A 55,347-nucleotide genomic window follows, 5' to 3' on the forward strand; every position below is an offset into this window, starting at 1 on the left:
ACTGACGCGCTGCCATCGGTCGCTGCCGGGACCGACGACGACGGAGACGACAGTGCCGGGACGGCAGCCCCGGTGAGCGACACCGCAGCCTCGGACGACGTCGACGTCGAACTGCTGAGCGACGAGGAACGCGTCGAACGGCTCCTGGAAGAAAACGGCGGACGGATGAAGCAGGCTCGCATCGTCTCCGAGACCGGGTGGTCGAACGCGAAGGTGTCGCAGTTGCTCTCAGCGATGGACGAGGAGGGCCGCATCGACAAACTCCGTATCGGTCGGGAGAACCTCATTTCGTTCCCGGACGAAGAGATCACCGACTTCGACGAGTAACTGTCCGGACTATTTGACTGTAAACGAGCCGGGCGTGGTTTCTGGTTCGAAAACGTTTATTCGCTGTCCGGTCGGACGTCTCAGCATGAAAATCCTTGTCACGGTGAAGGAGGTGGCAGCCGTCGACGACGAGTTCGAGATCGACGGACTCGCTATCGACGACCGGTACGTCACAGCCGACCTCAACGAGTGGGACGAGTACGCTGTCGAAGCGGCCGTCCAGATAAAGGAGGCCCACGACGACGTCGAGGTCGTCACCGCCACTATCGGCCCGTCCGAGACGGACGAAACGATCCGGCAAGCGCTGGCGAAAGGGGCCGACCGAGCGATCCGTGTCTGGGACGACGCACTCGATGACGCCGGCCTGCTGGACCCCGAAACGAAGGCCCAAGTGCTGGCCGCCGTCGCTGCCGAGGAAGACCCCGATCTGGTGCTGACCGGTGTCCAGTCCGCCGACGACGGGTTCGGGGCGACCGGCGTCACGCTGGCCGACAAACTCGACATGGAGTGGGGCGCTGTCGTCAACGATCTCGACCTCGATCTGGAGGCAGGTGTCGCCAGCGTCCACCGAGAACTGGAAGGCGGCGTCGAGGAACTCACCGACATCGAGATTCCGGCCGTCCTGACGATACAGACCGGGATCAACGACCCACGCTACGCGAGCCTTCGGGGCATCCGGCAGGCCCAGAGCAAGGAGCTCGCGGAGTACAGCCTGGCGGACATCGGCCTCGACGCGGCCGGGATCGAGAGCCCGCTGGAACAGACTTCGCTGTACGAGCCTGAAACCGAGGGCGAGGCGACGGTGTTCGAGGGGAGTCCCGAGGAAACGGCGACCGAGTTGGCTGAACTGCTCGCGGAGAAGGGGGTGACCAGCTAATGTCAGTTCTCGCTATCGCCGAACACCGGCGCGGGGAGCTCCGCCCAGTGAGCCTGGAACAGTTAGCAGCCGGTCGCGATCTCGCCGACGAACTCGGCGGCGAGCTACACACCGCCGTCATCGGCGGTGACGTCGAGGCGTTCGGGGCGGAGCTGAACCGCGAGGGCGTCGACACCGTCCACACCGTCGATATCGGCGAGGAGTTCAACCACGACGTGTACACGCAGGTCGTCACCCAGCTGGCCACGGAGCTGGACCCGACCGTCCTCCTGATGCCAAACAGCGTCAACGGCCTCGATTACGCGCCAGCGGTCGCTAACCGGCTGGACCGGCCGCTCGTGACCGACGTGGTCGATATCGACGCCGAGGACGGCCTCACTGCAACCCGAGAACTGTACGGCTCGAAAGCCGAAACGACAATCGACGTCCACGCCGACCAGGCGGCCGTGACCATCCGTCCGGCCGAGTGGCCGACCATCGAAGCGGACGGGGATGCTGCCATCGAAGCGTTCGACGCGACCATCGACGAGAGCGCCGTCAGGTCTACCGTGAAAGGCTTCGAGGAGGTCGGCGGTGGTGACATCGACATCACGGACGCGGACGTGCTGGTGTCCGTCGGCCGCGGTATCGAAGAAGAGGAGAACCTGGATATCATCCACGACCTCGCCGAGGCGCTGGACGCGACGGTGTCGGGTTCACGGCCACTCATCGACAACGGCTGGCTGGCGAAGGACCGTCAGGTCGGCCAGAGCGGGAAAGTCGTCACCCCGGACGTGTACATCGCTATCGGCATCTCCGGGGCCGTCCAGCACGTCGCCGGGATGAAGGGCTCGGACACGATTGTCGCCATCAACACCGACCCGAACGCGCCGATCTTCGATATCGCCGACTACGGCATTCAGGATGACCTGTTCGAGGTCGTCCCGGCACTCATCGAACAGTTCAAGTAGCCACCACACACTGAATCGCGGGTGACAAGGTACTTTTTATGGTAGTCCTAAGGGAGCGGTAATGGAGTATCTCGAGCGCCGGCGGGACCGGGTCGAGGAGCGGTTGGAGGCTGTCCTCGACAGCGTGGAGCCGGACGAACTCGCAGACGAAGTGCGTCATGTGGCGCTTTCCGGGGGGAAGCGGGTGCGGCCGACGGTGACAGTGCTGGTGTGTGAGGCGCTGGGTGGGGAGCCGGCCGATGCCGTCGATTTCGCGGTCGGCATCGAACTCGTCCACAACGCCTCACTGGTCATCGACGACATCATCGACGAGTCAGAACTCCGGCGGGGGTCCCCGGCTGCCTGGGAAGCCTTCGGCCACGGCCCGGCCATCATCGCCTCCGACGGCCTGCTCGGTGAGGCATTCAATCTTTTCTCGACGGACGAGCGCGCCATGCAGACCGTCTCCGAGTCGATGGTCGAACTGGGCGAAGGCGAGGCGATGGAACTGGTCGCGGAGCCCTCTAACGAGAAGGAGTACATGGAACTGGCCCGCCGAAAGACCGGGGCGCTGTTCCGCGCTGCGGCGGAACTTGGCGCTATCGCCGCCGACTCGGACCCGTACACGGTCGAGGCGGTCGGCCAGTACGCCGAACGGGTCGGCGTCGCCTTCCAGATGCGTGACGACGTACTCGATGCGACGGCCGACGCCGAAACGCTGGGCAAGCCGGCCGGGACCGACGCGGAGATGGAGCGGCCGTCGCTGGTGGAAGTGACGGAACTGACGACCGAGGAGGCAAACGAACGAGCGCGGGCCGAGTCCGACGCCGCGCTGGAGTCGCTGTCGACTATCGACGCCCCGGAATCCCAGTCGATGGAGTACCTGCGGGACCTCGCGGAGTTCGTCGTCGTCCGCGAGCGGTGAGGACCGATCCGAACGAGAGGGCTTTTGCCCGCTGCTCGATTACGCCCGGCAATGACAGTTATCGGTATCGTCGGGCTGCCGGGCAGCGGGAAAAGCGAGGCAGCGAACGTCGCCGCCGAGATGGGCGTGCCGGTCGTGACGATGGGCGACGTCATCCGCGAGGAGTGCCGTGACCGCGGGCTCGACCCCGCATCGGACCACGGGACGGTTGCAAAGGCGCTCCGGGCGGAGAACGGTCCCGCCGCCATCGCCGAGCGCTCGCTACCGATGATCGAGGCGGAACTCGAATCGAACGACACCGTTCTCGTCGACGGTATCCGGTCGGATGTGGAAGTCGAGGCGTTCGAGTCGGCGTTCGGCGACGGGTTCCTGCTCGTCGAGATAGACGCCCCGTTCGAACTGCGGGCCGACCGCCTCGACCTCCGTGGGCGGGACACCTCGGCGGAGGACGGCGGCGAATCGCTTGAAGACCGCGACGCTCGCGAACTCGGCTTCGGGATGGGCGAGGCCATGGAGATGGCCGACCTGACCATCGAGAACACGGAGACGCTGGCCGCGTTCCAGCGGACCGTCCGCACACTGATTCGGGACGGACCGGAGGCACTCGACCAATGAGCGCCGTCTACTCCGTCGACATCCGAATCGAGGCCCCCGTCAACGACACTGAAGTGACCGACCGGGTCGCTGACGCGGTCCGGAACCTCTTCCCTGAGGCCGACCCGACTCACCAGCAGGGTACACTCGTCGCCGAAGTCCACACGATGGACGGGTTCTCCGAGCTGCTCCACCGACGGGAAATCCTGGATACAGCCCGGTCGGTCTTCTTCGATAATCTGGAGGAGGACACCTTCGCGTTCGACGTGAAGAAGCAAGCGGCGTTCGAGGGGCGTATCAACTTCGCGGTCGGTGACCCCTCGGAACTGGGCGATATCCATGTGAACGTGACCGTCCACGAACCGACGGCCGAGGAGTACATCGACTACGTCGCGCCGCCGACCGAGGACGGCCAGCCGGTCTACGACGAGGAGACATGACGACGACCATCTGTTTCGACCTCGACGACACGGTCGTCCACTACCCGGAGCCGTACAAGAACATCATCCGCCGGACGGTCGAGGCCCACGGTATCGAGTACACGGACGAACTCCGGGCGGTTAGCAAAGACGCGTTTTATACGGCCTTCGAGGCACTGGAACCGGAGCCGTACCGTCAATCTATGGCCGCCGTCGTCGAGGCGGCCGGAGCGGACGCCGACCTCGATGCGGTGGTCGAGACACTCAGAGAGACCGAGTACGCGTCGACGACCGTACCCGACGCGGCCCGGGATAGCCTGACCGCACTCGCTGCCGACAACCAACTCGCGATCGTCACCAACGGCGTCCGGGAGCGGCAGGTCGGCAAGCTCGACAACCACGGGCTGACCGACCTGTTCGACCGCTTCGTCGCCTCCTACGAGGTCGGCGCACACAAACCGGACAGCGCGCCGTTCGACCGGGTCCGGGAGGAACTACCGGCCGACGAGTATGTGATGGTCGGTAACGAGTACGAAACCGACGTTGAGGGCGCCCGCAACGCCGGTTTCGTACCGATTCACTACGAGTCGGGCGACGACGGCGGGCCGGACCTCTGGGATTCTATCGACGCGCTGGTGTAGCACATACAACTGCCGGCACAGAACGCCGTGGGTATCAGAGGCGGTCAGCCGGCGGTTTCAGGCCAGAAGGGCGGTGAGGATGATGCCGGTGTTCCACGCCGTCACCGCGACGCCCAGCAGCGCCAGTCCGAGCGGGACACCGATGGAGTACGGCCAGGAGACGTACTTCCAGATGGCGAAAAAGCCAACGAATACGAAGGCTTTCAGGCCAGTCAACACCAGCAGTGCATGCCGTTCCAGCAGTAGCCTGACGACCGGGCTGAGTTCCGTCACGCCGGTGATGCTGTAGCCGACAAGCGTCGTGACGAGGTCACCGACGCCGAAGAAGGCGACGGCAACCGCCCACAGGGCGACGGCGGTGTTCGACGGGCCGGTGAGTCGGGCGGGCTGCCGCCAGTTCATAGCCCCCGCTACTGCTCCACAGCACTTCGTTAGTGGTAGCTTCAATGACAACTACAGTGGTAAGCTGCTCTTTCGACCGCTGGGCCTGTCGTACTGTGCTGAGCGCCGAGTCAGCGTAGAGAGACAGTGCGTCGGGGTGTACCCGTCCGAAGTGAGCAGATACTGCGGGTAATCCCCTCTTTCCACGCGGGATTACCCCGAGAGAACGGCGACTGCTCTGTTGCTGGAGCACACGAGCAAACTCAGAGCCCGCTCACGAATATCGCGAGCCACTCACCGAGTTCGCGGCGCTTGCTGACCCGAACCGACTCGACCCACTTCACCCACTGGAAGCCACGGCGGCCCGGTGCGACGAGTCGGAGCGGGTAGCCGTGCCCGTGGGCCAGGCGCTCGCCGTCGACGTGGGTGGCCAGCACGGCATCGCGGGCCTCCGACAGCGGGAGGCTCCACCGGTAGCCGGTCACCGAGCGGAACTGGACCCACGCCGCCGCGTCGTCGGGGTCGGCGGCGTCGAGCAGGTCACCGACCCGAACGCCCTGCCACTCGTGGCCGGAGTACCAGCCGCTCGTACAGTCAAGTATCGCCGATTCGGTCGCGTCCGGCGAGAGTTCGCCGGCAGCGTAGCTGGTCTCCTGAGCGACTCGGCCGGCAACCGACAGCGACCAGTCGGCCGCGTCGACCGGGTCCGGGTCGTCGGCGACCCAACTGGTGACGGGAAACCGGTTGCCATCGTCGGTCCCTTCCTCCCGCGAACCGGTGTACCGGCGGTCCGCGCCGGCCGAGTCGAGCGCGTCGTTGACTGGCCCCTGAACTCGCCAGAGGAGCGCGCCGGCAGTCACCAGCCCGGCGTACCGGAGGACGTCCCGGCGGCCGCCCCGGATGGCCTGTCTTGGAGAGTAGAACCGAGCACGGAGATGCACCAGTAGCAGTGGCGGGACCAGCAGGCCGAGCGCGACGTGCAGGTGAAACAGCCCCCACGGCCCGAGGTCGAGCGTGCCGCCGAATATCCACCAGACACCGGTGCCGAGCGCGCCCAGTGCGACCGCGGCCAGAACGACCGAAAGGACGCGGGCACCGGTCAGCCGTGACGGAGCGACGCGATGGGCGACACGGCGGAGCTTCACCGGCAACAGGAGCGTCAGAACCACGCCGGAGAGCGCGTGGAGGTCGATAATCCACGCGCTGCTGGGGATGCCTGCGAAGATGGTGGCGACACCGGTGGCAAGCAGCGCCGCCACCGCCGCGAACAGCCCCCAGTCGACCGCCCGTGGGGTGGGCGTCAGCTGCCGGATGGCCATGCCAGCGGTTAGCACTGGAACGGTTTATACTGCCATCCCTGCGTAGCGGCGTCAGTACGACTGCCGCAGGACCGTCTCGCCGCTGGCGTTCCGGACGATGACAGTGTCGCCGTCGTTGTTCCAGACCGCCCCGCTCCGGCCCCAGTACCGCTCCGTGTCGGTGTCGGTTCCGCTACCGGAGTACAGGGTCACCGATGCGTTCGGGTCGAGGGTCAGGTCCGCGAACGTGTACTGATGGCCGGCTTCGTCGCTGACTGTCCAGCCTGAGAGGTCGAGCGCCGCGTCGCCGGTGTTCGTGAGCGTGACGTACTCGTCGTTCAGGTTCTCGTTGTCGTTGCCCGTCGCATCGGGGTGGATTTCCGCGATCTCGACGCCGCTGGCACTCTCGGTCCCGCCGTCGGCGATAGCCGTGTGGGTCACTGCGTCCGGGTCCGTACAGCGCCAGAGCCCGCGCCGATCGGAGCGGGCAACGTCCTCGGCCGCGTAGAATCGGTCGGTGCGGGAGAATTCACTGTCGTATACCCTCGCATGACCAGTCTCGACGAGTCGGTAGTTGAACAGCGTCCCGTCGAGGACGACGTAGGCCAGCAGTCGGTCGTAGTAGCCGCGGCGGTCCAGATTCTGGTCGAACGCGAGCCCGACTGTCTCGCCCAGCAGTTGTTGCTTGGCGAGCGACGACGCGTTCGTGCCGGCCCTGCGGAGGCAGGACGCACCGGCGTCGGTCTCGGGGACGCCCTCGAACTCCGCGGGGTCGTTCTCGGTGTGGACTTCGGGCGTGTCGACACCGACCAGTCGGACCGTGTCACCAGTCCCGTTCTCGTAGGCGACCTGTATCGTATCGCCGTCGACGACAGCTGTGACGGTCACGGTGACAGCGGGCTCCGGAACGTCGACTGCTGACTGGCTGTCAACGGCGGTCCCCGCGGGCTGAGACGGAGAAGTAGTGAAGCCGCTGCAGCCGGCAGCGACCACGAGGACGACGACGAGACCGAACGCGAGCCGACGCATTGTCGAGATGTCGGTGGCCGGCGACACAAGGGTGCCGGTGTCGTCGGGCGGACTGTTATACGTCTGCCATGTCTGGGTTCCGGTAGGATGCTCGTCCCGCTACCAGTTAGAGATATCATGCGGACGCCGGTCGAAACCATCAGCCCCGACGCGCCGGTCATCGAGGCGGCGAAGCGCCTCCGCGACGAGGATATCGGCTCGCTCGTCGTCGAGGACGACAGCGGCTGCGTCGGCATCATCACGGAGAGCGATATCGTCGCCGTCACCGCAGCCGAGGGGGATACCAGAGCGCTGTCGGTCGGTGACGTAATGGCCGAGACGCTGGTGACGATCACGCCCGACGCGGACATCGAAACGGCCGTGGATCGGCTGCGGACGAACAACATCAAGAAACTGCCCGTCGTCGAGGACGGGACTCTCGTCGGCATCGTCACGACGACCGACCTCTCGGACTACATTCCGCACCTCTCACGCATGAAGGGACCGACCGGCGAGCCGCCACAGCAAAAGCGGTTCACCCGACCGGACACGCTGTACGAGAGCGAGGACTGGACGTTCGAGAGCTACGGGACCGCCGACGGTATCGACGTCGGTGACCACGTCCGGTTCAGCAAGACGATATCCGAGGCCGATGTGGAGGCCTTCGCCGAGGCGAGCGGCGACACGAACAGACTCCACCTCGACGCGGACTTCGCCGAAGGGACGCGGTTCGGTCGCCGGATCGCCCACGGAACGCTCGTTTCGGGAATCATCAGCGCAGCCCTGGCCCGGCTCCCCGGGCTGACGATATACCTCTCCCAGGAGCTGAGCTACCAGGGACCCGTCGACATCGGCGAGGAGGTCACGGCCCGCTGTGAGGTCGTCGAACGCATCAAGGACAACCGGTTCCGCCTGGCCACGGCTGTCGACGATTCCGAGGGGAACTGCGTCATCGAAGGCGACGCCGTCGTCATCTCCGACCCGATTCCGGACACAGTCTAAATCGACAGTCGGACGCATCTCGTCACAGTCGACCGGGACTGCTCGGACAGAACTCCCACCACGTTTCATGTTTCGTGTTACCGAATAACAATTGTTAATAATCTGCTAGTAGATGTACTCGATATGGACGCTGTCGAACGGCCGACTTTCGAGACGAGCGCCGCGATGGAGGTGTATCAGCACGTCGAGCGACACGGGACGGCGGCACGGCACAGAGTCCGTGAGATGGTAGACCTCTCGCCGGAGGCGTTCGAAGAGGCGCTGACACATCTTCTGTCGAAGGGCTACATCGAGGACGACGGCGGGACCCTGACGCTGGCGCTCGATGTCGGCTCAGTCGAGCAACACACCACAGACGGGCTGACGTACACGATTCGGCCGGCCCACAACGACGACTTCGAAGGGCTCGTCCAGACCATTCGGAACGTCTCCAGCGACGGCACGTACGTCGTCGCCGAGAGCGTCGCCGAGCAGTTGTTGTACGAGGACGCTGTCACGCGACACAACACGGTCGAATCGCGGGTGTTCTTCGTCGCCACGGTCGACGGGGAGGTCATCGGCTGGTGCCACCTCGACCTCCCACAGCTGGACAAGCTCCGCGAGACGGCCCAGCTCACCGTCGGCGTCAGGGAGGAGCAGCGTGGCCAGGGCATCGGCAGCCAGCTCATGCAACGCGGGCTGGGCTGGGCGAAGGCCAACGGCTACCGGAAGCTGTACAACAGCGTGCCGGCGATCACGGAGAACGCGATGGTGTTCCTCGAAGACCACGGCTGGAACACCGAGGGTATCCGCCGGAACCACTACAGCATCGACGGCGAGCAGGTCGACGAGGTGATGATGGCCTACACGTTCGACTGACGGCGGACCACCGGTTTCGCACTACAGCAGGACGACCAGTGCCAGCGCGATCCAGACGATTTTCAGCCCCGTGTTGACGACGATGACCTTCGTACCGAACTCCCGGCCCCAGATGCCGAACTGGAAGGGAATCGAGCGCTTGAACGTCGAGACGGCAAAGGAGATGATGCCGCCGACGAGCATCGTCGCCACGGCGGTCCGGGCGGTGAAGGTCCCGTTTCTGATGAGCGGCGAGATGACCGTCGCCCCCGAGGTCGTGTCGAGCGCGTAGGCGGCGATGACGGGGATGGCCGCGCCGGGCAGCCCCAGCAGTCCCGCGAACCCGTCGGCAGCGGCGGTGACGGAGGCCCCGTCGCTGCCGGCCAGCGCCAGTATCTCGTCACCGTAGGCGACGAGCAGCGAGACGACGGCGTAGATGGCCGCCAGTCGGGGCAGGATGTCCCGGACCTTCTCGGCCGTCGCGTCGAACGCCGTCCTGACCGCTGCCCGGCGGCTCTCCGGACGCTCGTCGAACACGTCGCCCGCGTCGTCGGCCGTCCCGCCGTCAGGGGCCGGGTCCGTATTTGCGGTCGACCGACCGACGTTGGACGCGTCCAGCAGGACCGCACCGGCGGCGATGCCGGTCAGCGTAATCGCCAGCGCGATGAGCCCCCGCGTGGCGACGTACAGCACCCCCACCCGAAAGCCCAGGATCGGGATGAGTATCGGGGCGTAGAACGTGATGATGTGCTGGGCGAAGCCGAAGAACGTGTTGATGGTGACGGCAATTATCGTCGCGCGGTCGGACAGCACGCCGGACTCGCGGAAGTCGGCGAGCATCCCGTAGCCGGCGGTTGTCGACGCCGTCGTCGTCAGGATAGCGGTGCCAACCTCGTCCGGGAGGTTCGCCGGCGACGTGAGATAGCGCGAGACAACGGCGATTTTCTCGACCAGTCCGAACGCGACCGCCAGTTCCGCGAGGAACACGCCAAACGAGAGAAAGAACGTGATACGGAGGACCCTGATAGCGACCTCTCCGAGGACAGCGACTATGGGGTGGCCAAGCACGGCGGCGACGAGCGACTGCACGTCTGAAAGTAGTGGTCTAGCTGGCAAATGCCCATCGGTAGCGACAGAATCGCGCTGAGCGAGCAATCGCGTCTGTGGCTAGCACAGCCACTTCACCAGATCACACGAACACCCGCACAGCGCCGAACAGCACCACCACGCCCAGCACGTCACAGACGTTCGTGACGACGGGAATGACCACGTCGTCGGGGTCCAGTTCGAACCGGTAGGCGGCGTAGGTCGTCACCGTCGTCACGACGATGGCCAGCACCGCCAGCAGGCTCCCGCTGACGAGCGCGACCAGAACGACCGTCCGGAGCGGGAGCGCAGTGCCGCCGATGACGGCCTGGAGGAGCCACGCACCGGCACCGACGAGCGGGAACAGCGTCACCGCGAGGGCAACGGTGGCGATCGCGTTGCCGGCAAGCCGGTCATCGGTCGCCGCGAATGACAAAAGACCGAGGTGAAACGCCGTCGAGAACCGCGCCGCGAGGATGCTGCCGAGGTTGCCCGCCATCCCGATGGTCACCGGAACGAGTACGAGCAGCGACGGGTACTGCAGCAGTGTTCCCTCGAAGGTATCGAGTACGAGGCCGCTCCCGAGTTCGATAGCGGTGAGCACGACCAGGATGGGAAACATCGTCCGGACGATACCCGAGACCGACCACTGGGAGGCGAACTCCGCCACTCAGCCACCCCCCAGTGCGAGGACGAGGCGGGTCGCGCCCAGCAGCGTCGCGATACCGACCACGTCGCCCGTCGTCGTCACGACCGGGCCGGCCAGCGTATCCGGATTGAGCCCGCGGCGGTAGCCGACGAACACGACCGAGACGACGGCGATGGTCAACAGCAGTCCGGAGACGAAGCCCGCGATGAGCGCGATGGCGACGAGGGTTGTGAGCGGGGCCGACGGTCGCCCGACCAGGGCGAGCAGGGCGACGGCCATCACCGCGGCGACGCCGCTGATGAGCACGCCGTTTGCCAGTGCCGCCGCGACGGCGGCGTTGATGCGGTCGTCGTCGAAAGAAAACGTCGGGTCGATAAGCCCCTGATGGAGCGCCGACCCCAGGCGTGCGCCGAGCGAGCCGTAGACGTTCCCCCGAGTGGCAAGCAGCGCCGGCACGAGCACGAGTAGCCCGGCGACGTCCTGTAACTCCGCGTCCATGCCGCCGAGGACGACGCCCGCGAAGAGGCCGCCGACCGCACTGAGCGCCAGTACCGGGAGCGACTCCCGGTAGGCTTCGAGTGCCACCTCGCGGACAGTCATTGCAGGGCGAAGGGCGGCGAGCGAAAAAAAGCCCCCTGATAGCGCTGGCGCGCCCTCAACCGGGAGTCGACTGCGCCCTGTCACGCCACGGCGGCGGTCCGACCGTCGTGTTGCCGACCGCGGTAAACCTGATAGTTCTGGTGACGGTGACCGGTTCGTCGCCGTCCGTGAGCGTCGTGTACTCGGTCCGGTAGTGCCGGACAAGGCCCGACTGCGTGACGTGGGCGACGAGCGTCGCGTTCTCCCGGGACGCCCACGCTGTCGACGAGGTGTTCTCCCGTAGCCGGTCCCCCCTGATGACGTAGGTGGTCCCGTCTGACTGCTGGGGCCGCAAGGTCCGGGTGTGGAACGGGGCAACGGTCCGAGTGACGTCGGCGGCCGGACGGCCGTTCAACGCGGCGGCGTGAACCCAGTACCGCCACGTTCCGGCGTAGCTGTCCGGCGGGTCGTACTCGTTGTAGATCGTCTGGTTGTCGCGCACGAGTCGGCGGAGATACGTATCGCCGTCGGACCAGAACGACGCGGTCGCCGGCGGCCGACCGAGGAGCACCGGGGCGGCAGGGCCGCGGACAGATATGTTAGCGAGGTGTGTCCGGTTCGCGTCCAGCGCGACCTGGACTCGGAGGTGGGACCGCAACGACCCGTTTGCATATCTGACGGTCCGGTTCATCGTCAGCGTGTACCCGGTTTCGTTGAGACGGTCACCGTGTGCGGAACCGAGCAGAGATGGGCTGGTGACGCCTGTCGCCCCGGCGCCGGCCGGATACGTGGTCGCGGAGTCGGTCGGCACCGGGGCGGGCGTCACCGGCGTCGCCGAGTCGTCGCCGCCGCTGAACCCGAACCCCCCACAGCCCGCGGTAACGACGACGATGAAGACGAGTAACTGCCGACGCAGATTCCTCGCCATGCTCTAGCAAACCAATCAGATCGGAATAAGTCTACGGATCGTCGTTTAGCCGATATCTGTCAGTACATAGATGTGAAACCGTTGATTAACCTACCGAAACTATTATGATAGATTGAACCACCGTATGGAACATGCCAACTAATGGCAGTACGGTCAACCGACGACAGTTGCTGAAGAGTACGGGCGTTGCAGGTGTGGCAGGGCTGACGGGACTGGCCGGTTGTTCCGGTGGCGACGGTGGCGATGGTGGCGGCGATGGCGGCGATGGTGGCGACGGTGGCGGCGATGGTGGCGACGACTACCCGTCGCTCGGGAACTTCCCGGTCGAGGGCGACACGGTCACGTTCGGGTTCAACGTTCCACAGTCCGGGCCCTACTCCTCAGAGGGCCAGGACGAACTACGGGCGTACGAACTCGCCCAGAAGCACCTCAACAACGGGGGTGGCTGGGTGGACACCTTCGAGGACCTCAGCGGCGACGGCGTCCTCGGGTACACGGTCGATTCGGTGAACGGCGACACGGCGACCGACGCCGATACCGCTCGACAGGCCGCCTCGCGAATGATAAACCGGGACGACGTGGTGATGATCTCGGGCGGCTCTTCCAGCGCAGTGGCCATCGCCGTACAGGGCCTCTGTCAGTCGCAGAACGTCATGTTCATGGCCTGTCTGACGCACTCCAACGACACGACCGGCAAAGACTGCGCCCGGTACGGGTTCCGGGAGATGTTCAACGCGTACATGACCGGGCAGGCACTCGCGCCGGTGCTTGAAAGCGAGTACGGCTCGGACAACGAGTTCTACCAGCTGTACGCCGACTACTCCTGGGGCCAGACCCAACAGGACTCGATGAACCAGTTCCTCTCGGAGATCGGCTGGGAAGAGGTCGACAGCGTGCCGACGCCGCTCGGGACCAGCGACTTCTCCTCGTATCTCTCGGAGGCCGCAAACAGCGGCGCGGACGTGCTCGTCCTGAACCACTACGGGCTGGACGGCGCGAACTCCGTCTCGCAGGCCGTCGATGCCGGTATCGACGAGGACATGGAACTCGTCGTCCCGCTGTACAACCGCCCGATGGCACAGGCCGCCGGTGGTTCCATCGAAGGCATCTACGGAACGATCGCCTGGGACTCCCAGATCGACAACGAGGCGTCGAACGCGTTCACCCAGGCGTTCCAGGACGAGTACGACCGCGTCCCGTCCGGCCCGGCCCAGCTCGCTTATTCGCAGACGCTCCAGTACGCGGCCGCCGCCGAACGTGCGGGCACGTTCTACCCGCCGGAGGTCATCCGCCAACTGGAGGACTACGAGTACAGCAACATCGGCATGGGCGAGGAGACGATGCGTGCCTGCGACCACCAGGCCCAGCGGGACATTCCGGTCGCTCAGGGGCTGCCAGAGAGCGAACAGTCAGACGGGAACTTCATCGACATTGTCGAGATCACGTCCCGGGACGACGTCGGATACGCGTGCGATTCCGGACCGGCCGCAGAGTGCGAACTCGGCGAGTACGGCGACGAATAGGACGGAATCCGGACAGGGGACCGTGTCCCTCATGATTTATAGTTCATGAGGTTGCCTTACTTGATACACAAAAACTAGCATGATTAGGAATACGCAGAGAGTACGAGCAGAGTGCGGTGGGGGGGATCCGGCGTGACGCTACTCGCGGACATCCTCACCATCTTATTGAATGGGTTGCAACAGGGCGCGATTTACGTCCTGCTCGCGGTTGGACTGTCGATTATCCTCGGGACGCTAAAGTTCGTCAACTTCGCCCACGGGGCGCTGTACCTCATCGGTGCGTATCTGGGGCTGTTCATAACTGGAAGTGTTCCGTTGAATGACGGCCAACTGGTAGAATGGGGCATCCAGTCGTACGGCATCGGACTGGGATTCATCGCCGCACTGGTCATCGTGCCGATTGTCGTGTTCGTCATCGGCCTCCTGATGGAGCGATTCATCGCACAGGCGTTCTACGACCGCCCCGACACTGACCAGATTCTCGTGACCTTCGGGCTCGCAATCATCGTCCAGGAACTGCTCAGAGCGATGCTCGGCGGGAACAGCCAGCCGTTCCCACAGCCCTCGTGGGCATCCGGTCCCATCGCGCTGCCTGTGGTCGGGAACTTCCCGCGCTGGCGACTCGGCGTCATCGTGATTACGGCAGTCCTCGTCCTGGCCGTGTACGCCCTCGTCGAGTACACCGACTTCGGCCTCATCGTTCAGGCCGGTACCCTCGACGACGAGATGGTTCGCCTGCTGGGGATCAGGCTGAGCCGGCCGTACCTCGTCGTCTTCGGCATCGGTGCCGCCCTCGCCGGCGTGGCCGGCGTCGTCGGCGGCCCGCTCGCTAACGTCAATCCCAACATCGGTACTGAACAGTTGGTACCGGCGTTCCTGACCGTCGTCATCGGCGGCGTCGGGAAGATAGAAGGGGCTGTCGTGGCCGGACTGATGCTCGGGACACTACAGGTGCTGCTCATACAGACCGGCTACGCAGCCTGGAGCCAGGTCGGCATCTACGCGCTCGCGGCGATAATCCTGCTTGTGCGTCCGCAGGGGCTGCTTGGCTCGGAGGTTGATGTCTCGTGAGCGACGAACCGCGCGACGCGACTGCCACGGCGGCGACCGACGCCGACGCGGAGGTCACCGGCGGTCTCGGCGACCGCTGGGCCAGCTTCCGCGACCGGGAGATATCGACGGTGCTGCTCACGGTCGTGGGCGTGGCCGTCTTCCCGTTCCTCTTCAACAACTTCCTCGACGGCTACACGCAGCTGGCGACGCTAGTACTCATCTACGGCATCTTCGCCGTCGGGTTCGACATCCTGCTCGGGTACACCGGCCTGCTGTCGTTCGGCCACGCCGTCTTCTTCGGCGGCGCGGCCTACGCCGCCGGTATCTTCAGCGCGAGCGTGAGCAGCTCGCCGCTGCTGGTGCTGCTCGCCGGCACGGTGTTTGCAGTGTTGATGGCGTGGATTGTCGGGTTCCTGTCGCTGCGCCGCGGCGGAATCTACTTCGCCATCCTGACGCTGACGTTCGGCCAGATGTCGTTCTATCTGGCGGCGTCGCCGCTGGCGTTCCTCACGAACGGTGAGAACGGGTTCACCTCCGTGGATATCGGTCACTTGCTGGGCGTCATCGACATCCACGGCGGGGTGCCGTTCCCGCTGTCGATGCTGGTCGACAACATGCTGTACGTGTTCGTGGCCGTCATGACTGTGCTGTCGGTCGCGATGGCGAACCGCATCCTGCACTCGCCGTACGGGACCGTGTTCCGCGCGATTCGCGAGAACGAGCGACGCGCGGAGTTCGTCGGGCTTGACGTCTGGCGGTACAAGCTCATGGCGTTCATCATCTCGGCGGCCTTCGCCGGCATCGCCGGGAGCCTGTTCACCATCGAGGGGAACTACGTGCCCCTGGAGTCGCTGTACTGGACTGAGTCCGGTCGTATCGTCATCATGACTGTGCTGGGCGGTGTCGGATCGCTGTTCGGGCCGCTGTTCGGTGCCGGCCTGTACCTGTACATCGAGAACATCGTCAGCGGGTTCCCGACGCTGGGGCCCTTCTGGCATCTCATCCTCGGCATCGTGTTCGTCGTCGCCGTCGTCGTCTTCCCCAACGGTATCTGGGGCGGTATCGAATACAGTCAAGACCGGATTATGGCGGCGATACGGTTCACCCGGGAAAACGGAATCAAGGCCGCGCTACGGTACGCGGTTGATCTGATCGTCCGAAAGGTCAAAGCCGTGTTTCAAAGGATCAGCTCCATACCAACCCGGCTTCTCGGAGGTGAGGACAAATGACGGTTCTCGAAACCGAGCAACTCACCAAGCAGTTCGGCGGTCTCACGGCCGTCGACGAGGTGGACCTGGAGATAGAACAGGGCGAGGGCGTGAGCCTGATCGGCCCCAACGGCGCGGGGAAATCGACGTTCATCAACCTCGTCACCAGACGGCTCGAACCGAGCTACGGCGAGATCGCGTTCCAAGGGGATTCCATCATCGGGATGGACCCACACGAGGTCGTCCAGCGGGGGATGAGCAAGTCCTTCCAGACGGCCTCTATCTTCCCCGAACTGACCGTCAAGGAGAACGCGACTATCGCGGCGCTGGCGGCCGAACACGGTTCGTTCCGGTTCAACTTCTTCCGCAACCAGAACAGCTATCCGGCGGTCGACGAACTGGCGAACGAGGTCCTCGAGTCGGTCGGGCTGTACGACGAGCGGGAGAACGAGGCCGCCAGCCTCGACTACGGGAACAAGCGCCGGCTCGAACTCGGCATTGCGCTGGCCGCCGAACCGGATATGCTGCTGATGGACGAGCCGACCGCCGGGATGAGCCCCGAGGAGACGAAATCGACCGTCGACCTTATCAAGCGAGTCAAGGATGAACTCGACCTGACGTTCCTGCTGGTCGAACACGACATGGAGATCGTCTTCGACATCTCCGACCGTATCATCGTCCTCAACCGCGGGTCAGTCATCGCGAAGGGGACCCCCGACCAAGTGCAGGACGACCCCGCTGTGCAGGAAGCGTACCTGGGAGGTGTCGAGGAATGACGCTGCTCGACGTGGACAACATCAACGGCTACTACGGCGAGAGCCACATCATTCAGGACGTGTCGATGAACGTCGACGACGGCGAGATCACGGCCCTGCTGGGCCGCAACGGAGCGGGGAAGACCTCGACGCTCCGGTGTATCTCCGGGGCGACGCCGCCCGACGTCCGGAGCGGCACGATCCAGTTCGACGGAACGGACATCACCAACGACCCGCCGGAGGACATCGCCGTCCGCGGCATCTCGCTGGTCCCGGAGGAACGGCGCGTGTTCACTGATTTGACCGTCGCCGAGAACCTCCACCTCGCGGACACCGTCCGCAACAAGTCGAACACCTGGCGGCGGAAGCTCGATTTCCGCGACGAAGGGATGTCGACGGCGGAGATCTACGAGTACTTCCCGAGACTCGACGAGCGACGCTCCCAGAAGGCCGGCACGCTCTCGGGCGGCGAACAGCAGATGCTCGCCATCGCCCGCGCGCTCCACCAGAGCACCGACCTGTTGATGCTCGACGAGCCATACGAGGGGCTGGCACCGCAGATCATCGAGTCCGTCGAGAACGCCATCGAACGCATCAGCGAGGACGGCACGACGATACTGCTGGTCGAGCAAAACGCCGTCGCGGCGATGAAAATCGCCGACCGGTGTTACGTGCTGGACCGCGGCCAGGTGGTCTTCGAGGGGGCCGCCGAGGAACTGCAGAACGACCAAGAGACCCGCGACAAGTACCTAGGTGTCTGAATGTCGAACACACAATCCGCCGAAGCGTTGCTCGACGCACTGCAATCGGAAGGTGTCGTCGTCATCGACGAGGAAACGGACGAAGTCAGCACGACGGAAGCGTTCGAGGCCGACCGCGGGGTGTACTACGACACCTACGTCACGATGGGCGACGCGGAGTTCCACGAGTCCGTCGCCGACGTGTTCGGCCTCGATTCGGCCGCCGAAGCGGCCGAGCGGGTCGACGAACTCGACGTGTCGCGCGAGGAGTTCGCCACGTTCCTGACGCTGCGGTCGAACGTCGACGGCTCCTACACCTCCGTGGAACTGACGACGATGGCACAGATGGCGACCGAACTGGGGCCGGAGACGCCGGTCCCCGACGCAGTCGAACACTTAGACGACGACAGCTACGCGGCCTTCGTCGACGCCCACGACCGGTGTGTCGTCACCGTATGGAAACTGTTCTGTGAGCCCTGCGAAGCGATGAAAGCGGAATTAGACGACGTGCTGGCCGCGTTCCCCGAGGGCGTTCCAGTCGGTGGTCTCGCCGGCGAGCGGTCCCCGGAGTTCTGTCAGTCGGTCGGTGTCAACGCGGCACCCGCCGTCGTGCTGTTCGAGGACGGCGAGCCCGTCGAGCGGATCACTGGCCGGACGGACCCGTCGCCGCTCGCTGAACGGGTCGAAGAAGTGTACGGCGTCTGACTGCGGCGTTACTCTTCTTTGCCGCTACAGACCAGCACGGACCGGTCCGTGCCCAGAATCACGCTCTGTGTGACGCTGCCGAACAGCACTTTGCCCGTCGGCGTCCGCTTGCGTCCGGCGACAACGATCATGTCGGCGTCGTGCTCGTCAGCCAGCCGGAGGATCGCGTCGGCCGGTTCGCCGCTTGACTCCTCCAGCGCCACCTCGACGCCGGCGTCCTCGAGGACTTCCCGTGCCCGGCGCACGGAGGCCACCTGATCGACGGACGCGCCTTCGGGGTTCTCCTCGAAGTCGTGCAGCAGCGTGACGCGAACCTCGCTGGCGTCCATCGGAATCTCGGTTATCGCTTCCGCGATGGCGGTCCCACGAGCCTCACTTTTGTCTATCCCAGCGACAATTTCGTACATGCTCGCTTCGTCCGTAGGACGGGCCAACCCTTAGTTCTGGCCCGGATTTCGAACATCAATCATCAAAAATAACGTCGCGTCTCACGTCTCGCGGACCGAGAAAGCGGCGTCAGTCGCCGAACGGCCCCATACCGCCGCCGCCCATACCACCCATGCCACCGCCGCCTCCGCCGCCCTGCTGCATCTGTTTCATCATCCGCTCCATGTCGCCGTCGCCCATGCCCTGGAACTGCTTGAGCATCTGCTCCATCTGCTTGTGCTGCTGGAGGAGTTCACGCACCCGCTCCTCGGGCTTGCCGGAGCCACGGCAGATGCGCCTGGTCCGGGACTGGCCGACGACGCGGGGGTTCTCCAGTTCCTCCTCGGTCATCGAGTCCATGATGACGTCGAAGTCCCGCATCCGCTCCTGGGTCACGTCCATCGCGTCGTCGGGGAGCTGGTCCATCAGCCCGCCGCCCAGCCCGGGGATCATGTCCATCACCTGGTCCAGCGGCCCCATGTTGTTCATCGTCTGCATCTGCTTGCGCATGTCCTTGAGGGTGAACTGCCCCTCCAGCATGTCCTCGGGGTCCCAGTCCTCCTCGTCGCCTTCCTGGGTTTCCTCCATCGCGCGCTCGACGCGCTCGGTGAGCTGTTTGAGGTCGCCCATCCCGAGCAGGCGCGAGATGAACCCGGAGGGCTCGAACCGCTCGATGTCCTTGACTGTCTCCCCGGAGCCGAGGAAGGCGATGGTGGAGTCGGTCTCGTTGACGGCGGCGAGCGCGCCGCCACCTTTCGCCGTCCCGTCGAGTTTCGTGATGACGACGCCGTCGATGCCGATGGCTTCCTCGAAGTCAGCGGCCTGGCTCTTGGCGCTCTGGCCCATCGCCGCATCCAGCACGAGCAGGTCCCGGTCGGGCTGGACCTCCTGCTCGATGCGTTCTATCTGCTCGATGAGTTCCTCGTTCAGGCCGTCACGGCCCGCCGTGTCCACAATGCGAACGTCCGCGTTCTCCGTCGCTTCCAGCCCGTCGCGGGCGATCTTCACGGGGTCGTCCTCGTCGGGGTCGCCGTAGAAGTCGACCTCGGCGCGTTCGGCCATCTCCTTGGACTGATCGTACGCACCGGGCCGGTCCGTGTCGGTCTGGATGATGGCCGGTCGGAGCCCTTTCGTCGAGAACCACCATGCCATCTTCGCGGCCGTGGTCGTCTTCCCCGACCCGTACAGGCCGGCGAGCATGATGGTCTGCTCTTCGAGCGGTAGTTCGGTCGACTCGCCGACGAGGTCGACCAGTTCCTCGTAGACGATTCGCAGGACCCAATCGCGTGGGGTCGTCCCCGCCGGCGGTTCCTCCTCCAGCGCGCGCGTCTCGATGCTGCTGGAGAGGTCCTGTACGAGCCCGACGTCCACGTCGGCCTGCAACAGCGACCGCTGAATCTCCTTGACGATGTCCGCGATGTCCTCCTCGGAGAGCCGGGACTTCCCCCGGAGGTCGTCGAGTGTCCCCCGAAGCGAACTCCCAAGATCGTCGAGTACCATTGTTAGCGCGAGATACGCGACGGCGCGGGTAAAGGCTTGTTGTCATGCTGTCGCCCGCTAACCGCTGGGATGACTGCCGTATCCGTTCGGTTGGGGCTGATTCGCTCGTTGCTATCGGAGCGAGGCAGACCGGCAGGTCCATCTCACGTTTCCGGCCATCTTCGGGCGAGACGTGCTATCTGTATGCGACATCTGCACGATTAATTCCACGTCTACCGGTGGCGAAAGGGTGAAGAGGTCGAACCGACTGGTCGACAATATGGGCGTGCTCGGGCAGCTCGGATTCATGGTCGCCTTTCTTTCGGCCGGCGTCGCCGCCGGCCACTTCGGGCTGTTGACCGACCGGCGGACGGATATCCTCACCACACTCGTCTTTACTGTCGCCCTGCCGGCGCTCATATTCCGGTCCACGTACAACCGCCCGCTACGGGAGATTATCTCGCCGGCGTTGCTCGGGGGCTTCTGGGCCGTCATCGCGCTGACGATAACGCTGGGCTGGCTCGTCCACCGGCGCCTGGAATCCCCCGACCGCCGCAGCGTCTCCGTCGTCCAGTCGTATCACAGCAACATGGGGTTTCTCGGGCTGCCGCTCGTGGCAGCGACGATGGGCAGCGAAGCGACGGCCGTCGCCAGCGTCATCCTCGGGATCGGCGCGGTGACCCACGTCCCGGTGACGGTGTTCCTGCTGGTCCGCATCAACGGCAGCGACGCCTCGCTGCTGGGCGAGTGCAAGAAACTCCTCACGAACCCGGTGCTCATCGCGCTGGCGGCCGGCATCACAGCCTCGGTCCTGTCGCTGTCCGTTCCGGAGCGACTCGTCGGTGCGCTCGGCCCGCCGGCCGAACTGGCGCTGCCGGTCGCCCTGCTGTGTATCGGTGCGACGCTGGACACGGACCTCCCGGTGGCGGACCTGCAGAAGACCGTCAGCGTCGTCGGGCTGAAGGTGCTGTGGATGCCGGCACTGGCGTGGCTGGTGTACTCCTCGCTAGCGATGGACGCGACGGCGCTGGGCGCAGCGGTCGTGATGCTCGGCACCCCGACAGCGGTGTCGACGTACGTCTACACGACGGAACTCGGCGGCGACGCCGCGTTCGCCTCGCTGAACGTCTTCACCTCGACGGTGGCCTCAATCGGAACGCTCTCCGTGCTGATCTGGCTGTTCGCCTGACGCCCCGCCGTGGTCACGCTTTTGCCCGCCGGTGCCCCCACCGACGATATGGGCTACCACCAGATCGACCCCGAGGACCTGTCGGAAACTGCGGACTACCCCTGTGACCGGCGCGGCGTCTCCGACGCCGCCGAACTCCACGCGCTCCACGCGGCCACCTACGAGATGGCACCCGGCGAAGACCTCTCGCGGGCCTACCACTACCACGAGACCCGCGAGGAACTGTTCTACGTGCTCGACGGCACGCTCCACGTCGAAACCCCCGACGGGGAGTACGTCGTCTCGGCCGACGAGGTGTTCGTCGCCGAACCGGAGAGCCCACACCGCGCGCACAACCCCGCCGACGCCGACGAACCAGTCACGGTCCTCGGCGTCGGTGCGCCGCCGACCGATATCGCGCGCCCGTACGACCCCGACGCGTAGCGAGGGGGCTCGGCGGTTCAGACACGTTTTTCAGCCACCCCACCACAGTTGCGCCTATGACGAGCAAACAGGCGGTACAACAGGAACTGGTCGACAGCGGCGTCACGGCAGTCCTCCGCGGGATTCCCGAGGAAAAGATGGTCGACGTGGCGACAGCCGTCCACGAAGGCGGCGTCACAGCGCTGGAACTGACGGCCGACGCGAAGCGCTGTTCGGACATGATCGCTGCCGTCGACAAGGCGCTCGACGACACCGACGCCATCATCGGGGCCGGCACGGTCATGGACGCCGCCGCCGCCCGCAACGTCATCGAGGCCGGCGCGGAGTTCGTCCTCGCACCGAACCTCAACGAGGACGTTATCGACGTGTGTAACCGCGAGGGCGTCCTCGCCATCCCCGGCGTCATGACGCCGACGGAGGCCGCCGACGCGATGGAGGCGGGTGCGGACATCCTGAAGATGTTCCCGGCGAAAACGGTCGGCCCGGCACACATCGGCGCGCTGCAGGGTCCGCTCGGCGACGTCCCGATTATGCCGACCGGCGGCGTCTCGGCCGACAACGTCGACGAGTTCTTCGATGCCGGCGCGGTCGCCGTCGGCGCGGGCTCGGCGCTGGTCAACTACGAAGCAATCGAAAACGACGACATGGACGGCGTCCGCGAACAGGCCGCGGAGTTCGTCGACGCCGTCGAGGCCGCCCGAGAGTAGCTCACCCAACCGGTGGGAAAAGGACCTGGTACGGCGGCTTATTCCCCGGTTTCGTTCGCGGTCGTTTCGTTGCCAGTCGTCGCTGTCTCGTTCCCGACCGTGCCGGTCTCATTGCCGGGCAGTTCGGTTTCGTTGCTAGGTATTTCGGTTTCGTTCCCGGGTATGTCCGTTTCGTTGCCCGGAATATCTGTCTCGTTTCCAGGAATTTCAGTTTCGTTGCCCGGGGCCTCGGTCCCGTTCCCGGGCAGTTCGGTTTCGTTGCCCGGTACGTCGGTCTCATTGCCGGGCAGTTCAGTTTCAGTATCCGGCATCTCGGTCTCGTTTCCGAGGGCATCGGTTTCGTTCTCGCCGAGTTCCGTCTCAGTATCCATCCCGGTTCCCTCTTCGGTCTGGGCTTCAGTTTCCGTCTGCGATTCCGTACCGGCTTCCGTCATCGCGTCAGTCTCTGCTGCCGTCGATGTGCCCGGAGCTTCGGCACCGCCGCCACCGCCAGTCTCCGTACCGCTACCGCCAGTGTCACTACAGCCAGCCAGCGCCACGAGTGCGCCGCCTGCGATTTTGATAACGTTCCGTCGAGATGTGGGTCGTCCCATAGCGTTTGCCCGAAGAGAAGCCGGACAGTTTGTGAATGACCTGCTAAGCGTCTGACGGAGAGCCGACAGAACGGCTTAGCAACACCCGAAGGTGGGCCGGTTCGCAAAGCAAATATAAACGATCTGTTTCAGACCATGATTGGTTCGAGTCCGATATTTCGGCCAGTTCACGGGTGGTTCTACACTTCGATAGCCGAACATCGGCCTGTTGCAGTGTGGTTCGAGGCCCGAGTTACAACTAATCGTACTGTTCCCGAGCGGTTATCGAGCGCATAGGTATCTTCGCCCCTGGGGCAACGATATCAGGCCCTGCATTGTGAGTCAGACAGCCGTTTTAGCGGTCAAAATCGCTCAGTCGCCGTTTAGCAACGTCATAACCTGAACGCAGTGGGCAGATCAGTCTCCATCCTCGCGGGAACTCCCGTAGCCGTAATTGTCGCCGCCGTCGTCTGGAACATCGGGTACCGGCACGCCTCCGTCAGTTACGAGCCGCGGCTCGTCAACCGGGAGACCATGGTCACCCGACGACAGCACGATGAGTTCGGGTGCGACATCAGCCGGCGCGACCTGCCGGCAGTAGCGTCCATCAGACATCGGTGGCTCCCTCCGCGAGACCACTGTCAGCCCCATTCCTCACATCGCCGGAAACGTCGCGTCGTTCGATTGCCTGCATTGGTGTCATGCTACGATACTGTGTGGATCAGTCATGAACACCAAACGACTTCAACGCGCCCCTGTCGGCGAAAACGACCACACCTGCGATGGAGTGGCAGTATTTGCCGCATCGCACGCGGTGCGTTCCCGTCGGAAGAGCGCGAACTCGCCGGGTTCTACACAAACAGGGTCGACAGTAGCGTTTCAGAACGCGGGGTAGCAGCAAAAGTAACCGCGAAGGCCGAGTCCTACTCGCCGATGAGGCTGTCGACGATTTCCTCGGGGTCGAACGGTTCGAGGTCGCCGTAGTCCTGGCCGGTCCCCAAGAAAAGGATCGGCTTGCCGGTGACGTGCGCGACAGAGATGGCCGCGCCGCCCTGCGGGTCGGCGTCGGCTTTCGTCAGGATCGCCCCGTCGATCTCGGCCGCGTCGTTGAACTCGCGCGCCCGGTTGACGGCGTCCTGGCCCGCGACCGCCTCGTCCACGAACAGCGTCATGTCCGGGTCGATGTTGCGGTCGATCTTCTCCAACTGGGCCATCAGGTCGTCCGAGGTGTGGAGTCGGCCGGCCGTATCGCCAAGCACCACGTCGATGTCGTTGGCCTTGGCGTACTCGACGGCATCGTAGACGACCGCCGTCGGGTCCGAGCCTTGCTCGTGAGTGATGATCTTCTTGTCGAGGTTCTCGGCGTGTTTCTCCAGTTGCTCGTTCGCGCCGGCGCGGTAGGTGTCGCCGTTGGCGAGCACCGTCGAGAGTCCGCGCTCCTCGAAGTACTGGGCGAGTTTCGCTATCGAGGTCGTCTTCCCAACGCCGTTGACCCCGGTGAATACGATGGTGACCGGCTTGTCTGCCTGCTGGACGCGCTCGTCGAAGTCGAACTGGCCGACGTTGATGACGTCGTACAGCGACTCCCGGAGCGCGTCCCGGACGAGGTTCCCCGTGCTGGAGAGCCGTCGGCGGGTCTGACCCGTGAGGTTCTCCTTGACACCGTCGAGGATCTCGTTGGCGACGCTCATCTCCACGTCGCTCGACAGCAGCGCCAGTTCGAGGTCGTCGAGGTGGCTCTGTAAGTCCTCCTCCTCGATGACCGTCTTCCCGGTGGCCATGAGCTTCGCCTTCGCGGCGAGGCCGCGGCCGCCGTCATCGTCTTCTTCGGACTCCGAATCGGCTTCGGATGCCGAGTCGTCATCAGTCACTGCGGTGTCGTCCGACTGAGAAGCTTCCTCGGGGACCTCATCCGCGTCTTCGACTGCCGTAGACGACGCTGTGGCTGGCTCGTCTATCGCTTCGGAGTCAGCGGCCGGCGGTTCAGAACCAGTCTGTGGCTGGTCGCTTTCGGCCGTCGGCTCGGCCGCAGCCGCCTGCGTGTCGTCTTCGGACGACTGCGCGTCCGTTGCGGGCTCGGCGTCGGCCGCCTGGTCGGCAGGTGCTTCCCCGTCAGCCTCGTCGGCGTCCGGTTCATCCTCCGCTTCGAGTGCGTCGTCGTCGACGTCCTCCTCGACGTCACTCGTGAACCCGCTGAGTTTGTCCTTCAGTCCGTCGAACATGGCGGCCTTACTCGTCTTCCTGCTCTTGCTGTTGCATCATCTGCTGCATCTGCTGCTGTTGCATCTGCTGGGCCTGCTGTTCGAGCTCCTCCATCTCGGTCTCGACTTCGGCCTTCTCGTCCTCCAGGTCGCTAATGTGGTCGTCCAGCGTCTCCTTCTTGGTTTCCAGCGTGCTGACAGCGCCGTCCTGTTCGCGCTCTGCGGAGTAGCCGCCACCGAGGGAGACGACGACCTCGTCGATGTCCTCGATAGTCGCGCGGATGTAAGCGTCGCCGCCGAGCGGGACCTGCACCGTGGAGCCGGAGTCCAGCGTCTCGATGGCCTCGATTGCCTCGTCGATGTCAGTCTGCTTGTCGCGGAGGCGCTCGATTTCCTCGTCGATAGCGTCGACTTCCTGCTCCATCTGCTCGATCTCCTGTGCGACCTGCTGCATCTGACCGCCGCCGCCACCGCCGCCACCGCCCATCATGCTGCCACCTCCTCGATCGTGATCTGCGTGCGCTTGAGGTTGTGCTGGGAGCCGAAGTCGCTGTAAACGCGCTCCTCAGCGACGTTCTCGTTTGGCGCGTCGACCTCCTTCTCGAACTGCTGTGGGCCGTCTCGGGCCGGGAAACTACCGCGAACAGTGTACGTGCTCATACACGCAGGTGCGGGCAGGGCAGGGAAGTATCTTCCCCTTCCGCCCGTCCCGGGTGTGTCTCGTTCACGAGATGGATCGTCCTGTCCTGCGACTGTGACGACAACGCGATTGGAAAACGAGTGACGGGCCTACTCCTCGGACGCCGGCGCGTACAGCATGTCGCCACCGCACTCTGGACAGGACGGCCGGAGCACACCTGTCGAATAGTCACACTTCCGGCAGACGAGGCGGTTCTGGTCTTCCGCGGGCGGTGTTCGCTGGACCATACGTGACGTTTGGGGACGCACTATATTATTCTTTGACACGAGTTGTCATGGTTGCCGACCCAGATGGATTTCCCGGGGCAATACGTACAGCCAGCTATGAGCGAGACGACCTACCAGTGCGAGTGCGGTGCGGCCCTGCGATTCAGGCAGGACCTGACGCTGGAGCGCGGCGGGACCAGTCGGGCCTGGGCGTGTGGGGACTGCGGACTGCCCATTCCGAGCGTGGTGGCAGAAAAACTCAGCCACCAGCATCCGTCCTGAGCGGGCGGTAAAACGAAAACCGCGTCAGTCGATGTAGCCGAGCGCCGCGTCGATACGGCCCAGTTCCGGCCCGGAGGTGTCCGAGCCACAGACGTAGCCGTGGTCGTTGGCGAGCAACCCGGAGCCGACGAGCGGGCCACCGTAGTTGATGGTCCCGATGTCGGCCGGCACGTCGAGGACCTCCTCGAGGGCGTCGAGTTCGCCGTCCGTGGCCTTCGGATGACAGAGCACGCCCTTGTTGGTGGCGACGGCGGCGGTCCCGACGGTCGTGACACCGGCGATGACGCCGCGTTCGACGGGCACGTCCAGCCCATCCTTGACCGCTTGCACGGCATCCCGAGAGAGGTCGGGGTGGACGTACGCGCCGTAGTCGTTACAGCAGACGACGTTTCCGGCGGCGTTGATCCGGCCGGGCATTCTGGTGATGGGCACGTCGACGACATCCTGAATCCGTTCGATTTCGGTCTCGCGGACGCGTTCGGAGACGACCAGCCCGTTCTCGTTGCCGGTCGCGAGCGCACCGACGGTCCCGGAGCGGCCGACGGTGGTCGGCACGGCCGGAACGCCGAGTTCGTCGCTCAGGTCCTCAAGCAGCGATTCGTCTAAGTCTGGGCGAACCAGCACGCAGTCGTCGGTCGCACGGGCGAACACACCCACGTACGACGACCCGGAGAAAGCCGCGCGGAGCAACGTTACTCTGCGGTCTCTGCTTCGACGATGGCTTCGCCCTCTTCCTCGAAGCGGGCGGCGCGAACACGGATCTTGCTCGGCGTGTTGGCGCGGCCGCGGGCCCAGGCCGCCTCGTTGATCGAGGGGTCGAGGCGGACGGCGTCCTCGTCGACAGAGAAGTGCTTGGCGAGGTGCTCGCGGATGAGGATCATCGCCTTGTCTGCGCGCTTGTGGTTCGGTTCGGCTCGCGCGTCTCGGAGCGGGACGGTGACGACACGCTCCTCGAAGTCACTGGCGCTCATTATTCGTCAGTGTCGTTGCGCCGCCAGTGGCGTCGTTTGTGGTTGCGCTGGACCTCGCGGTCCGTCTTGAGCATGACCCAGGCCGGGACTCGACTGTTCTGGTTGTCGAGTTTGGCCAGTCGCTTCTTCGTAGCCTTCGATTTCTTACCCATGGTATGGTGCTTGTTCCGCGCCGTGGTTTAAATTCCTTCCTTTTCGAGCCGGTCGCGGCCCGTTATCAGCGGCTATAACTGCGGACGTAGAACTAAGTAGTCCGTGACCCTGATTATCAATGGATGAAGCGCCGGAGATTCCTCCAGACAATGGGTGTCAGTGCGACAGCCGTCAGCTCTGGTTGCATGGGTGGGGGCGGTGAGGTCGTCGTCAGCGTGCAACAGGACGTCAGAGTTGACCCGCACGAAGCGTGGATCAAGGAGGAAATTCCGGACGTATCCGACCCCGGCGGTGAGCTACGGTATATCGTCAAAGCGGACATCCCGTTCAACGTGTACTTTTTTACTGACCGCGAGCAGTTCGAGCAGTACGACACGTTCATCAAGGGTCGGGAGCCCGACGAGACACCGCCGGGGAACCCCGAGTTCAGCCAGACAGCGGTCCAGCCGGAGGGGTCGGATATTTACCGGGCGTCCACGGACGACGGCGGCGCGCGGGAGTCACTGGACGAACCCGGGCCGTACTTCTTCGCCGTCGACCACTCGAACTACCGGATGGAAACACGCGTCGATGACTACGACGATCCGCTGAAGGCCTTCGTCGACCTCACTGTCATCCGGAACAAACTCCCCTTCTAGACGAACGCCAGCGGCACCATCGCCAAGACGCCAACAGCGACGCCGGCAGTTAGTTCGCGTTTACCGCCACCCGGCAAGCCGTCGCCGTACTCCAGCGCTTCGGGGACGAACTCCGTGAGCACGAGATACACCATCGCCCCGGCGGCGAAGCCGAAGCCGAACGGGAGAAATGCCTTCGCCAGCGTGACGAAGTAGTACGCGATAACGGCCCCGACCGGCTGTGGCAGCGAGGAGAACACCGCCCACCAGACCATCTTCCACTCGCTGACACCCAGGGAACGGAGCGGGATGGCGATAGCAGTCCCCTCAGGGACGTTGTGGATGGAGATGGCGACAGTCATGAACACAGCCAGCAGCGGGACGGAGACGCCGAGGATACCCACAGCGGATTCGGGCGTGGCCGACTCCAGCCCGAGTTCCGCGAAGGAGACGCCGACGGCGACGCCCTCCGGGAAGCTATGGACAGTCAGAATGCCCAGAATAAGCAGAAGCTTCTTGAAGTCGGCCCGCTCGAACTGCTCGGGTGACTGGTCGAAGTCATCCAGAAGTTCGTGGGCAACGACGACGAGCAGGACGCCAGCGAGAATGCCGGGAACCATCAAAAGCGGCGACCCGTATGCCAGCCCCTCCCGGACGAGTCCGAAGAGCGATGCGGCGACCATGATTCCCGAGGCCAGCCCCCACAGCAGGACGTTCCATCTGTCGGAGAACTCATCGACGAGAAAGAACGGGATCGCACCGAGGCCGGTGGCAAGCGCCGTAAGCAACCCCGCAACGAACACGAAAGCAACGTTCTCAACGGCGACCATATCGGTCCTACGCCGCTCGGACCGATAAAAATTGTCACTAACCTAATTTATTTTGGTCGGCCTAAACAGTCTGCTGATACGCTGTAAATAGGTTCTCAAGTGGCTAATTGACGCCCCTCACTCGGTTATAGGCCAGTGCTACGATAGTCCCGACGCTGGCGCGCAGTTATTGACAGAAATTTAATATATTCCACTGATACCGTTCACATAGAACGCGCACCGATAGCAACTGCCTGGCCGTGTCGATACACACTCACAGCGACACTGATTCCACGGTTCGGTACGTCGGGCCGTCAGGTCCCAGCTCACTCTCTTTCAGCCGGATTTCCTCGACCTGCAGGCGTCCCACGTCAGGGTCGTCGTTCTCGACGGCGTTCTGTACTGTCTCTTTGCCGCCGGCGTGGTCCATTCTGGCGATGGTCGCGTGCGGCGTAAACTCGTGGTCCTCCGGGTCGAACCCCATCGCGACGGTCTGATCCTCGACCGCCTTGTGCAGCGCAGCCAGTTCCGCGCCACCCTGTCCGTCGCGGACGCCGACCCAGACGACGCTGATGTAGGACAGCGACGGGAACACGCCGAGACCGCCAAGCTCGGCTTCGAACGGCTCGACGCCGCTGTCTTCGACCGCCCCTTCGAGGGCAGTGACGATGTCGTCAACGCGGTCCGGGTCGGTGTCGCCGAGGAACTTCAGCGTGACGTGGGCCTGTGCGGGGTCGGTCAGCCGAAGCCCCGAGACGCCGTCGAATCGGTCCTGAACGGCCGCTACGGCGTCGCTGAGGCCGTCCAGATCGACGCTGACGAACAGGCGTTTAGACATAGCTAGCGGTTCCGGTCGGGTCCGCAAGAAAGCTACGGCAAGGGGTCAGTGACTGCTGTGGTCTTGGGCTGTATGCCACCGCCAGAGGCTATGTCCGAGTCCCAGAGCGACCATTGCGACCGCGACGCCGAAGAGAGCGGGGATAGCAGTGTCAGGAAGGAGACCAAGAGATAGCCGGACGAGAATGGCCGCCACAATCAGGAGGGCTACCCGCGCTCGTGCCCGGGGCGTCTCTGCCGGACTGGGTACCCAGCGCCCGAACGCCGGTAGCTGCGCGTAGTAGCGTCCGGCGAGAGCCGCCAGAACGACCGTTCCTGCAACGCCCGCTCCAGCGGCGGACAGTGACAGCGGGGCCTCGTTCGAGGTGATAGCGGCCCAGCTAACGACCGCAAACACACCCCCGAAAAAGACGAGCAACGCGTCTACTGCCAGTGGGTCCCGCATATCCGAGAATCCGACCGCAGGACACCTAAATCTTCACGAGCCGTGGACGTAGCCCTTAACCGGATTGGCCGTCAATCAGGAGGCATGACAGACCACGACGACGACCACGCCTTCTCCGAGGGCCAGGGGTTCGACGACCCCTACGAAGGGTTCGATCTCGAACCGCCGGAGTTCGAGGTGGACCCGGACAAGGTCGACCCCGTCGACTCCCGTGTCGTCACCGACCTGCTGGACCAGCGGAATATCTCCTCTGACGCCGTCGACCCAGAGCAACTGCTCGACGTCGGCCTGGAGTACATGCACATCAACCGCCACGAACAGGCCGCCGAGACGTTCGAGCGCGTCGCCCAGTACACGGACGACGACCGGCTCAAACAGGAGGCCTGGACGAACAAGGGCGCGGCCCACGCGGAACTCGAGGAGTGGGACGCCGCCATCGGCGCGTACAAGGAAGCGCTCAACTTCGACGAGGAGTCCGACCACGCCGCCACGGCGGAGACGAACCTCGCGTACGCGCTGTGGAAATCTGGCCGCTCCGAGCAGGCGCTGGAACACGCCGAGCGCGCCGTCGAGATCGACCCCCGCTTCGGCGAGGGCTGGTACAACCGTGGCTTCTTCCTGCTCGAACGCGGGCTGGCCGACGAGGCCATCGACGCCTTCGACAACGCCGTCCGCCTCGGCTTCCGCAACGCCGACGTGCTCGAAGAGAAGGCCCGCGCCCTCGAAGAGGTCGGCGAGTTCGACCGCGCCGAGGAACTGGCCGAGGAAGTCGACGAGATGCGCGAGGAGGCCGAACAGCAACTGCTTGAATGATCCTCAACGAACGCGACACCGACGAGGGGTTGCTCGTCTCGGTCTGTGACCCCGACATCATGGGCGAAACGTTCGAGAACGGTCCCGTATCGCTGACCGTCAACGAGGAGTTCTACGGCGGCGAAACGGCTACCGAAGACGAAATCGTCGACAGCCTCGCTCGCTGTTCCGTCGCCAACATCGTCGGCGACGACGCCGTCAGCGTCGCCGTCGAGCACGGCTTCGTCGACGAAGAGAACGTGCTCGACCTGGGCGAGACGCGCCACGCGCAACTGCTCTGGATGTAATTCAGGTCGCTGCCGCGAGCCGACACCGACAGTCTTTGGGTGCGCCCATCGAGAGGGCACGTATGTATTCTCGAGACCACGCCATCGTCTCTGCAGCCGTCGGGGCCGTGGGCGTCACCGTTCTACCGGTCCCTCTTCCGTGGTGGGCCGCCGTCGGCTACGCAGTCGTCGTCGGCGTCGCCATCGACTTCGACCACTTCGCCGTGGCCCGACTGGAGACCGGGGACTGGGCCGCGCTCCGCCGCTGCCTCCGGAACCCGAAGATCGCGGTGTTCGACCAGGACGAGATCTTCGGGCCGCAGGACCTCTGGCCGCTCCAGCGACTGCTCAGCCACCACCTCATCGGTGGCGTGGTCGTGTTCGGTCTCTGGCTCGTCTCCGAGCCGCTATCGCTGTTTACCGCCCTCGTCCTGTACGCCCACGTCCTCGGGGACCTCGTCTGGGACAACTACCTGCTGGAGACCTACCGGGAACAGCACGCAATGGCCGCCGAGTCTGACTCCGAGTAGATCCACATGTTCCCGCTATCGATAGCGGACGACAGCCTGTGTACAGGGTGCCCCGAAAGAAACCTCAGCTGTCTAATAACGCTTCATTACCGGTTTTATTGATAGTGCAGATCCTCTTAGGCGGTACACAACATATTCCGAAGTGTCTGACTAGCGAGAGAGCACGGGCTTTGCTCACCACATCTGTGTGCCGTGGTAGTATTACACATTCATTCGCGGAAAGCAGCCGCTTTCAGGCTGGTTACGCCGAAAGATCTGGTTAACAAAGTATCGTATCACGCAAGGGGAACCATGATCTGGTGGAGGGCAGCTGACGGCCAAACATGAATCTGCCGTCGGTCCCGAAAATCAGTCGCAAGTCCGTTCCGAGAGACGTTGTTATCGCCTGTGTCGGAATAGTTGCCACAGTACTGCTCGCGCCACTGGTGCTGTTCACAACAGAGATATTTGTTCTCATAGTCCCGTTATGTGGTGGGGTTGCTGGCCTGACATATCTGGCGGGGTGGCTACGAACCGACGAAGCACGCACGCACACGACAGCGTTCGTGGGAAAGAACGCGGTACGGGTCGTAGAGACGGCTGTCATCGTTGGAATTGGAGCCCTGGCGTTGCTTGGGGCTCTCCAGAACGGCCGGACAATTCAGTTCCATCTCGTGAGCGGCGTCATTGGCACGGCAATCATTGCGCAGATCGTTTTCGCTGAGACATCGGCATTGCGGCCCCGGGTCGTGCTGGCAGAACTGCTCGGGCTCCTGCTCGTGATCCAGTACACTGCCTTGCTGACCACTCCAGGATTCATTGGCGTCGACACATGGGTTCACGTAACCCAGTTCATCGCGGACATACAGTCCGCCGGAACAACCGCTGCGATCTCCGAGTCGAAGTACTCGGTGGCACCGGTGTATCACATACTCGTCGTCAGCGGTGCGGCGCTGTTCGGATCCGGTCTCCGGACAGCCATGTTTGCGAGCGTCGCGCTCGTCATTCCGATGACGCCACTACTAGTATACAGTACAGCCCGGTATATGCTAGCAGTACGGGGCTCGCTTCTCGCTGCAGCGTTGTTCACGATGAGCGATTATATGTTGCGCTGGAGTATCGACGTTATCCCGAACAGTCTTGGGCTCGTTTATTTCGCCGCTGTCCTGTTCGGACTAACGAAGCTATTCTACACCGACACCCGGCGCCCACTGTATGCGCTTACGCTGTACTGCTGTCTGTCGGTCGTCCTGGTCCATCAGGTGTCGACGTTCATCGTGCTTACACTGCTTGGTGCCGGTGTCGTCGCCAAGCTCGTCACAGACCATACGGACTATCTCAGTGGCGTCGCGGACCGCGTCCCCTCGGAGATTCCAACGGTAAACACGATTGGACTGTTCGGTACGACGACGGTACTGGCAATGGGGTTCTGGTCGGTTACGCCCTATGGAGACCAGTCATTTATCGGCCGGATGATTGTACTGCTCAGCAGCGACCTCTCGGGTGCCGGCTTCCTCAACCTGCGCAGCAGTAACGCCGCCAGTGAAGAACTGCCCGCCTCAATCGTGCAAGATGTCCCCACTGCAGTGACTCTCGTTGACGCAATGGGGTTCTCGATCCTGCTGTGTCTGCTAGTGCTGGGACTACTGGTGTTGCTTCAGCGACACCGCCTCACCCAACTCTCCGCGATATTTGTTGTCGGCGCGGGGATTATGCTTGTATTCACACTGGGGCTCCCACTGTTTGGCGTCAACGTCTTCATTCCGGATCGATGGTTCGCGTTCCTCTATGTCCTGATGGCAATCGTTGGCGTATTTGGCCTGCGATACGTCACACAACAGTTTGGGACCCGTACTGTCGTCGCCTGTATGCTGATTCTCGCGCTTGTGTTCCCCGGGTCAGTCTTCGTCTCACGTAAGGCGACGCTCGAGGACCCTGCCTTTGAGGAAGCATACCCGCGGTACTCACACACGGAGTCTGAGCTGGCTGCGGTGGAATCGATCTCAGCGCTCCGGTCACAGGATCGGAGTACAGTCGTGACCGATCACCCCTACCGGATGGTGTTTCCACTCTGGCAAAACCAGTCGTCGCGGCCGTTAGAGTACGACACCGATAGCGGCGGCTTTGAGAGCAGAGACCGGGTGTACCGGCGCTATCAGTCCACTGGGTCGCCAATCATCACTGCTAACGGTCGGTTCAAAAAAGTACAGCTTGACAGGGAACTCGTCTGTCCGTCCGATTCGGCCGTAGTTTATAACAATGGGGCGGTCCAGTACTGCCGTACTTTCGAGGTGTCAGGGTAGCTACCGATGATTCGCTCACTGTGTAACCGGCTGCTACACCGGACGGGACCGTACGCCGATCTGCTACTCGTCGCCAGCTATACGACCGTGGTGGCTTCGGTGTTGCAGTCTCCGGGATGGCTGGGACCGACGGCACGGATCCCCGTTGCCCTGCCAGTGTTGCTGTTCGCGCCGGGATATGCTCTGGTCGCTGCGATCTTCCCGAGCTTGACTATCGAATCAGTCACAAGCGATGGCCGAGCCCCGCCTACGCGACCTCGTAACCGGCTAAACGGGCTTGTCCCGGTCGAACGTGTGACACTCGCAGTTGTCGCAAGCGCATCGGGACTCCCGATGGTGTTGTACGGCCTCTCGATGGTGACTCGGATTCGCCTCTCGCTGATCTGTGCTGTCGCCGCTACCGTGACAGTTGGGTGCTGTGCCGTCGCTGCGGGCCGGCGGACTGTTACAGGCTGGGAGCCGCCGGTGGACGGCGGGCTTGGACGCGAAGTGCTCGGCATCGAGTCACGTATCGACGTGTTACCGGTTTTGGCCGCCGTCGTTGCAGTGGTACTGGTCACCGCCGCTGGCGTAGTGGTTCTCGATGGAAACGGAGCAACGGCGAACGCCGAACTCGCAATCGGAACTGAGAACGCTGCAGGAAATGTGACCATCGAAGACTACCAGGGCGTCTATTTCCCGGGTGATACGGGTAACTACACAGTCCAAATCGAACACCACGGCGATACGTCCCAAGAGTACACGTACGTTGTCGGCTTTGAGCGCCAGTCGGGGAACGGCTCCGGTTCCTGGTCAGTCAGGCAGCGGACGTCTGTTACCGCTCGACCGTCGATCCCGGTAACGGACGACGTGAGCGTGCAACTCGATGGACCGTCGGGCAACGGCACCGTCGTCGTGCTCCTATATGAGGGACAGGCCCCGGAAACACCCACGCGGGACAATGCACTCAGAGTGGTGTCTGTCCCTGTCGAGGTACGATTACCATGACCCCATCCGCGTATAGCCTCGGACTCTCGACAGCTAATTCGAGTATAAATTACTGGCCATCGCTTGCAGGAATACCAGATCTTATGCACCGATGGATACCGGCCCACGAGGGACCCAGTTCTGAAACTGCAACGTCGACGAGAGAGACAGCCGATGAGTGAGCGAGTCCTGTTCAGCGTCAATCATCCCGCACAGGTCCATCTTTTCAAATATGCCGCCCGGGAGCTCGAAGCAGAGGGCTTCGAGACGCTCGTGGCTGCTCGCGAGAAGGAGATGACGGTTGACCTGCTCTCGGCCGAGGGACTGGACTACGTCACACTTACCACCGAAAGCGACGGGCTAGTGGAGCTGACAGCCGAGCTTGCGAAGCGAGAGCGGCGGCTCTACAACTTGGCCCGTGAGTTTGATCCCTCCGTAATCGTCGCGCGGCTGGCCCCGCCAGCGGTCCACGTCGCCACTGCGCTTGGCTGTCGGAACCTTGTGTACATGGACACAATCCTTCGCCCGCGGACGGTTCGACTGCTGTATCACGGACTCACGCTCCCATTCGTCGACGATATCTGTTCGCCACCGGGGATGGACTTTCACGTTCCCTTTGGACAGTCACACACGGTCGGGTTCCAGGAGCTAGCGTACCTCCACCCCGACCGGTTCAAGCCGGACCCAGAGCGTCTACGAGCCCACGGTGTCAACCCAGATGCGACCTACACCGTAGTCAGACTGGCGGGCTGGGATGCGTACCACGATATCGGTGAAAAGGGGCTCGACGCGGCTACCAGGTCACAGCTCGTTGAGCAGCTATGTGATCGGGGCGAGGTGTATATTACCTGTGAGGGGGACTTGCCGTCAGAGTACGACCGGCATCAGCTCGCTGTCCCGCCGCATCTGGTCCATGACCTCCTCTACTTTGCCGACCTCTATATCGGTGATTCACAGACGATGCCAACTGAGGCTGCCCTGCTGGGGACACCAGCTATCCGAATAAATTCCGTCGTCGGAGACAACGATATGCACAATTTCCTCGAACTGGAGGAGCGGGAGCTGTTGTACTCGTATACAGATGGGACAGCGGCCATCGACCGGGCCGACTCTCTGCTGTCTGACGATGACGCGGAGCGCTGGGAGCGCGAACGTAAGCGGCTCCTGGCACAGCAGCGTGACGTAACAGAGCACATGGTCGAGCTTATCCGAACTGGTGGTAACGATTGAACCGATACAGACACCCTCTATCCCGTCAGTATGCATCGGTTTCAATCGCGGTACGCCTTGCTATAGCTAGATAATCCCCTGCTAACAAATGGATACCAGCGCAGTCCACGAGGTACTGGTGTTGCTATATGGAAGTTAGAACGGCCGTCCTGAAGTTATTCTCCGGAAATATCGCACTCGCGATCATTGAGTTTGCGGCGGTTGCCGGGTTCACTCGAGCTATGGGCACTGGGGCTATCGGGTCGTTCTTTCTTTTTCAGGCAGTCATTGGGATGCTCAATATCCCCGCTGATCTGGGCATCTCGAAGGCGGTTGAAAAACAGCTTTCGGCTGCTGCCCCGATGGGCGAGGTTCTCGGGACGGCACTCGTCGTCAAGACACTGCTGGTGCTGCCGTGGCTGGCCGGTCTAGTGGCATTTGCCTCGTATGTTGAGCAGTATATCGGCATTCCGGGCGTTGTACCCATTCTGGTCACCGGCCTCGTCATCAGACAGGTCCGAGAGCTTGCGCTGCGCCTGCTCGCGGGGGAGCTCCAGGTTGAGCGTAACGCAGCGGTGAAAGTATTCGGAAAGCTGACCTGGGTTGGAACGGGTGCCGTTTTCGTGGTAAATGGAATGGGTGCAAGTGGCCTCGTTCTCGGGTTCGTGCTGGGCGACCTCGCGGCTGCGCTCGGAGCCATGGCACGGCTCGATATCAGGGTGGGCTGGCCCCGACTGGATCGGGCGCGCGCACTCGTTGGATTCGGGCGGTACCTGTTCGTCGGGAGTGTCAGCGGAATCGTCTACGAGTGGATCGACGTGGCGATCCTCCGTCTGTTCGTCCCGGTATCGCTCGTCGGTGTGTACGAAATCGCCTGGCGGGTTGCCGCTGTCGCGCTGCTGTTGACCAACGCTATCCGCACATCGTTGTTCCCACAGATCTCAAGATGGCACGACCGGGACCGGTTTGAACGCATTGAAGACGCCTTCCGAACCTGGGTTCAGCTGTCGCTGTACGCGACTATTCCAGCGTTCGCCGGTGCAGTCGTCCTTGGCCCCGATCTTTTGACCACTATCTTCGGAAGCGCGGCTGCTGCGGGCTATCCTGTGCTGGTTGTGTTTATGCTAGAGAAGATCCTCCGGTCAGTACAGCTTGTTATCGGTCCGGCACTGTACGCAATGGATGCGCCGCAACTGGGCTACCGGGGCAGTGTCGTCGCTATCAGTGCGAACGTTGTTCTCAATCTCGCGCTCATTCCGTCTTTCGGTATCCGTGGAGCAGCGGTCGCAACGACTCTGAGCGCGGCGGCGGCCGCCGTGGTGTCAATCTATTACGTGCGGCAGTTCGTCCGCATTCCACTCCCGCGTAAACGAATCGTTTGGAGCGCTATCGCGGCGACACTGATGGCTGGTACAGTTGCGCTGGTGATTCGTCTCTTCGATCCCGGCTGGCTTCGTCTCAGCGTTGGCCTCGGAGTCGGCGTGTTGAGTTACGCCGGGCTGTTGTTGGCTAACTCCGGTATCCGAATCCAGTTGCGGCAGGCTATGGGGTCGCTTGGTTGGGCGTAGCAGTTGGGAACAGCGCTGCAGCGTGTTTGTCGACAACGGTGCTCCAGTCATGCGCCTCAGCAGTTTCTCTGGCCGTGCGCTCGATTTGACCGGCGAGAGCCGGGTCATCGAGACACTGCTCGATCGCCGAGCAAAGCCCCGTTGCTGTTCCATCGTACAGGAGCCCATTGTCTCCGTCCGTAATCAGGCGCTGGTGTGGCGGAATATCTGTTGCCATGACGACTGCGCCGGCTGCCATGTATTCGAGCAGTTTCGCCGGGTAACTGATTCGATACGACTCGATATCCTCTAGCGGAGAAATGGCCACATCAGTCCGGGTCAACAGCCCTGGGACGTCACTGTGGGGCACTCGTCCGTACCAGACGATCTGGTCAGCCACTCCCAACTTCACAGCCTTTGCCTGCATTGCATCGATGTAACCGGATTGGCCATCACCCGCGATATGGAACTCAAACGTCTCGCCACACTCTGCGAGCGCTTCAATAACGTGTGGGAGCCCCCTGGCTGCGCCGAGCGAGCCGACGTATGTCACGGTCAGTGGTCTAGAGAAGGAGTCACCAGTCTGTCGTCCGTCAGCGGGCTCGAACGTCTCAGTATCAACGCCCATTCCGATGACTGTCGCCGACGAGAGGTCCAGTCCGTACTCCTGTTCGGTGACTTGACGGATCCCCTCAGTCAGACAGGTGACCTGATCACACCGCTGCAAAGCCACTTTGACTGCGGCGGCGTACCCTGCCCAGATCATGACGGAGAGGCGCTCCACGGGCGACATATCTGCCTGTCTAGACGTGACAAAGTCACGCTTCTGTCGGACCGGAACCACCTGAAGCCCAGCGACAAAGCGCGAGTCACCGGCAATAGCACCAACCCATGCCTGAACGAGGGTTCGCTGGAAGCCATAGGTGGCATCGAACCGATGCCGAGCCCCGAGTACGGTCGCGTACAGTGTGGCGATGATGAAGAACGCTATCGTCGAAACGAGGCGGGTGTTGCCGGTTCGGATCGGATGGTAAACGACTGACGTGTTACCGGTATCGCCTGCATCGTGGTCTTTGTCGGCGCTACAGATGACATGAACAGTGTGTGTAGCTGCAAGCTTTGTCGAGATGTAGTGTGGGACAGTCGCGCTGAACGGTGATCTAACATCGCGGTGATGAATCAGTAGGAGAGAGCGACGCTGTGCCATCGGCTCAGGGGTTACAGACCCACCGGTACGGGTCGAATGCCTCGTGTGATTGTTCCTGCTATCATTTGCACCGAAAGTCTACGGTTACGGTCATAAGTAAAGGGGAGTTATGCGTACACAACCCGGAGACCGCACGGGAAGGCAGCGAGAGCTACCCGACTCGTCGACGGTAAGGTGTGTATTATATAATATCTCAGACAGCTACAGGCGGCAATGAATGGAGGCCAGCGGACGCGGCGGGGGTTTCTTAAAGGGATCGCCGCTACGGCCTTGACAGTCGGTATTAACTACCCCGGGACTGTCACGACCCAGTCGCGGTTCGACACTGTCGTCAACGCCATTGCAGCGGGTGCAGACCCCGATGGGTCGGAACGGATCGACAACGTCCTCGAGGGGTACATCGATGATGATACACTCATCGAGTTCCCCGCGGGAAGGTATCGTCTTGGCTCCCTCGACGTCGGCCCTGTTCGTAACTTGGGTCTACGAGCGAAGCCCGAGGCGCGGGTCTTGTTTGAGCCCGCGACACCAGCCAGCGATCAGCGCTCACTCATTACGTTCGAAGGGGTCGAAGACCTCCTTTTAAATGGACTGACATTTGACTTTTCACGGCCGGGATTCGGAAACACTCTCAGGGTGATCGCTAATGGTGACTTTCTGGCTCAGGACCTCAGAATCCGTGGTCAATTGCCGGATCAGGACCGGACGATACCACACGTCGGGTTCCGGTTTGACGTGCGCGACCCGGATTCGACAGGGGTTGTGAGAGATGTCTCTGCCCCTGACGGTGGACATCAAGGGGGGAACAGCGTTGGTATCTTCGTCGGTAAAAACCACGCCGGCACACTTCGATTCGAGAACTGCACTGTCGCTAACTTCCCCAATAACGGACTCTATGCCTCCGCGCCGGGCCGAAGCAGTCGGAACTATAGGGGTCGGGACGGCGTTGTACACGTTAAAGGGGGTCTGTACGCAAATAACAACATCGCTAACGTTCGGCTGGGATCGACCGGATCGACGGCTTACGGAGTCACGGTTCGCGTCGATTCGGTACCACCGTACCCGTCACTGGAGAAGCTAAACGTCCGCGGAATCAGGCTACGTGCCCAGTCCGGACAGTTCATCAGCGACTGCGATATCACTATCACTAGTGACGCAGGCCCCGGATTCGGTGCTATCGTCTATCACCCCGACCACGACTCTTCGACCGTTCGCAACACGACGATCCACGTCGACAAAGACGAGTACAATGCGGTCAGGGCCATCAGTGGGGACAGTGGCGGCACCGGGGCACCACTTACTCTCCAGAACGTTAGTGTGACTGGCGACGCAGCCGGCGGTGCTGCCGTTGTTATCGCTGATCGAGACAGAACAGTACTGCGGGACTGCGTAATCGAGCAGTCGGGAGCGGGGCGCGATGGAGTTAGGTTCACCAGTGCAGACGAGTGCCTAATAACCGACTCAACCATTCAGGTTCCCGGCGAGCCGCTGTCGCTTATCGACTCATCCGTGCGGAAGGTTCGGCTTACTGTCTGAATCTGTTCCTACCAACTGAAGCGTAACTGGTAGTTACTTGGCCCCGAAAAATGCGGTAGTCGTAATCACGCTTTATTGCATTATTAGTAACGTTCTCCTGAATGGTCGAAAAGAATTACATACTACCCCACAGTTATGATGGGGCCAGTTCTAGTGCGGACTCCGCCAAAGAGGGACGGTTACTACTGACGCGAAGGCAGCTACTGGGAGGCATACTGGCTGCAAGTACAGTACCGATGATTCCGAAGGGACTTGGAATGCCATCTTCTCGCACTCTCGAAATAATTTCAACGGATCAGCAAAGCGAGACTGGCTCCCTCGACGTGCGCTACGAGTTTACCACAACAGGCGAGATTGTCCCGGTAAATGACGGCGAGAACGCAGCAGAGGCCAATGATAGCGTGGCGAAAAACGACGACGAAACGTGGACTGCGATTGGGTGGACAGGCAATGGATTCGGCGATAGCTACGAAATCAACGGTATCGTTACCGATTTCAATGCCAGTGGGAACTACGAAATCCGGCTGGACGGAGCGGTGGTTACAGTCTCGGAGCTAGTTGCACCGGCTGACCACGTCGTTGAGATACAGACCACCGAAGACCCCCCTGAACTCGATTACGAACTGACGACGACGGGTGAGCCGATTCCGTGTACTGGTGATACGGAAAACGCCGCTGACGACAATGACAGGATCGTCCGTAACGACGACGACACCTGGATGATCGACGGATATACTGGTAACGGCTACGGCGACCAGTACTACTTTTCCGGCGAGATTATCGACTTCGGGCCCGTTGAGCCGTTCGCTTCGGTATACGTTGATGGGAAGCAGATCGACCTCTCGCCGTTTGAGCGGTCTCCAGATCCGGCTACAGAGATCGGCGGTGGCGGCAGGTATACCAACACGGTTCCTGAGTCAGATGCCAACTACGTAGTCGAGACACTCTCCGAGTTGCTTACTGCACTGGATGCTGCTGGCCGCGGCGATATTGTCTACGTTGCTGGCGACGCTACCATTGATGCCTCGCCAGTTACCGGAAGTGACCGGCTAACTGTGCCTGCCGGAGTAACCCTCGCTTCTAACCGTGGTATCGACGGCGCGTCGGGTGGCCAGATCTCCACTGGCGTCATCGATTATGAACACCTCATGGGCCTGAGCGAGGACGTCCGATTGACCGGACTCCAGATCAGAGGACCCGAAACCGGATATCGCGAGTACAGTACCCCGGTATCCAGTGGCGTCACCGTTGAGAGAACAGGCTGTGAAATCGACAACACCGAGCTATGGGGGTTCAACCACGCAGCACTCAAACTCCGAACGTCGACACATATCCATCACTGCCATATCCACGACAACCCCATGGGCGGACTGGGCTACGGTATCCAATGTTTAGACGGGGACAACACGCTCATAGAGTACAATCGATTCGACTTTAATCGCCATTCTGTTGCGAGTGGGACCGGGAAGGCCGGATACGAGGTCCGATACAATCACTTTGGCGGCACCGAAACACCCTCCTATCAGGTCGGAACACATCAGCCGGGTGGGACGACGCTGCTGATCCATCATAACACCTTCACGCCCCTCCGACACGTTGGTCGACATCCTGGGGAACCGGGAACGCACGTCAGCATCCGTGGCGTCCCCGAAGACCGCGGTGAGATCCACCACAACTGGTTTTACAACCCAAAGCAGCCATCGGCGGGTCGGGGTAACGAAGCAGTCATCCAGCCACACGTCGAATCGTTAACAAACCTTCGTTTCGGGAACAACCACTACGGACAGAATATTCCTGACGGCGATGTGGGGTGTCCACGGCGCTAAAAAGTACTCTAAGGAGAACGTTACTAACACCCTAGATTCTGAAGACATCCAATCGATGGGGACCGTCGTCATTTCGCTGGACGCCGAACTCGCATGGGGGTTTGTCGATTTCCCGGTCTTACCGGACCGACGACTCGCGCGCGCCCGGGAGATGTGGCTAAAATTGTTGGACCTGTTTGAAAAGTATGATCTTCCCGCCACTTGGGCGGTCGTTGGCCACTTGTTTCTTGAAGACTGTGATGGTCGACACCCGAACCACCCGCTCGATGCGGCGTGGTTTGACAGAGAACGGTCTTCAGAGCATGAGGATCTGTGGTGTGCGCCGGATCTCATTGACACAGTTGCCGACGCGACAGTCGACCACGAAATCGCTTGTCATTCCTTTTCACACGTTAATTTCCAGTCTAGCAGGGCCTCGAAGTCTGTTGCGGCGGCCGAATTGGGGCGGTGTCACAAGCTCGCCGACCGTTGCGGAATTGATCTGTCCAGTTTCGTGTTCCCACGTAACCGTGTTGCACATCGCGATGTCCTTGCGAGATCGGGTTTTCGTTGTTACCGTGGGCGGCAGCCACCGTGCTGGCACACTGACAATCGATTGACGCCACTGGTTCGGGCCGTCAGTGGCTCGCCGCTAGGAATTACGCCGCCCATTGTCCATCCTCGTGTCGACGAGCATGGACTCGTTGAGATCCCGGCGTCGCTGTTACTGTTTTGCTTCGAAGGATGGGCTCGCCAGATAACTGAGACACTGTGGGCTGACCCCGTTGTCAAAATGGTCCAGCGAGGGGTCAACCAAGTCGACGGTGGTGATGGAATCTTCCACCTCTGGCTTCATCCAAACAATCTCATCAACGACGCGGGGATCAAGCGGATGGAGTCGGTATTATCATATATCGATCAAAAGCGTGGCCCGGGTCTCGCGGTCCGGACCATGGAGACAGTCGCACAGCGGACTGTCGGCTCGGCCCCGCAGCAGACCTAGTAAGTCCATCCTTCTACCGATAATGAACTTATAATTAACTGAGAGTCAGCCATCGCCACACTATCTGTGGAGTTAGCAGAGAGATATGATACTATACATATGTGCTAGGCGGTCGAGCGAGGCCCTGGTGGGGCCAGTTGACTGTCTCAGCCTGATGGGTGAGGATGTATAGAGGGCACACTGTTGGTGTGGTTGTCCCAGCGTACAACGAAGCGGGACTCGTCGGGACTGTCATCGATACAATTCCGGAATACGTCGACCGGATTTACGCTATCGACGACTGCTCGACAGACGACACATGGACAGAAATTCAGGCACACGCAAGACTGGACCAGGCGGATGCCCAGTCCAATCCGGAGCCATCCGTGCAAACAGATGGTGGGTTTGAACAGCGAGTCTGCCCGATACGCCACGAAACTAATCGCGGCGTCGGTGGCGCGATCAAAACAGGGTACCGCCATGCGTTGCGGGACCACATTGACGTGACTGCCGTGATGGGCGGTGATGGGCAGATGGATCCGAGTATTCTCGACTCATTCCTCGATCCCATCATCGACGGCGAGGCGGACTACACGAAGGGTAACCGTCTCCACAGACCGGCGTATCGTGAAGCGATGCCCCGTGCCCGGCTTGTCGGCAATGCGATCCTCACAGCGTTGACAAGGGTCGCGTCGGGCTATTGGGGGATAACAGACCCCCAGAACGGGTATACAGCCATATCACGGCAGGCGCTGTTGGCGATCGACCTTGACGGGATGTACGAGTACTACGGGTACTGCAACGATCTGCTTGTGGAACTCAGCGTTAGTGAGATGCGGGTTGCAGATGTTCCGATGCCAGCGAAGTACGATGAAGCCGAGTCGAGTATTCGCTATCGGGAGTACATTCCAAGGGTCTCGTGGCTGTTGGTGCGGAACTTCTGTTCACGACTGGATCGAGCATACGTCCGAGAGGGGGTCTACCCGCTCGTACTGTGTTACGTCGCTGGTTTCAGTGCGATCTGCGTCGGACTGGTCGCCGGCGTACTGGGGCTGGCACAAGACACTGGACTTACAGCGGCGGCGCTCGCAAACCTGTTTGGCGTCCTCGTCTTTTCGCTCGGAGTGGTCCTCGACCACCGGAAGAGTCCTGGGACAGAGGTGGGTGTACGTGACTGAGTGTCTCTGGCAGGACCCAGCGACCACTCCTGCCACAAAGAGGGAGTAAATCCCGATGGACGTTCTTCAGCTTGTGACAACCCGGCGGCCGTTTTTTCACAAGCAAGTCGAAGCGCTGGAGCGTCACGGCATCAACTGTACGGTTCTGGAGGTGCCCGGTGGCGACGAAGCTACTCGGTCACCGATGGCGTATCTCCAGTTCTACACGGAATCGCTTAGTGCCTCCCCGTGGCAATACGACCTCGTCCACGCTAACTATGGATTGACTGCGCCGATGGCACTGGCACAGCCGACCCGTCCGGTCGTCCTGTCGTTATGGGGATCGGACATTTTCGGCCAGTACGACTGGCTGAGTCGCCAGTGTGCCACGCTCGCTGACGAAGTCGTCGTAATGTCTTCGGCCATGGCTGATGCGCTTGGAGAAGCGTGTCATGTGATCCCTCATGCCGTCGATTTCGAGCAGTTCGAGCCAGTCCCGACCGAAACTGCCAAACAGACGTTGGGCTGGGATGACGGCAAATATCACGTGCTGTTTCCTTACGACCCCGACCGTGCCGAAAAGGACCATCCCCGAGCCGTCCGTGTCATAGATGCGGTCAACGAGCGTCTCGACACGCCGGTCTCGCTTGAGGTCGTCCATGGGGTCGCCCACGACCGGGTCCCGACATACATGAACGCCGCAGATGCGCTCATACTGACCTCGACCCACGAGGGGTCACCGAACGCGGTCAAAGAGGCGCTGGCGTGTAATACACCAGTGGTCTCGGTAGATGTCGGTGACGTCGCAAGTCTGATCGATGGGGCCGCTCGGTCTGCCGTCTGCGCGGACGACGAAGAACTCACGACGGAACTTACAGCGACCCTCCAGTCGTCAGAGGCTGTCCACGGACGGGCTGCTGTCGAGCCGCTACGTCTGAATCGGATGGCAGAGCGTCTGACCGCAGTGTACCGATCAGCTATCGACCGGAGGTGTGCATGACTGCTCACGAGACGACGATCCACAGTACAGTTACAGCCGTCAACGCGAACCAGTGGAACAATCTCGTCACACAGTCGGACCTCGGAACGGTGTTCCACCGGCACGAGTGGCTCCGGGCAGTCGAAGCAGGTCTGGATCGGCCAGCCTATCACGCGGTCGTGACGAAAGGATCGAACCCGGTTGCTGTGCTTCCGACTGTCCTGGTACCGGTTGCAACCCCCGACCCAGCGGATCTACCGGGCCCCGATCGGGTTGTGGAAGCGACGGCTTCGCACCTGCCAACTGAGCGTCTAGTGTCGCTCCATCCCGGCACTGGCGGTCCAGTAATCGCCACAGACCACGAGTCGTGCCTCGATACGATGCTGTCGGCACTCACAACAGCAGCGCCACGGCAGGCGCTTTCGCACAAAATACGGACCGGGAGCCAGGCACAGAACAGATACAGTAAGTACCTCATCGGCCAAGGGTATGAATCGACAGTCACTTCCTGCCGACTCGTACTTGACCTTGCGCCCGGGTGGGACCGTATCAAGTCCGGAATGGACCGGACACGACGGACGGAACTACGCAACGACGCAGTTACCGTCGAACGAACTGACTTCGATGGCCCGATGCTGGCCTCAATCCATGCCGACTACGTCCAGAACATGGAGCGAATCGGAGCGGATAGCTTTCCAATGGCCTTCTTTGAGGCGCTTGCCGAACACATGGACGAACGAGTCGAGGTGTTTACTGCTCGCCGTGAGGGCAATACCCTCGGCCGGCACATCTGCATCGTAGATGAGGAGCAGTCAGCCCTCAGATACTACTTTTCGGCAGTTCCGGAGACGTCAGCCTACGAATACGGGACATCGGAACAGCTCCATGGCGCGGCCATTCAGTGGGCCATTGACGCTGGCTTCGAGAGCTACGACTTCGGCGCGACGGGTGCGGACTTCAGAGACGGATTGTTTACGTATAAGTCACAGTACGGACCAGCGGTCTGCCCGATCGTCCAGTGGGACAGAGGGCTTTCGGCGGTCGCCTGGCGTGCGTTCAAATTCGGACGCCGGCTCTATCGCGGACAGAACTACTGAGATGACAACTGGAACCAAACCACGACAATGAGTATCGAGATTGAGTGCGTCGGGACAGACCGACATGAAGAGTGGGATAGCGCTCTTGAACATTCGCCACACGCTACTGTCTTCCACCGGTGTGCGGCTCTAGAGCAACTGGCAGCCGACTCAGGGACGGAAATCCACCGGCTGATGGGGTTCAAGGGACAGGAGCCGATCGGTGTTCTGCCAGTCTTCGAGCTTCGAAAGGGGCCGTTCAGTGCTGTTTTTTCCCCGCCACCGAACCTCTGGATTCCCCGACTTGGTCCGGCGTTCGTCGTTCGAGGGGACCCCAAGCAACGCAAGCGTGAACGACGTCGGCAGGGATTCATCGATGCAGCATTCGAGTATATCGAAGACACGATTGATCCGAAATACCTCCGAGTGCGGTCGCCAACCGGGCTCAATGACGTCCGGCAATTCAAGTGGAATGGCTGTACAGTTCGGCCGGAGTATACGTATGTCACCGACCTCTCTGGTGGAAAAGACGCCGTTCGAGACCGGTTTACCAGCGAGGCGCGTCGGCGGCTCCGTATCGGGCAGGAGTCGGAGTCCGAGTACACGATCTCTGAGGAAGGACTTGACGCGACTGAGACGGTGATGCACCACGTTGAAAGCCGGTACAACGAGCAGGGCGAGCCGTTCCCCGTTCCCACTGGGTTCCCCGGGCGGCTCTACGAAGCGCTTCAACCGGGGCAAATCCGCCCCTACGTTCTCCGAGTGGATGGCGATGTCGTCGGCGGGCACATTTATTACGACGACGGAGACACAATTTCGGGCTGGCTCGGGAACGTCAAGCCCCCCGATCATGTGGACCTCCCGGTCAATGAGTTGCTCATCTGGCGAGGGATTACTGATGCGATCGAGCGGGGGCGAACAGCCTATGAACTGGTGGGTGCAGGTGACCCCCGTCTAAACAGGTATAAACTCCATTTCGGGCCCGAGCTAACCGGGTTCTACTCTATGGAGCGGAGCGGAGCCGGTATCGATTCACTACTGCAACTGTATCGGTGGTTTGCACAGTACTCCTGATTTTACAGGTACTGTGTATATAATCACTCGTTGAAAAGAATAACTTACTGATAGGTATGGTAGTATTATATAAAATATATACTTTATAATAAAGCCTGTATAGTAAAAATAGCCGCTTGGACATGCCTTCTAACCATAGGGCTTGTTGGTGGTATGGAGAGCAGTACTCGGCCAGTAACACGCTGGTTCCTTTCCTGCTGAACAACGTATTTACGAGCAACAGGGTGAGCGGAGGTATCGAATTCTATGCGAGCTGAGGTGGGTGAAAGCGCAACTATTTCGCCACAGGCGACGGTGGGCTACGAGTACAATGACGATGTCTCACCGACAGTCCTCGGCACAGCGGCAACAGTACGTGCCGGGACAGTCATCTACTGTGACGTCGCCATTGGAGCATCGTTTGTCACAGGACACAACGCACTGGTTCGGGAGCATACAACCATCAGTGACGATGTCGTACTCGGAACGAACGCCGTTATCGATGGGAAGACGGAGATTGGCTCTCATGTTAGTCTTCAGACAGGGGTGTACGTCCCGTCTCAGACAACCATCGGGGACAACGTCTTCCTCGGCCCACATGCAGTCCTGACAAACGACAGGTATCCAGTGCGTAGCGACGGTAGACTGTCGGGGCCAACCATTGAGGACGGAGTCACTATCGGGGCGAACGCCACGGTGTTACCTGATGTGACTATCGGCGAGCACAGCTTTGTTGCTGCAGGGGCAGTCGTCACGACAGATATTCCGCCGAATAGCTTAGTGGTCGGCGTCCCGGCCAGCCACGAACCACTGCCGCCTGAACTAGATACACGAAACAGGCTAGAGCAATGATCAACCTTGCCACACCCGACATCGGGGATGCGGAGCGCGAGCGGGTGCAAGCAGTACTCGATAGCGGACAGCTGGCGGACGGTCCGCAGGTGCGAGAGTTCGAGAGCGAGTTCGCCACGCACTGTGGGGTGTCCCACGCCGTTGCTACCGCCAACGGGACCACAGCCCTCCACGCTGCGCTGAAAGGACTTGGCATCGGAAGTGGCGACCGTGTCCTGACGACGCCGTTCTCGTTCATCGCGAGCACGAACGCAGTTCGCCTCGCCGGGGCGGAGCCGATATTTGCCGACATCGCTCCGGCAACGTACACCTTAGACCCCGACAGCGTTGAACGGACTATTGCGGCCCACGATGGGGCCGTCGACGCTATCATCGCTGTTCATCTCTACGGATTACCTGCCGACATGACCAGGTTGCGAAGGATCGCTGACGAGCATGACATACCGCTAGTGGAGGACGCGGCACAGGCCCACGGAGCGGCTGTCGGCGGCGAACCGGTCGGTAGTCTCGGCGATGTGGCCTGTTTCTCCTTTTATCCAACAAAGAACATGACTACTGGCGAGGGTGGGATGGTTGTCACCGACGATCCTGTGGTCGCGGCTCGGACCGAGCGGTTCGTCAACCACGGTCGTGGCGACGAGGGATACACCGACGTAGGGCATAATTTCCGGATGACGAGTATCGCTGCCGCTATCGGCCTAGCACAACTAGAATGCCTTCCAGAGTACGTCGCGACTCGGCGAGAGTACGCGACGATACTGACTGACGCACTCTCGGCGACTGACCTGACGACTCCTGTCGAACCGTCCGACCGCCGGCACGCCTACAATCAGTACACTGTTCGCTGTCGGGACCGAGACGGATTGATCGACCATCTCACCGCACACGATATCGGATACGGTGTTTATTACCCGACCCCGATCAACGAACAAGAGGCGTACAGCGGTGTTACTGCCGACACACCCGAAGCTAAGCGCGCAGCTGCGGAAGTATGCTCACTTCCGGTACATCCGGCGCTGGAGCAACGTGAGGTCGAGCGAGTGGCGGAGGTGGTCCAGACGTATGGGTGAGACGCTCGATGTCGGTGTTGTTGGCGTCGGAGCAATGGGTCGACACCACGCCCGTGTCTACAACGAGCTGTCCGGTGCGACGCTGATCGGCGTTGCCGACGCCAACGCGGACCGAGCAAAGCAGATCGCTGACGAAAATGGGGTCCGGGCCTGTGACAGCGCGGAACTGTGCAAGCAAGCCGATGCGGTCTCAATCGCCGTCCCGACGCGGTACCACGCCGAGGTTGCTCGACAGTGTATTGACGCTGGGACTGGGATGTTGATCGAAAAGCCGTTGGTCGTGAAGACTGCGACCGGACGCGACCTCATCGACGCTGCGGATGCCGAGGACGTGACCCTTCAGGTAGGCCATATAGAGCGGTTCAACCCTGTGACAGAGGTCTTGGATGAGATCCTCGCAGATATCGATGTTATTTCTGTGTCGGCCAAACGGCTAGGGCCGTCAGTCGATCGCACTGTTGAGGACTCGGCAGTCACCGACCTCATGATACACGACATCGATCTGATCTGTCATCTCCTGCCGTCCGCAGTATCAGATATTCAGGTCAGCGGCGCTGCACAGGGCCGATACGCGACAGCAACGTTAGAGTTTGCCTCCGGAGTCATTGGCTCGCTGACGGCGAGCAGGGTCACAGAAAAGAAGATCCGCCAGTTCAAAATCACCGCGGATTCCTGTTACGTGACCGCTGACTTCATTGATCAGTCACTGGAAGTCCATCGCCAGTCAGTTCCGGAGTACGTTGCGACGGACAACGAGGTCCGGTACCGCCATGAGAGTATCGTCGAGAAACCGGCAGTACGCACCGGGGAACCACTCAAACGCGAACTCGAGTCCTTCCTCGATGCTGTACAGACGAACAGCCAACCGCGTGTCACAGGTGAGGACGGGATCCAAGCCGTCGAGTTAGCACAGACGATTGACCGAAAAGCGTTCGACACGGGATCTTCGGAAGGGGAGTTCACCACCAATGCACAGACAGACTGAGTCAGTAGGTGGCGTTTACGGGAACGACGCCACTGCCGAGCAGGTTCAAACCGCGTTTGAAAACGGAACCCTCCCGGTGGCAGTGTACGGACTCGGCAAGATGGGGCTCCCGCTGGCTGCTGTGTTTGCCGACGTCTGTGGCGCTGTCATCGGTGTCGACATCGATCCGGCAGTCGTTGAAAGTGTCAATGCTGGCAACTGCCACGTCCAGCGCGAACCGGGACTGCCCGATTTAGTGGCAGACTGTGTCGCCGCCGGGAAACTTCGCGCGACGTCTGACCCGGCCGCTGCGGCGGCTGCAGCGAACGTTCACGTCGTCATCGTGCCGACACCGCTCACTGACACGTCTGAGCCCGATCTCTCGATGCTTGACGCTGCTATCGATGGGATTGCGGAGGAGGTCGCACCCGGGGACCTCGTCCTTGTTGAGTGCACCGTTCCACCACGGACGACTGCTGACCGCGTCCAGCCCGACATCGCTGCGGCAGCCGGCTTAGAGACCGATGCGTTCGGTGTCGCATTCTGTCCCGAGCGGACCGCGAGTGGACGCGCTATTCAGGACATCCGCGGCGCGTACCCGAAGGTCGTTGGCGGTGTCGACGATGAAAGTACCCGACTGGCAGAGTGCATCTACACCAGTATCAACGACAGCGGTGTTATCGCTGTCGCCGACGCAACCACTGCCGAATGTGTCAAGCTGTTTGAGGGATTGTACCGTGATGTCAACATCGCGCTGGCAAACGAGCTAGCGACGTTCACCGACGAGCTTGACGTCGACGTTCGGGCAGCAATCGAGGCTGCCAACACGCAACCGTTCTGTGACATCCACGATCCTGGACCCGGAGTTGGTGGCCACTGTATCCCAGTCTACCCCCACTTCCTCATCGAACCGTTTGACACCGAGGCACCGTTGCTCGAAACCGCACGCGAGGTCAACGATTCGATGCCGGTGTTTACAGTCGAGACACTCCGCGAAGAACTGGCCGCCGACGGCGTGGAACTGGCCGCGGCCAGCGTCCTTGTGCTCGGGCTGACCTATCGCCCCGGTGTGGAGGAAACGCAGACATCGCCGGCCCGTACAATCGCAGAGAGGCTGTCAGCGGCCGGGGCCGACGTCGACGGGATCGACCCGCTTCTCGACGATACCGCCGAGTTCGACCTGAAGCAGCTACCACTTTCTCGGGCGTCAGAGCGGGACTACGACGCTATCGTCATGGTCACACCGCACAACGAGTTCGGGGCGCTAGACTGGGCCTCGATGGGCCGACCAGCGGGCTCAGTCGTCATCGACGGGCGGGACACACTGACGTTGTCTGACACCAGCCATCGTGTCTACACCGTCGGGCGCGGACCCGTAGAGTAGACGGAGATACGCCAGTCAGTTGTCCTGCCAGTCAGGTAATCCTGCCAGTCCACGTTCCGGGACGCCACTAATCGTCAACACGGTTGCGGTGGAGCTGAACGCTCGTTTACTGGCCCGTCTGCAGGCTGTCACATGGACTGGCCGCACTCCCGTCGAACCGTTCCGTAATACCTGCGACCGAAGGAATGTTGCCTGTTGAGCCCCTGAACAGAACCAATGGGACACGCTGAATCTGAACTACTAGACGTGGAGCGTATCCGCGAGGACTTCCCCATCCTCCAGCGCGAGTTCGGCGGCGAACAAGTGGTGTATCTCGACAACGCGGCCACCACGCAGACGCCCGAGCCGGTCGTCGAGACCATCGCCGACTACTACCGGACGACGAACGCCAACGTCCACCGCGGCCTCCACCAGCTCAGCCAGGAGGCCAGCGTCGCCTACGAGGACGCCCACGACCGCGTCGCCGAGTTCATCGGCGCATCGGGCGAGCGCGAGGAAATCGTCTTCACCAAGAACACCACGGAGAGCGAGAACCTCGTCGCCTACGCCTGGGGCCTGAACGAACTCGGGCCCGAAGACGAGGTCGTCCTCACGGAGATGGAACACCATGCCTCGCTTGTCACCTGGCAGCAGATCGCCAAGAAGACCGGCGCGACGTGTCGCTACATCCGCGTCGACGAGGACGGCACGCTCGACATGGACCACGCCCGTGAAATCATCACCGACGACACGGCGATGGTCAGCGTCGTCCACGTCTCGAACACGCTCGGGACGGTCAACCCCGTCTCGGAACTGGCGGACATCGCCCACGACCACGGTTCCTACATCTTCGTCGACGGCGCGCAGTCGGTCCCGAACCGCCCGGTCGACGTGGAAGCCATCGACGCCGACTTCCTGGCCTTCTCGGGCCACAAGATGGCCGGTCCGACCGGTATCGGCGTCCTCTACGGCAAGAAACACCTGCTGGAGGAGATGGAGCCGTACCTCTACGGCGGCGAGATGATCAAGAAAGTCACCTTCGAGGACGCCACCTGGAACGACCTCCCCTGGAAGTTCGAGGCCGGCACGCCCGTCATCTGCCAGGGCATCGCGCTGGCGGAGGCCTGTGACTACCTTGACGATATCGGCATGGAACGAATCCAGCGTCACGAGGAGCAGCTCGCCCAGTACGCGCTGGAACAACTGCGGGACGAAGGCGACGTGGAGACGTACGGCCCGGCCGCGGGAACGGAACGGGGCGGTCTGGTCGCGTTCAACCTCGATTCGGTCCACGCCCACGACCTCTCCTCGATCCTCAACGACTCCGCCGTCGCCATCCGCGCCGGCGACCACTGCACCCAGCCCCTCCACGACAAGATGGGCGTCCCGGCGTCTGCGCGTGCTTCCTTCTACGTCTACAACACGCGGGAAGAAGTGGACAAGCTCGTTTCGGCTATCGACGACGCCCGCCAGCTGTTCGCGTAGTTGTTCTCTCAGTTTCCGTCGGAGCTGCGGATCGGTTTATTGACAGTTTTTATATTACCGCGGCGCACGCCACCTATATGACACACCACCGATAACTTTCGGCGGGACAATGACTGATACCGATGAAGCGGAGCGGCCGCTGACGCCGGAAGCGCTCGATTACACGCACCTTCCCGATCAAACGATGTACAAGGTGTCACTCGACGACGCCAGTCACTTCGAACAGGGCGGGGACGACATCCGGACGTACCCTGTGTGTATCACGAACGAGTTCAAGCTGCTGTACTTCGAGATGGACCCTGGCGCAGTCATCGACTGGCATACCCACGCACCCAGTTTCGACGAGGTGTGTCTGTGTCTCGATGGCACCGCCAGATACACGCTGAAACGCGAAGACGGAAGCGAGCAGATACTTCAGGCTGAACCGCGCGAGTTCGTCTATCTACCCGGTGGGGCACGACACAAGATCGAAGCAGTGGGTGAAACTGGTCACGAGGGACTTGTCGCAATGCCGCCGGACTCGGTTGGACGCCTCGAGCTACTCGAAGGGAGTGAACCGTACCAGACAGAGGACTGGCCGGTTGCGCTGTGGGTCGACCGAGTCCGCGACGAAGTCGTCACGAAAGACGAGAACGCCGTCACGGAGTAGGTCCAATAGGTACGTATCGGGAAATCACGGGTCCGCAGCGAGGTAGATGACAGCGAGCTCGTAGAGAGCGGGGTTCGGCGTCGCAATCGGCCGGGCCTCCTGTACAGCCGCCAGCGCGGTCGAGAGCGGGCGATCCTCCTCGGCGGCGATGGCCGTCGCAAGCAGCGTCGAACTCCGGGAGACGCCAGCCTTGCAGTGAATCAGCGCCGGACCGTCCGCTCGGACGAAGCGCCGGGCGGTATCGACGGCCGCCTCGAACGCCGCCCACTCGTTGCCGGGGCCGTCGGTGAGCGGGTGGTGGGCGGTCGTGAGCGGGTACGCCTCGGCCGTCGCCGAGAGGACGTGCTCGAAGGAACGGTCGTGCGCTTCGGGCCGCGCCGCGTGTTTGTTGCCGATAAAAAGCGGCCGGTCGCCGATCTGTCGGATCACCGGCGCATCGCTGACGAACCCCACAGGTCGGACAGCACAGTCGGTTGAAGCCGAAGCGTCGTTCTGCCCCATGTGTTGACAGAACGGACTGCGATAGTAAATACTGCCTACTGATGGGAGAGCGGCGGTCAGTTCTCACAGACCGTCGGAGCCGCCCCGCCGAAGAACAAAATACATGCGAACCGATACCTCGGAACGCTTTTCCGACTGACAGCCGTATCTTAGTTCAATTATGGGTATCGGTGGCTCGGACATGTACCGGCAGCAGATCCTCGATCACTACAAGAACCCCCGGAACTACGGGGAGATCGAGGACCCAACGTTTACCCACATCGGCGAGAATCCGATGTGCGGCGACGAGATACGGATGGATGTCGTCCTCGACGAGAGCGAGGAGACAATCGAACAGGTCGCCTTCCAGGGCGACGGCTGTGCCATCTCCCAGGCCTCCGCGTCGATGCTCTCACAGGAGCTAGCCGGGATGGCGGTCGAGGACCTAGAAGCGATGGACCGCGACGACATCACAGAGATGCTGGGTGTCGACATCTCGCCGATGCGGGTGAAATGTGCCGTCCTCGCCGAGAAGGTGGCTCAGGACGGGGCGGAGATCTACTTCGGCGAGAAGGACATCGACCGGACGACGACC

General features: G+C 62.1%; 64 protein-coding genes and 1 pseudogene (2 of these 65 only partly in view). 42 read left to right on the forward strand and 23 right to left on the reverse strand.

Translation table 11 applies throughout. The features are described 5' to 3' along the window. The 7 genes from C442_RS12935 to C442_RS12965 form a co-directional block, all read left to right on the forward strand. Positions 1-327: the end of a helix-turn-helix transcriptional regulator gene (locus tag C442_RS12935; protein ID WP_008311120.1), read on the forward strand. Its footprint begins 768 nt before the window's first position; only the last 327 of its 1,095 coding nucleotides appear in the window; its start codon lies beyond the left edge, outside the window; it ends in the stop codon at positions 325-327. 85 nt (positions 328-412) lie between these two features. Beyond that, positions 413-1,204: an electron transfer flavoprotein subunit beta/FixA family protein gene (locus C442_RS12940; RefSeq protein WP_008311121.1), complete on the forward strand. Its 792-nt coding sequence runs from the start codon at positions 413-415 to the stop codon at positions 1,202-1,204. After that, positions 1,204-2,154, forward strand: a complete 951-nt coding sequence (locus C442_RS12945; protein WP_008311122.1) for an electron transfer flavoprotein subunit alpha/FixB family protein — start codon at positions 1,204-1,206, stop codon at positions 2,152-2,154. Before C442_RS12940 ends, C442_RS12945 begins: the two co-directional genes overlap by 1 nt. A gap of 61 nt (positions 2,155-2,215) precedes the next feature. After that, a complete protein-coding gene (locus C442_RS12950; protein WP_004594002.1) occupies positions 2,216-3,058 on the forward strand; it encodes a polyprenyl synthetase family protein in 843 nt (280 codons plus the stop codon). Between the two features lie 51 nt (positions 3,059-3,109). After that, a complete protein-coding gene (locus C442_RS12955) occupies positions 3,110-3,673 on the forward strand; it encodes an AAA family ATPase (protein ID WP_008311125.1) in 564 nt (187 codons plus the stop codon). After that, positions 3,670-4,092 (forward strand): RNA-binding domain-containing protein, encoded by a 423-nt coding sequence (locus tag C442_RS12960; protein ID WP_008311126.1) that lies wholly within the window; start codon positions 3,670-3,672, stop codon positions 4,090-4,092. Before C442_RS12955 ends, C442_RS12960 begins: the two co-directional genes overlap by 4 nt. Further along, on the forward strand, positions 4,089-4,712 hold the full coding sequence (locus C442_RS12965) for an HAD family hydrolase (RefSeq protein WP_008311128.1): 624 nt from the start codon (positions 4,089-4,091) through the stop codon (positions 4,710-4,712). The genes C442_RS12960 and C442_RS12965 overlap by 4 nt, the downstream gene beginning before the upstream one ends. 57 nt (positions 4,713-4,769) lie before the next feature. Here C442_RS12965 and C442_RS12970 read toward each other — a convergent pair whose 3' ends face one another. From C442_RS12970 to C442_RS12980, 3 genes are all read right to left on the reverse strand, one after another. Further along, a complete protein-coding gene (locus C442_RS12970; RefSeq protein ID WP_008311130.1) occupies positions 4,770-5,114 on the reverse strand; it encodes a hypothetical protein in 345 nt (114 codons plus the stop codon). Positions 5,115-5,356: 242 nt separating this feature from the next. Further along, on the reverse strand, positions 5,357-6,412 hold the full coding sequence (locus C442_RS12975; protein ID WP_008311132.1) for a molybdopterin-dependent oxidoreductase: 1,056 nt from the start codon (positions 6,410-6,412) through the stop codon (positions 5,357-5,359). 51 nt (positions 6,413-6,463) lie between these two features. Beyond that, positions 6,464-7,420, reverse strand: coding sequence for a lamin tail domain-containing protein (locus C442_RS12980; RefSeq protein WP_049942987.1), 957 nt, complete (start codon positions 7,418-7,420; stop codon positions 6,464-6,466). Positions 7,421-7,507: 87 nt separating this feature from the next. On the opposite strand from C442_RS12980, the gene C442_RS12985 reads away from it, so the two are divergent. Both C442_RS12985 and C442_RS12990 read left to right on the forward strand, forming a co-directional pair. After that, a complete protein-coding gene (locus C442_RS12985; protein ID WP_049942976.1) occupies positions 7,508-8,401 on the forward strand; it encodes a CBS domain-containing protein in 894 nt (297 codons plus the stop codon). A gap of 123 nt (positions 8,402-8,524) precedes the next feature. Beyond that, the gene (locus C442_RS12990; RefSeq protein WP_008311138.1) at positions 8,525-9,259 is read left to right on the forward strand and encodes a GNAT family N-acetyltransferase; all 735 of its coding nucleotides are present in this window, start codon (positions 8,525-8,527) and stop codon (positions 9,257-9,259) included. A 21-nt stretch (positions 9,260-9,280) separates the two neighbouring features. Here the strand turns inward: C442_RS12990 and C442_RS12995 are convergent, their stop codons facing one another. The 4 genes from C442_RS12995 to C442_RS13010 form a co-directional block, all read right to left on the reverse strand. Beyond that, positions 9,281-10,327, reverse strand: a complete 1,047-nt coding sequence (locus C442_RS12995; protein ID WP_008311139.1) for a nucleoside recognition domain-containing protein — start codon at positions 10,325-10,327, stop codon at positions 9,281-9,283. A gap of 100 nt (positions 10,328-10,427) precedes the next feature. Next, entirely contained in the window at positions 10,428-10,994 is a 567-nt protein-coding gene (locus tag C442_RS13000; protein ID WP_008311141.1) for a magnesium transporter, read from the reverse strand. After that, positions 10,995-11,573 (reverse strand): magnesium transporter, encoded by a 579-nt coding sequence (locus tag C442_RS13005; RefSeq protein ID WP_008311143.1) that lies wholly within the window; start codon positions 11,571-11,573, stop codon positions 10,995-10,997. A 55-nt stretch (positions 11,574-11,628) separates the two neighbouring features. Next, positions 11,629-12,480: a DUF7537 family lipoprotein gene (locus tag C442_RS13010; protein ID WP_008311144.1), complete on the reverse strand. Its 852-nt coding sequence runs from the start codon at positions 12,478-12,480 to the stop codon at positions 11,629-11,631. Between the two features lie 131 nt (positions 12,481-12,611). Between C442_RS13010 and C442_RS13015 the strand changes: the two genes are divergently transcribed. The 6 genes from C442_RS13015 (at position 12,612) to C442_RS13040 (ending at position 18,464) form a co-directional block, all read left to right on the forward strand. Then, entirely contained in the window at positions 12,612-14,003 is a 1,392-nt protein-coding gene (locus tag C442_RS13015; protein WP_080504311.1) for a substrate-binding protein, read from the forward strand. Positions 14,004-14,135: 132 nt separating this feature from the next. Further along, entirely contained in the window at positions 14,136-15,074 is a 939-nt protein-coding gene (locus C442_RS13020) for a branched-chain amino acid ABC transporter permease (protein ID WP_008311148.1), read from the forward strand. Next, a complete protein-coding gene (locus C442_RS13025) occupies positions 15,071-16,285 on the forward strand; it encodes a branched-chain amino acid ABC transporter permease (protein ID WP_008311150.1) in 1,215 nt (404 codons plus the stop codon). Before C442_RS13020 ends, C442_RS13025 begins: the two co-directional genes overlap by 4 nt. Continuing rightward, complete coding sequence (locus C442_RS13030) at positions 16,282-17,040, forward strand: ABC transporter ATP-binding protein (RefSeq protein ID WP_008311152.1); 759 nt, start codon at positions 16,282-16,284, stop codon at positions 17,038-17,040. The genes C442_RS13025 and C442_RS13030 overlap by 4 nt, the downstream gene beginning before the upstream one ends. Next, positions 17,037-17,780 carry an ABC transporter ATP-binding protein gene (locus tag C442_RS13035; protein ID WP_008311153.1) on the forward strand — a complete coding sequence of 248 codons (744 nt, stop codon included), beginning with the start codon at positions 17,037-17,039 and terminating at the stop codon, positions 17,778-17,780. Before C442_RS13030 ends, C442_RS13035 begins: the two co-directional genes overlap by 4 nt. After that, on the forward strand, positions 17,781-18,464 hold the full coding sequence (locus C442_RS13040; protein WP_008311154.1) for a thioredoxin family protein: 684 nt from the start codon (positions 17,781-17,783) through the stop codon (positions 18,462-18,464). 8 nt (positions 18,465-18,472) lie between these two features. On the opposite strand, the gene C442_RS13045 is transcribed toward C442_RS13040, so the two are convergent. Both C442_RS13045 and C442_RS13050 read right to left on the reverse strand, forming a co-directional pair. Continuing rightward, entirely contained in the window at positions 18,473-18,871 is a 399-nt protein-coding gene (locus C442_RS13045) for a universal stress protein (protein ID WP_008311156.1), read from the reverse strand. Positions 18,872-18,980: 109 nt separating this feature from the next. Then, positions 18,981-20,390, reverse strand: a complete 1,410-nt coding sequence (locus C442_RS13050; protein WP_008311158.1) for a signal recognition particle protein Srp54 — start codon at positions 20,388-20,390, stop codon at positions 18,981-18,983. Positions 20,391-20,649: 259 nt separating this feature from the next. On the opposite strand from C442_RS13050, the gene C442_RS13055 reads away from it, so the two are divergent. The 3 genes from C442_RS13055 to C442_RS13065 are packed head-to-tail and all read left to right on the forward strand — an operon-like array spanning position 20,650 to position 22,688. Continuing rightward, positions 20,650-21,558 carry an AEC family transporter gene (locus tag C442_RS13055; RefSeq protein WP_008311160.1) on the forward strand — a complete coding sequence of 303 codons (909 nt, stop codon included), beginning with the start codon at positions 20,650-20,652 and terminating at the stop codon, positions 21,556-21,558. Between the two features lie 48 nt (positions 21,559-21,606). After that, on the forward strand, positions 21,607-21,981 hold the full coding sequence (locus C442_RS13060; protein WP_008311162.1) for a cupin domain-containing protein: 375 nt from the start codon (positions 21,607-21,609) through the stop codon (positions 21,979-21,981). Between the two features lie 56 nt (positions 21,982-22,037). Then, positions 22,038-22,688, forward strand: a complete 651-nt coding sequence (locus C442_RS13065) for a bifunctional 4-hydroxy-2-oxoglutarate aldolase/2-dehydro-3-deoxy-phosphogluconate aldolase (protein WP_008311163.1) — start codon at positions 22,038-22,040, stop codon at positions 22,686-22,688. A gap of 38 nt (positions 22,689-22,726) precedes the next feature. Here the strand turns inward: C442_RS13065 and C442_RS13070 are convergent, their stop codons facing one another. The 6 genes from C442_RS13070 to C442_RS22185 form a co-directional block, all read right to left on the reverse strand. Further along, complete coding sequence (locus C442_RS13070) at positions 22,727-23,281, reverse strand: hypothetical protein (RefSeq protein ID WP_008311164.1); 555 nt, start codon at positions 23,279-23,281, stop codon at positions 22,727-22,729. Between the two features lie 396 nt (positions 23,282-23,677). After that, positions 23,678-23,875: a hypothetical protein gene (locus C442_RS13075; protein WP_008311165.1), complete on the reverse strand. Its 198-nt coding sequence runs from the start codon at positions 23,873-23,875 to the stop codon at positions 23,678-23,680. 308 nt (positions 23,876-24,183) lie between these two features. Continuing rightward, entirely contained in the window at positions 24,184-25,482 is a 1,299-nt protein-coding gene (gene ftsY, locus C442_RS13080; protein WP_008311166.1) for a signal recognition particle-docking protein FtsY, read from the reverse strand. Between the two features lie 7 nt (positions 25,483-25,489). Continuing rightward, entirely contained in the window at positions 25,490-25,951 is a 462-nt protein-coding gene (gene pfdA / locus C442_RS13085) for a prefoldin subunit alpha (protein ID WP_193363410.1), read from the reverse strand. Beyond that, entirely contained in the window at positions 25,948-26,121 is a 174-nt protein-coding gene (gene rpl18a, locus C442_RS13090) for a 50S ribosomal protein L18Ae (RefSeq protein ID WP_004594032.1), read from the reverse strand. The genes pfdA and rpl18a overlap by 4 nt, the downstream gene beginning before the upstream one ends. 129 nt (positions 26,122-26,250) lie before the next feature. Continuing rightward, positions 26,251-26,388: a hypothetical protein gene (locus C442_RS22185; RefSeq protein ID WP_008311168.1), complete on the reverse strand. Its 138-nt coding sequence runs from the start codon at positions 26,386-26,388 to the stop codon at positions 26,251-26,253. A 96-nt stretch (positions 26,389-26,484) separates the two neighbouring features. On the opposite strand from C442_RS22185, the gene C442_RS22190 reads away from it, so the two are divergent. Continuing rightward, positions 26,485-26,649, forward strand: a complete 165-nt coding sequence (locus tag C442_RS22190) for a hypothetical protein (protein WP_167320676.1) — start codon at positions 26,485-26,487, stop codon at positions 26,647-26,649. A gap of 24 nt (positions 26,650-26,673) precedes the next feature. Here C442_RS22190 and C442_RS13095 read toward each other — a convergent pair whose 3' ends face one another. Genes C442_RS13095 through C442_RS13105 form a run of 3 tightly spaced genes read right to left on the reverse strand, consistent with a single transcriptional unit; the run spans position 26,674 to position 27,772 of the window. Beyond that, positions 26,674-27,339 (reverse strand): translation initiation factor IF-6, encoded by a 666-nt coding sequence (locus tag C442_RS13095; protein WP_008311170.1) that lies wholly within the window; start codon positions 27,337-27,339, stop codon positions 26,674-26,676. A 2-nt stretch (positions 27,340-27,341) separates the two neighbouring features. Next, the gene (locus C442_RS13100) at positions 27,342-27,620 is read right to left on the reverse strand and encodes a 50S ribosomal protein L31e (RefSeq protein ID WP_004518347.1); all 279 of its coding nucleotides are present in this window, start codon (positions 27,618-27,620) and stop codon (positions 27,342-27,344) included. Next, on the reverse strand, positions 27,620-27,772 hold the full coding sequence (locus C442_RS13105) for a 50S ribosomal protein L39e (RefSeq protein ID WP_004518346.1): 153 nt from the start codon (positions 27,770-27,772) through the stop codon (positions 27,620-27,622). The genes C442_RS13100 and C442_RS13105 overlap by 1 nt, the downstream gene beginning before the upstream one ends. 186 nt (positions 27,773-27,958) lie before the next feature. On the opposite strand from C442_RS13105, the gene C442_RS13110 reads away from it, so the two are divergent. Continuing rightward, complete coding sequence (locus C442_RS13110) at positions 27,959-28,411, forward strand: hypothetical protein (RefSeq protein WP_008311174.1); 453 nt, start codon at positions 27,959-27,961, stop codon at positions 28,409-28,411. Here the strand turns inward: C442_RS13110 and C442_RS13115 are convergent. The 3 genes from C442_RS13115 to C442_RS13125 all read right to left on the reverse strand — a co-directional run bounded on the left by C442_RS13115 (position 28,408) and on the right by C442_RS13125 (position 30,481). Continuing rightward, positions 28,408-29,220, reverse strand: coding sequence for a ZIP family metal transporter (locus C442_RS13115; protein ID WP_008311176.1), 813 nt, complete (start codon positions 29,218-29,220; stop codon positions 28,408-28,410). The genes C442_RS13110 and C442_RS13115 overlap by 4 nt on opposite strands. Positions 29,221-29,473: 253 nt before the next feature. Further along, positions 29,474-30,037 (reverse strand): RNA 2',3'-cyclic phosphodiesterase, encoded by a 564-nt coding sequence (thpR, locus tag C442_RS13120; protein ID WP_008311179.1) that lies wholly within the window; start codon positions 30,035-30,037, stop codon positions 29,474-29,476. A gap of 45 nt (positions 30,038-30,082) precedes the next feature. Next, complete coding sequence (locus C442_RS13125; RefSeq protein WP_008311181.1) at positions 30,083-30,481, reverse strand: hypothetical protein; 399 nt, start codon at positions 30,479-30,481, stop codon at positions 30,083-30,085. Positions 30,482-30,565: 84 nt separating this feature from the next. Here C442_RS13125 and C442_RS13130 point away from each other — a divergent pair, with 84 nt between their 5' ends. The 7 genes from C442_RS13130 (at position 30,566) to C442_RS13160 (ending at position 38,115) form a co-directional block, all read left to right on the forward strand. Beyond that, positions 30,566-31,294: a tetratricopeptide repeat protein gene (locus tag C442_RS13130; protein WP_008311183.1), complete on the forward strand. Its 729-nt coding sequence runs from the start codon at positions 30,566-30,568 to the stop codon at positions 31,292-31,294. After that, positions 31,291-31,581, forward strand: a complete 291-nt coding sequence (locus C442_RS13135; protein WP_004518341.1) for a DUF424 domain-containing protein — start codon at positions 31,291-31,293, stop codon at positions 31,579-31,581. The genes C442_RS13130 and C442_RS13135 overlap by 4 nt, the downstream gene beginning before the upstream one ends. A 62-nt stretch (positions 31,582-31,643) precedes the next feature. After that, positions 31,644-32,090: a hypothetical protein gene (locus tag C442_RS13140; protein WP_008311185.1), complete on the forward strand. Its 447-nt coding sequence runs from the start codon at positions 31,644-31,646 to the stop codon at positions 32,088-32,090. A gap of 545 nt (positions 32,091-32,635) precedes the next feature. Continuing rightward, entirely contained in the window at positions 32,636-34,372 is a 1,737-nt protein-coding gene (locus C442_RS13145) for a hypothetical protein (RefSeq protein WP_239642298.1), read from the forward strand. Positions 34,373-34,378: 6 nt separating this feature from the next. Continuing rightward, complete coding sequence (locus tag C442_RS13150) at positions 34,379-35,359, forward strand: DUF1616 domain-containing protein (RefSeq protein ID WP_239642299.1); 981 nt, start codon at positions 34,379-34,381, stop codon at positions 35,357-35,359. A 153-nt stretch (positions 35,360-35,512) separates the two neighbouring features. Beyond that, positions 35,513-36,568, forward strand: a complete 1,056-nt coding sequence (locus C442_RS13155; protein WP_008311190.1) for a DUF354 domain-containing protein — start codon at positions 35,513-35,515, stop codon at positions 36,566-36,568. A 128-nt stretch (positions 36,569-36,696) separates the two neighbouring features. After that, positions 36,697-38,115: an oligosaccharide flippase family protein gene (locus tag C442_RS13160; protein WP_008311192.1), complete on the forward strand. Its 1,419-nt coding sequence runs from the start codon at positions 36,697-36,699 to the stop codon at positions 38,113-38,115. Here C442_RS13160 and C442_RS13165 read toward each other — a convergent pair. Beyond that, entirely contained in the window at positions 38,090-39,301 is a 1,212-nt protein-coding gene (locus tag C442_RS13165) for a glycosyltransferase family 4 protein (protein WP_008311195.1), read from the reverse strand. The genes C442_RS13160 and C442_RS13165 overlap by 26 nt on opposite strands. 213 nt (positions 39,302-39,514) lie before the next feature. On the opposite strand from C442_RS13165, the gene C442_RS13170 reads away from it, so the two are divergent. From C442_RS13170 to C442_RS13230, 14 genes and pseudogenes are all read left to right on the forward strand, one after another. Beyond that, positions 39,515-40,837, forward strand: coding sequence for a twin-arginine translocation signal domain-containing protein (locus C442_RS13170; RefSeq protein ID WP_008311197.1), 1,323 nt, complete (start codon positions 39,515-39,517; stop codon positions 40,835-40,837). Between the two features lie 257 nt (positions 40,838-41,094). Then, positions 41,095-42,663 carry a right-handed parallel beta-helix repeat-containing protein gene (locus tag C442_RS13175; RefSeq protein ID WP_239642300.1) on the forward strand — a complete coding sequence of 523 codons (1,569 nt, stop codon included), beginning with the start codon at positions 41,095-41,097 and terminating at the stop codon, positions 42,661-42,663. Positions 42,664-42,814: 151 nt separating this feature from the next. Next, a pseudogene (locus C442_RS23085) lies at positions 42,815-43,156 on the forward strand (polysaccharide deacetylase family protein); the annotation flags it as partial. A 279-nt stretch (positions 43,157-43,435) separates the two neighbouring features. Continuing rightward, positions 43,436-43,645: a hypothetical protein gene (locus tag C442_RS22635; protein ID WP_239642301.1), complete on the forward strand. Its 210-nt coding sequence runs from the start codon at positions 43,436-43,438 to the stop codon at positions 43,643-43,645. A 164-nt stretch (positions 43,646-43,809) separates the two neighbouring features. Next, entirely contained in the window at positions 43,810-44,802 is a 993-nt protein-coding gene (locus tag C442_RS13185) for a glycosyltransferase family 2 protein (protein ID WP_008311202.1), read from the forward strand. 55 nt (positions 44,803-44,857) lie between these two features. After that, positions 44,858-45,781, forward strand: coding sequence for a glycosyltransferase (locus C442_RS13190; RefSeq protein ID WP_008311204.1), 924 nt, complete (start codon positions 44,858-44,860; stop codon positions 45,779-45,781). After that, positions 45,778-46,857 carry a GNAT family N-acetyltransferase gene (locus tag C442_RS13195; protein WP_008311205.1) on the forward strand — a complete coding sequence of 360 codons (1,080 nt, stop codon included), beginning with the start codon at positions 45,778-45,780 and terminating at the stop codon, positions 46,855-46,857. The genes C442_RS13190 and C442_RS13195 overlap by 4 nt, the downstream gene beginning before the upstream one ends. 27 nt (positions 46,858-46,884) lie before the next feature. Beyond that, positions 46,885-47,910 carry a GNAT family N-acetyltransferase gene (locus tag C442_RS13200; protein ID WP_008311206.1) on the forward strand — a complete coding sequence of 342 codons (1,026 nt, stop codon included), beginning with the start codon at positions 46,885-46,887 and terminating at the stop codon, positions 47,908-47,910. A gap of 246 nt (positions 47,911-48,156) precedes the next feature. Then, positions 48,157-48,741 (forward strand): acyltransferase, encoded by a 585-nt coding sequence (locus C442_RS13205; RefSeq protein WP_008311207.1) that lies wholly within the window; start codon positions 48,157-48,159, stop codon positions 48,739-48,741. After that, on the forward strand, positions 48,738-49,811 hold the full coding sequence (locus C442_RS13210) for a DegT/DnrJ/EryC1/StrS family aminotransferase (protein WP_008311208.1): 1,074 nt from the start codon (positions 48,738-48,740) through the stop codon (positions 49,809-49,811). The genes C442_RS13205 and C442_RS13210 overlap by 4 nt, the downstream gene beginning before the upstream one ends. Next, complete coding sequence (locus C442_RS13215) at positions 49,804-50,796, forward strand: Gfo/Idh/MocA family protein (protein WP_008311209.1); 993 nt, start codon at positions 49,804-49,806, stop codon at positions 50,794-50,796. The genes C442_RS13210 and C442_RS13215 overlap by 8 nt, the downstream gene beginning before the upstream one ends. Beyond that, the gene (locus C442_RS13220; protein ID WP_008311210.1) at positions 50,780-52,159 is read left to right on the forward strand and encodes a nucleotide sugar dehydrogenase; all 1,380 of its coding nucleotides are present in this window, start codon (positions 50,780-50,782) and stop codon (positions 52,157-52,159) included. The genes C442_RS13215 and C442_RS13220 overlap by 17 nt, the downstream gene beginning before the upstream one ends. A gap of 216 nt (positions 52,160-52,375) precedes the next feature. Next, positions 52,376-53,623, forward strand: a complete 1,248-nt coding sequence (locus C442_RS13225; protein WP_008311211.1) for an aminotransferase class V-fold PLP-dependent enzyme — start codon at positions 52,376-52,378, stop codon at positions 53,621-53,623. 109 nt (positions 53,624-53,732) lie between these two features. Next, positions 53,733-54,272, forward strand: coding sequence for a cupin domain-containing protein (locus tag C442_RS13230; protein WP_008311213.1), 540 nt, complete (start codon positions 53,733-53,735; stop codon positions 54,270-54,272). A 24-nt stretch (positions 54,273-54,296) separates the two neighbouring features. Here C442_RS13230 and C442_RS13235 read toward each other — a convergent pair whose 3' ends face one another. Then, positions 54,297-54,773, reverse strand: a complete 477-nt coding sequence (locus C442_RS13235) for a protein-tyrosine phosphatase family protein (protein WP_008311215.1) — start codon at positions 54,771-54,773, stop codon at positions 54,297-54,299. 160 nt (positions 54,774-54,933) lie between these two features. On the opposite strand from C442_RS13235, the gene C442_RS13240 reads away from it, so the two are divergent. After that, positions 54,934-55,347, forward strand: partial view of an iron-sulfur cluster assembly scaffold protein gene (locus C442_RS13240; RefSeq protein ID WP_008311217.1) — the 5' portion only. It continues 15 nt past the right edge of the window; 414 of the gene's 429 nt are visible here — the first part of the coding sequence; it begins with the start codon at positions 54,934-54,936; the stop codon falls past the right edge of the window.

It is taken from the genome of Haloarcula amylolytica JCM 13557 (assembly GCF_000336615.1).
Classification (GTDB): Archaea; Halobacteriota; Halobacteria; order Halobacteriales; family Haloarculaceae; genus Haloarcula; species Haloarcula amylolytica.

Bases quoted from the DNA above. Each gene is read 5' to 3' on its own strand.
- C442_RS12940 (WP_008311121.1), top strand. From the start codon at position 413: ATGAAAATCCTTGTCACGGTGAAGGAGGTGGCAGCCGTCGACGACGAG.
- C442_RS12945 (WP_008311122.1), top strand. From the start codon at position 1,204: ATGTCAGTTCTCGCTATCGCCGAACACCGGCGCGGGGAGCTCCGCCCA.
- C442_RS12950 (WP_004594002.1), top strand. From the start codon at position 2,216: ATGGAGTATCTCGAGCGCCGGCGGGACCGGGTCGAGGAGCGGTTGGAG.
- C442_RS12955 (WP_008311125.1), top strand. From the start codon at position 3,110: ATGACAGTTATCGGTATCGTCGGGCTGCCGGGCAGCGGGAAAAGCGAG.
- C442_RS12960 (WP_008311126.1), top strand. From the start codon at position 3,670: ATGAGCGCCGTCTACTCCGTCGACATCCGAATCGAGGCCCCCGTCAAC.
- C442_RS12965 (WP_008311128.1), top strand. From the start codon at position 4,089: ATGACGACGACCATCTGTTTCGACCTCGACGACACGGTCGTCCACTAC.
- C442_RS12970 (WP_008311130.1), bottom strand. From the start codon at position 5,114: ATGAACTGGCGGCAGCCCGCCCGACTCACCGGCCCGTCGAACACCGCC.
- C442_RS12975 (WP_008311132.1), bottom strand. From the start codon at position 6,412: ATGGCCATCCGGCAGCTGACGCCCACCCCACGGGCGGTCGACTGGGGG.
- C442_RS12980 (WP_049942987.1), bottom strand. From the start codon at position 7,420: ATGCGTCGGCTCGCGTTCGGTCTCGTCGTCGTCCTCGTGGTCGCTGCC.
- C442_RS12985 (WP_049942976.1), top strand. From the start codon at position 7,508: ATGCTCGTCCCGCTACCAGTTAGAGATATCATGCGGACGCCGGTCGAA.
- C442_RS12990 (WP_008311138.1), top strand. From the start codon at position 8,525: ATGGACGCTGTCGAACGGCCGACTTTCGAGACGAGCGCCGCGATGGAG.
- C442_RS13005 (WP_008311143.1), bottom strand. From the start codon at position 11,573: ATGACTGTCCGCGAGGTGGCACTCGAAGCCTACCGGGAGTCGCTCCCG.
- C442_RS13010 (WP_008311144.1), bottom strand. From the start codon at position 12,480: ATGGCGAGGAATCTGCGTCGGCAGTTACTCGTCTTCATCGTCGTCGTT.
- C442_RS13015 (WP_080504311.1), top strand. From the start codon at position 12,612: ATGCCAACTAATGGCAGTACGGTCAACCGACGACAGTTGCTGAAGAGT.
- C442_RS13030 (WP_008311152.1), top strand. From the start codon at position 16,282: ATGACGGTTCTCGAAACCGAGCAACTCACCAAGCAGTTCGGCGGTCTC.
- C442_RS13035 (WP_008311153.1), top strand. From the start codon at position 17,037: ATGACGCTGCTCGACGTGGACAACATCAACGGCTACTACGGCGAGAGC.
- C442_RS13040 (WP_008311154.1), top strand. From the start codon at position 17,781: ATGTCGAACACACAATCCGCCGAAGCGTTGCTCGACGCACTGCAATCG.
- C442_RS13045 (WP_008311156.1), bottom strand. From the start codon at position 18,871: ATGTACGAAATTGTCGCTGGGATAGACAAAAGTGAGGCTCGTGGGACC.
- C442_RS13050 (WP_008311158.1), bottom strand. From the start codon at position 20,390: ATGGTACTCGACGATCTTGGGAGTTCGCTTCGGGGGACACTCGACGAC.
- C442_RS13055 (WP_008311160.1), top strand. From the start codon at position 20,650: ATGGGCGTGCTCGGGCAGCTCGGATTCATGGTCGCCTTTCTTTCGGCC.
- C442_RS13060 (WP_008311162.1), top strand. From the start codon at position 21,607: ATGGGCTACCACCAGATCGACCCCGAGGACCTGTCGGAAACTGCGGAC.
- C442_RS13065 (WP_008311163.1), top strand. From the start codon at position 22,038: ATGACGAGCAAACAGGCGGTACAACAGGAACTGGTCGACAGCGGCGTC.
- C442_RS13070 (WP_008311164.1), bottom strand. From the start codon at position 23,281: ATGGGACGACCCACATCTCGACGGAACGTTATCAAAATCGCAGGCGGC.
- C442_RS13075 (WP_008311165.1), bottom strand. From the start codon at position 23,875: ATGTCTGATGGACGCTACTGCCGGCAGGTCGCGCCGGCTGATGTCGCA.
- ftsY (WP_008311166.1), bottom strand. From the start codon at position 25,482: ATGTTCGACGGACTGAAGGACAAACTCAGCGGGTTCACGAGTGACGTC.
- pfdA (WP_193363410.1), bottom strand. From the start codon at position 25,951: ATGATGGGCGGTGGCGGCGGTGGCGGCGGCGGTCAGATGCAGCAGGTC.
- rpl18a (WP_004594032.1), bottom strand. From the start codon at position 26,121: ATGAGCACGTACACTGTTCGCGGTAGTTTCCCGGCCCGAGACGGCCCA.
- C442_RS22185 (WP_008311168.1), bottom strand. From the start codon at position 26,388: ATGGTCCAGCGAACACCGCCCGCGGAAGACCAGAACCGCCTCGTCTGC.
- C442_RS22190 (WP_167320676.1), top strand. From the start codon at position 26,485: ATGAGCGAGACGACCTACCAGTGCGAGTGCGGTGCGGCCCTGCGATTC.
- C442_RS13100 (WP_004518347.1), bottom strand. From the start codon at position 27,620: ATGAGCGCCAGTGACTTCGAGGAGCGTGTCGTCACCGTCCCGCTCCGA.
- C442_RS13105 (WP_004518346.1), bottom strand. From the start codon at position 27,772: ATGGGTAAGAAATCGAAGGCTACGAAGAAGCGACTGGCCAAACTCGAC.
- C442_RS13110 (WP_008311174.1), top strand. From the start codon at position 27,959: ATGGGTGGGGGCGGTGAGGTCGTCGTCAGCGTGCAACAGGACGTCAGA.
- C442_RS13115 (WP_008311176.1), bottom strand. From the start codon at position 29,220: ATGGTCGCCGTTGAGAACGTTGCTTTCGTGTTCGTTGCGGGGTTGCTT.
- thpR (WP_008311179.1), bottom strand. From the start codon at position 30,037: ATGTCTAAACGCCTGTTCGTCAGCGTCGATCTGGACGGCCTCAGCGAC.
- C442_RS13125 (WP_008311181.1), bottom strand. From the start codon at position 30,481: ATGCGGGACCCACTGGCAGTAGACGCGTTGCTCGTCTTTTTCGGGGGT.
- C442_RS13130 (WP_008311183.1), top strand. From the start codon at position 30,566: ATGACAGACCACGACGACGACCACGCCTTCTCCGAGGGCCAGGGGTTC.
- C442_RS13135 (WP_004518341.1), top strand. From the start codon at position 31,291: ATGATCCTCAACGAACGCGACACCGACGAGGGGTTGCTCGTCTCGGTC.
- C442_RS13140 (WP_008311185.1), top strand. From the start codon at position 31,644: ATGTATTCTCGAGACCACGCCATCGTCTCTGCAGCCGTCGGGGCCGTG.
- C442_RS13150 (WP_239642299.1), top strand. From the start codon at position 34,379: ATGATTCGCTCACTGTGTAACCGGCTGCTACACCGGACGGGACCGTAC.
- C442_RS13155 (WP_008311190.1), top strand. From the start codon at position 35,513: ATGAGTGAGCGAGTCCTGTTCAGCGTCAATCATCCCGCACAGGTCCAT.
- C442_RS13160 (WP_008311192.1), top strand. From the start codon at position 36,697: ATGGAAGTTAGAACGGCCGTCCTGAAGTTATTCTCCGGAAATATCGCA.
- C442_RS13165 (WP_008311195.1), bottom strand. From the start codon at position 39,301: ATGGCACAGCGTCGCTCTCTCCTACTGATTCATCACCGCGATGTTAGA.
- C442_RS13170 (WP_008311197.1), top strand. From the start codon at position 39,515: ATGAATGGAGGCCAGCGGACGCGGCGGGGGTTTCTTAAAGGGATCGCC.
- C442_RS13175 (WP_239642300.1), top strand. From the start codon at position 41,095: ATGCCATCTTCTCGCACTCTCGAAATAATTTCAACGGATCAGCAAAGC.
- C442_RS22635 (WP_239642301.1), top strand. From the start codon at position 43,436: ATGGTCCAGCGAGGGGTCAACCAAGTCGACGGTGGTGATGGAATCTTC.
- C442_RS13185 (WP_008311202.1), top strand. From the start codon at position 43,810: ATGTATAGAGGGCACACTGTTGGTGTGGTTGTCCCAGCGTACAACGAA.
- C442_RS13190 (WP_008311204.1), top strand. From the start codon at position 44,858: ATGGACGTTCTTCAGCTTGTGACAACCCGGCGGCCGTTTTTTCACAAG.
- C442_RS13195 (WP_008311205.1), top strand. From the start codon at position 45,778: ATGACTGCTCACGAGACGACGATCCACAGTACAGTTACAGCCGTCAAC.
- C442_RS13200 (WP_008311206.1), top strand. From the start codon at position 46,885: ATGAGTATCGAGATTGAGTGCGTCGGGACAGACCGACATGAAGAGTGG.
- C442_RS13205 (WP_008311207.1), top strand. From the start codon at position 48,157: ATGCGAGCTGAGGTGGGTGAAAGCGCAACTATTTCGCCACAGGCGACG.
- C442_RS13210 (WP_008311208.1), top strand. From the start codon at position 48,738: ATGATCAACCTTGCCACACCCGACATCGGGGATGCGGAGCGCGAGCGG.
- C442_RS13215 (WP_008311209.1), top strand. From the start codon at position 49,804: ATGGGTGAGACGCTCGATGTCGGTGTTGTTGGCGTCGGAGCAATGGGT.
- C442_RS13220 (WP_008311210.1), top strand. From the start codon at position 50,780: ATGCACAGACAGACTGAGTCAGTAGGTGGCGTTTACGGGAACGACGCC.
- C442_RS13225 (WP_008311211.1), top strand. From the start codon at position 52,376: ATGGGACACGCTGAATCTGAACTACTAGACGTGGAGCGTATCCGCGAG.
- C442_RS13230 (WP_008311213.1), top strand. From the start codon at position 53,733: ATGACTGATACCGATGAAGCGGAGCGGCCGCTGACGCCGGAAGCGCTC.
- C442_RS13235 (WP_008311215.1), bottom strand. From the start codon at position 54,773: ATGGGGCAGAACGACGCTTCGGCTTCAACCGACTGTGCTGTCCGACCT.